This is a genomic window from Marinobacter sp. MA (assembly GCF_048298425.1).
In the GTDB taxonomy this organism is placed as follows: Bacteria; Pseudomonadota; Gammaproteobacteria; order Pseudomonadales; family Oleiphilaceae; genus Marinobacter; species Marinobacter salsuginis.
Window position 1 is genome coordinate 458,611 of the sequence record NZ_CP103058.1, and the last position, 57,271, is coordinate 515,881.

53 protein-coding genes and 1 pseudogene (2 of these 54 running past the window's edge) are annotated in these 57,271 nt (G+C 55.0%); 20 read left to right on the forward strand and 34 right to left on the reverse strand.

What is annotated here, in order from left to right; translation table 11 throughout:
• On the forward strand, nt 1–426 hold the 3' portion of the coding sequence (locus tag NUW46_RS02040) for a DUF6505 family protein (RefSeq protein WP_136629941.1). Its footprint begins 51 nt before the window's first position; only the last 426 of its 477 coding nucleotides appear in the window; its start codon lies beyond the left edge, outside the window; the stop codon is at nt 424–426.
• On the opposite strand, the gene glp is transcribed toward NUW46_RS02040, so the two are convergent.
• From glp to NUW46_RS02075, 7 genes are all read right to left on the reverse strand, one after another.
• Nucleotides 427–1,674, reverse strand: coding sequence for a gephyrin-like molybdotransferase Glp (gene glp, locus NUW46_RS02045; RefSeq protein ID WP_305965607.1), 1,248 nt, complete (start codon nt 1,672–1,674; stop codon nt 427–429). It abuts the gene before it with no gap.
• Nucleotides 1,671–2,177, reverse strand: coding sequence for a molybdopterin-guanine dinucleotide biosynthesis protein B (mobB, locus tag NUW46_RS02050; protein ID WP_069182758.1), 507 nt, complete (start codon nt 2,175–2,177; stop codon nt 1,671–1,673). Before mobB ends, glp begins: the two co-directional genes overlap by 4 nt.
• The gene (gene mobA, locus NUW46_RS02055) at nt 2,174–2,761 is read right to left on the reverse strand and encodes a molybdenum cofactor guanylyltransferase MobA (protein WP_418141271.1); all 588 of its coding nucleotides are present in this window, start codon (nt 2,759–2,761) and stop codon (nt 2,174–2,176) included. The genes mobB and mobA overlap by 4 nt, the downstream gene beginning before the upstream one ends.
• A 12-nt stretch (nt 2,762–2,773) precedes the next feature.
• Entirely contained in the window at nt 2,774–3,643 is an 870-nt protein-coding gene (locus tag NUW46_RS02060; protein WP_418141272.1) for a formate dehydrogenase accessory sulfurtransferase FdhD, read from the reverse strand.
• 183 nt (nt 3,644–3,826) lie between these two features.
• Entirely contained in the window at nt 3,827–4,633 is an 807-nt protein-coding gene (locus NUW46_RS02065) for a substrate-binding domain-containing protein (protein ID WP_418141273.1), read from the reverse strand.
• 74 nt (nt 4,634–4,707) lie between these two features.
• Complete coding sequence (locus tag NUW46_RS02070; protein WP_418141274.1) at nt 4,708–5,451, reverse strand: ATP-binding cassette domain-containing protein; 744 nt, start codon at nt 5,449–5,451, stop codon at nt 4,708–4,710.
• Nucleotides 5,448–6,146 (reverse strand): ABC transporter permease, encoded by a 699-nt coding sequence (locus NUW46_RS02075; RefSeq protein ID WP_296936641.1) that lies wholly within the window; start codon nt 6,144–6,146, stop codon nt 5,448–5,450. Before NUW46_RS02075 ends, NUW46_RS02070 begins: the two co-directional genes overlap by 4 nt.
• Nucleotides 6,147–6,262: 116 nt before the next feature.
• Here NUW46_RS02075 and NUW46_RS02080 point away from each other — a divergent pair, with 116 nt between their 5' ends.
• From NUW46_RS02080 to NUW46_RS02090, 3 genes are all read left to right on the forward strand, one after another.
• Nucleotides 6,263–7,147 (forward strand): substrate-binding domain-containing protein, encoded by an 885-nt coding sequence (locus NUW46_RS02080; RefSeq protein ID WP_418141275.1) that lies wholly within the window; start codon nt 6,263–6,265, stop codon nt 7,145–7,147.
• A gap of 38 nt (nt 7,148–7,185) precedes the next feature.
• Nucleotides 7,186–8,319 carry a putative sulfate/molybdate transporter gene (locus tag NUW46_RS02085; protein WP_418141276.1) on the forward strand — a complete coding sequence of 378 codons (1,134 nt, stop codon included), beginning with the start codon at nt 7,186–7,188 and terminating at the stop codon, nt 8,317–8,319.
• Nucleotides 8,320–8,517: 198 nt separating this feature from the next.
• Nucleotides 8,518–8,910, forward strand: coding sequence for a glutaredoxin family protein (locus NUW46_RS02090; RefSeq protein WP_418141277.1), 393 nt, complete (start codon nt 8,518–8,520; stop codon nt 8,908–8,910).
• A gap of 41 nt (nt 8,911–8,951) precedes the next feature.
• Here NUW46_RS02090 and NUW46_RS02095 read toward each other — a convergent pair whose 3' ends face one another.
• From NUW46_RS02095 to NUW46_RS02120, 6 genes are all read right to left on the reverse strand, one after another.
• Nucleotides 8,952–9,497: a MarR family winged helix-turn-helix transcriptional regulator gene (locus NUW46_RS02095; RefSeq protein ID WP_418141278.1), complete on the reverse strand. Its 546-nt coding sequence runs from the start codon at nt 9,495–9,497 to the stop codon at nt 8,952–8,954.
• A gap of 8 nt (nt 9,498–9,505) precedes the next feature.
• Nucleotides 9,506–10,645: a cyclohexanecarboxyl-CoA dehydrogenase gene (gene aliB, locus NUW46_RS02100; protein WP_418141279.1), complete on the reverse strand. Its 1,140-nt coding sequence runs from the start codon at nt 10,643–10,645 to the stop codon at nt 9,506–9,508.
• A 24-nt stretch (nt 10,646–10,669) separates the two neighbouring features.
• Nucleotides 10,670–11,452 (reverse strand): enoyl-CoA hydratase-related protein, encoded by a 783-nt coding sequence (locus NUW46_RS02105; RefSeq protein WP_153634365.1) that lies wholly within the window; start codon nt 11,450–11,452, stop codon nt 10,670–10,672.
• Nucleotides 11,453–11,483: 31 nt separating this feature from the next.
• A complete protein-coding gene (locus NUW46_RS02110; protein WP_418141280.1) occupies nt 11,484–12,251 on the reverse strand; it encodes an SDR family NAD(P)-dependent oxidoreductase in 768 nt (255 codons plus the stop codon).
• A gap of 35 nt (nt 12,252–12,286) precedes the next feature.
• Entirely contained in the window at nt 12,287–13,951 is a 1,665-nt protein-coding gene (locus NUW46_RS02115) for an AMP-binding protein (RefSeq protein WP_418141281.1), read from the reverse strand.
• Nucleotides 13,952–14,271: 320 nt separating this feature from the next.
• The gene (locus NUW46_RS02120; RefSeq protein WP_418141282.1) at nt 14,272–15,168 is read right to left on the reverse strand and encodes a LysR family transcriptional regulator; all 897 of its coding nucleotides are present in this window, start codon (nt 15,166–15,168) and stop codon (nt 14,272–14,274) included.
• 142 nt (nt 15,169–15,310) lie between these two features.
• On the opposite strand from NUW46_RS02120, the gene NUW46_RS02125 reads away from it, so the two are divergent.
• The 6 genes from NUW46_RS02125 (at nt 15,311) to NUW46_RS02150 (ending at nt 22,848) form a co-directional block, all read left to right on the forward strand.
• Nucleotides 15,311–17,287: an alkyl/aryl-sulfatase gene (locus NUW46_RS02125; protein WP_418141283.1), complete on the forward strand. Its 1,977-nt coding sequence runs from the start codon at nt 15,311–15,313 to the stop codon at nt 17,285–17,287.
• Nucleotides 17,284–18,912 carry a GMC family oxidoreductase gene (locus NUW46_RS02130; RefSeq protein WP_418141284.1) on the forward strand — a complete coding sequence of 543 codons (1,629 nt, stop codon included), beginning with the start codon at nt 17,284–17,286 and terminating at the stop codon, nt 18,910–18,912. Before NUW46_RS02125 ends, NUW46_RS02130 begins: the two co-directional genes overlap by 4 nt.
• A 276-nt stretch (nt 18,913–19,188) precedes the next feature.
• Nucleotides 19,189–19,671: a hypothetical protein gene (locus tag NUW46_RS02135; protein WP_418141285.1), complete on the forward strand. Its 483-nt coding sequence runs from the start codon at nt 19,189–19,191 to the stop codon at nt 19,669–19,671.
• Nucleotides 19,672–19,756: 85 nt separating this feature from the next.
• On the forward strand, nt 19,757–20,374 hold the full coding sequence (locus NUW46_RS02140; RefSeq protein ID WP_418141286.1) for a hypothetical protein: 618 nt from the start codon (nt 19,757–19,759) through the stop codon (nt 20,372–20,374).
• A 643-nt stretch (nt 20,375–21,017) separates the two neighbouring features.
• Entirely contained in the window at nt 21,018–22,145 is a 1,128-nt protein-coding gene (locus NUW46_RS02145; RefSeq protein ID WP_418141287.1) for a hypothetical protein, read from the forward strand.
• Between the two features lie 82 nt (nt 22,146–22,227).
• Nucleotides 22,228–22,848 (forward strand): hypothetical protein, encoded by a 621-nt coding sequence (locus NUW46_RS02150; RefSeq protein WP_418141288.1) that lies wholly within the window; start codon nt 22,228–22,230, stop codon nt 22,846–22,848.
• A gap of 854 nt (nt 22,849–23,702) precedes the next feature.
• Here NUW46_RS02150 and NUW46_RS02155 read toward each other — a convergent pair.
• The 5 genes from NUW46_RS02155 to NUW46_RS02175 form a co-directional block, all read right to left on the reverse strand.
• Complete coding sequence (locus NUW46_RS02155; protein ID WP_418141289.1) at nt 23,703–25,358, reverse strand: putative bifunctional diguanylate cyclase/phosphodiesterase; 1,656 nt, start codon at nt 25,356–25,358, stop codon at nt 23,703–23,705.
• Between the two features lie 55 nt (nt 25,359–25,413).
• Nucleotides 25,414–26,985, reverse strand: a complete 1,572-nt coding sequence (locus NUW46_RS02160) for an EAL domain-containing protein (protein ID WP_418141290.1) — start codon at nt 26,983–26,985, stop codon at nt 25,414–25,416.
• A 15-nt stretch (nt 26,986–27,000) separates the two neighbouring features.
• Nucleotides 27,001–28,656, reverse strand: coding sequence for an EAL domain-containing protein (locus NUW46_RS02165; RefSeq protein ID WP_418141291.1), 1,656 nt, complete (start codon nt 28,654–28,656; stop codon nt 27,001–27,003).
• Between the two features lie 5 nt (nt 28,657–28,661).
• On the reverse strand, nt 28,662–29,948 hold the full coding sequence (locus NUW46_RS02170) for a diguanylate cyclase (protein ID WP_418141292.1): 1,287 nt from the start codon (nt 29,946–29,948) through the stop codon (nt 28,662–28,664).
• 398 nt (nt 29,949–30,346) lie between these two features.
• Nucleotides 30,347–30,841: a winged helix-turn-helix transcriptional regulator gene (locus tag NUW46_RS02175; protein ID WP_418141293.1), complete on the reverse strand. Its 495-nt coding sequence runs from the start codon at nt 30,839–30,841 to the stop codon at nt 30,347–30,349.
• Nucleotides 30,842–30,953: 112 nt separating this feature from the next.
• Between NUW46_RS02175 and NUW46_RS02180 the strand changes: the two genes are divergently transcribed.
• The 8 genes and pseudogenes from NUW46_RS02180 (at nt 30,954) to NUW46_RS02215 (ending at nt 38,356) form a co-directional block, all read left to right on the forward strand.
• On the forward strand, nt 30,954–31,688 hold the full coding sequence (locus NUW46_RS02180; protein WP_418141294.1) for an SDR family oxidoreductase: 735 nt from the start codon (nt 30,954–30,956) through the stop codon (nt 31,686–31,688).
• Between the two features lie 86 nt (nt 31,689–31,774).
• A pseudogene (locus NUW46_RS02185) lies at nt 31,775–31,954 on the forward strand (DsbA family protein); the annotation flags it as partial.
• Nucleotides 31,951–33,216 carry an MFS transporter gene (locus NUW46_RS02190; protein WP_418141295.1) on the forward strand — a complete coding sequence of 422 codons (1,266 nt, stop codon included), beginning with the start codon at nt 31,951–31,953 and terminating at the stop codon, nt 33,214–33,216. The pseudogene NUW46_RS02185 and the gene NUW46_RS02190, both read left to right, overlap by 4 nt.
• 74 nt (nt 33,217–33,290) lie before the next feature.
• Entirely contained in the window at nt 33,291–34,022 is a 732-nt protein-coding gene (locus NUW46_RS02195; RefSeq protein WP_418141296.1) for a helix-turn-helix domain-containing protein, read from the forward strand.
• Nucleotides 34,023–34,109: 87 nt separating this feature from the next.
• Nucleotides 34,110–35,009 (forward strand): DMT family transporter, encoded by a 900-nt coding sequence (locus tag NUW46_RS02200; RefSeq protein ID WP_418141297.1) that lies wholly within the window; start codon nt 34,110–34,112, stop codon nt 35,007–35,009.
• A gap of 21 nt (nt 35,010–35,030) precedes the next feature.
• On the forward strand, nt 35,031–35,363 hold the full coding sequence (locus tag NUW46_RS02205; RefSeq protein ID WP_222466012.1) for a tRNA-binding protein: 333 nt from the start codon (nt 35,031–35,033) through the stop codon (nt 35,361–35,363).
• A 919-nt stretch (nt 35,364–36,282) separates the two neighbouring features.
• The gene (locus NUW46_RS02210) at nt 36,283–37,200 is read left to right on the forward strand and encodes an AEC family transporter (protein WP_418141299.1); all 918 of its coding nucleotides are present in this window, start codon (nt 36,283–36,285) and stop codon (nt 37,198–37,200) included.
• Between the two features lie 199 nt (nt 37,201–37,399).
• Nucleotides 37,400–38,356 (forward strand): AraC family transcriptional regulator, encoded by a 957-nt coding sequence (locus tag NUW46_RS02215; protein WP_339779263.1) that lies wholly within the window; start codon nt 37,400–37,402, stop codon nt 38,354–38,356.
• On the opposite strand, the gene NUW46_RS02220 is transcribed toward NUW46_RS02215, so the two are convergent.
• From NUW46_RS02220 to NUW46_RS02270, 11 genes are all read right to left on the reverse strand, one after another.
• Complete coding sequence (locus NUW46_RS02220) at nt 38,353–39,162, reverse strand: IclR family transcriptional regulator (RefSeq protein WP_094182557.1); 810 nt, start codon at nt 39,160–39,162, stop codon at nt 38,353–38,355. The genes NUW46_RS02215 and NUW46_RS02220 overlap by 4 nt on opposite strands.
• Before the next feature lie 119 nt (nt 39,163–39,281).
• The gene (locus NUW46_RS02225; protein ID WP_108017991.1) at nt 39,282–40,286 is read right to left on the reverse strand and encodes a porin; all 1,005 of its coding nucleotides are present in this window, start codon (nt 40,284–40,286) and stop codon (nt 39,282–39,284) included.
• Nucleotides 40,287–40,381: 95 nt separating this feature from the next.
• On the reverse strand, nt 40,382–41,095 hold the full coding sequence (locus tag NUW46_RS02230) for an ABC transporter ATP-binding protein (protein ID WP_108017990.1): 714 nt from the start codon (nt 41,093–41,095) through the stop codon (nt 40,382–40,384).
• A complete protein-coding gene (locus NUW46_RS02235; protein WP_053114030.1) occupies nt 41,092–41,859 on the reverse strand; it encodes an ABC transporter ATP-binding protein in 768 nt (255 codons plus the stop codon). The genes NUW46_RS02230 and NUW46_RS02235 overlap by 4 nt, the downstream gene beginning before the upstream one ends.
• A 2-nt stretch (nt 41,860–41,861) precedes the next feature.
• Entirely contained in the window at nt 41,862–42,818 is a 957-nt protein-coding gene (locus NUW46_RS02240) for a branched-chain amino acid ABC transporter permease (RefSeq protein WP_108017989.1), read from the reverse strand.
• A 13-nt stretch (nt 42,819–42,831) separates the two neighbouring features.
• Entirely contained in the window at nt 42,832–43,695 is an 864-nt protein-coding gene (locus NUW46_RS02245) for a branched-chain amino acid ABC transporter permease (RefSeq protein WP_108017988.1), read from the reverse strand.
• A 98-nt stretch (nt 43,696–43,793) separates the two neighbouring features.
• Nucleotides 43,794–44,969 (reverse strand): ABC transporter substrate-binding protein, encoded by a 1,176-nt coding sequence (locus NUW46_RS02250; protein WP_108017987.1) that lies wholly within the window; start codon nt 44,967–44,969, stop codon nt 43,794–43,796.
• A 233-nt stretch (nt 44,970–45,202) separates the two neighbouring features.
• Nucleotides 45,203–46,663 (reverse strand): benzaldehyde dehydrogenase, encoded by a 1,461-nt coding sequence (locus NUW46_RS02255; RefSeq protein ID WP_418141300.1) that lies wholly within the window; start codon nt 46,661–46,663, stop codon nt 45,203–45,205.
• A gap of 31 nt (nt 46,664–46,694) precedes the next feature.
• Nucleotides 46,695–48,260, reverse strand: a complete 1,566-nt coding sequence (locus NUW46_RS02260; RefSeq protein WP_108017985.1) for an FAD-dependent oxidoreductase — start codon at nt 48,258–48,260, stop codon at nt 46,695–46,697.
• Nucleotides 48,261–48,276: 16 nt separating this feature from the next.
• Nucleotides 48,277–48,873 carry a gluconate 2-dehydrogenase subunit 3 family protein gene (locus tag NUW46_RS02265; RefSeq protein ID WP_305965635.1) on the reverse strand — a complete coding sequence of 199 codons (597 nt, stop codon included), beginning with the start codon at nt 48,871–48,873 and terminating at the stop codon, nt 48,277–48,279.
• Between the two features lie 54 nt (nt 48,874–48,927).
• Nucleotides 48,928–49,839: a transporter gene (locus NUW46_RS02270; RefSeq protein WP_108017983.1), complete on the reverse strand. Its 912-nt coding sequence runs from the start codon at nt 49,837–49,839 to the stop codon at nt 48,928–48,930.
• 329 nt (nt 49,840–50,168) lie between these two features.
• On the opposite strand from NUW46_RS02270, the gene NUW46_RS02275 reads away from it, so the two are divergent.
• Nucleotides 50,169–52,067, forward strand: coding sequence for a sigma-54-dependent Fis family transcriptional regulator (locus NUW46_RS02275; RefSeq protein ID WP_108017982.1), 1,899 nt, complete (start codon nt 50,169–50,171; stop codon nt 52,065–52,067).
• A gap of 53 nt (nt 52,068–52,120) precedes the next feature.
• On the opposite strand, the gene NUW46_RS02280 is transcribed toward NUW46_RS02275, so the two are convergent.
• The 5 genes from NUW46_RS02280 to NUW46_RS02300 form a co-directional block, all read right to left on the reverse strand.
• Nucleotides 52,121–53,044 (reverse strand): methyl-accepting chemotaxis protein, encoded by a 924-nt coding sequence (locus tag NUW46_RS02280; RefSeq protein ID WP_108017981.1) that lies wholly within the window; start codon nt 53,042–53,044, stop codon nt 52,121–52,123.
• Nucleotides 53,045–53,213: 169 nt separating this feature from the next.
• Nucleotides 53,214–54,002, reverse strand: a complete 789-nt coding sequence (locus NUW46_RS02285) for an alpha/beta fold hydrolase (protein WP_339779274.1) — start codon at nt 54,000–54,002, stop codon at nt 53,214–53,216.
• Nucleotides 54,003–54,016: 14 nt separating this feature from the next.
• A complete protein-coding gene (gene pcaF, locus NUW46_RS02290) occupies nt 54,017–55,222 on the reverse strand; it encodes a 3-oxoadipyl-CoA thiolase (protein ID WP_418142001.1) in 1,206 nt (401 codons plus the stop codon).
• A 5-nt stretch (nt 55,223–55,227) separates the two neighbouring features.
• Nucleotides 55,228–56,004 (reverse strand): CoA-transferase subunit beta, encoded by a 777-nt coding sequence (locus NUW46_RS02295; protein WP_053114054.1) that lies wholly within the window; start codon nt 56,002–56,004, stop codon nt 55,228–55,230.
• Nucleotides 56,004–56,819: a CoA transferase subunit A gene (locus NUW46_RS02300; RefSeq protein ID WP_108017977.1), complete on the reverse strand. Its 816-nt coding sequence runs from the start codon at nt 56,817–56,819 to the stop codon at nt 56,004–56,006. The genes NUW46_RS02295 and NUW46_RS02300 overlap by 1 nt, the downstream gene beginning before the upstream one ends.
• Before the next feature lie 208 nt (nt 56,820–57,027).
• Between NUW46_RS02300 and NUW46_RS02305 the strand changes: the two genes are divergently transcribed.
• Nucleotides 57,028–57,271 carry the 5' end (the start) of an IclR family transcriptional regulator domain-containing protein gene (locus NUW46_RS02305; protein WP_305965640.1) on the forward strand. The gene runs 536 nt beyond the window's last position, so the window shows 244 of its 780 coding nt (coding positions 1–244); it begins with the start codon at nt 57,028–57,030; its stop codon lies beyond the right edge, outside the window.

Sequence of the window (57,271 nt, forward strand, 5' to 3'; positions counted from 1 at the left end):
GAGCGGCCGGCACCCAGTGGGGAGTGGGCCATTTCCGGCGGCTTCGAGTTTTCCAACTGGACCGAGGCGGACCTGACAGGCAAAGCCCGGCAAGCCTTCACCAATGGCTGGTACAGCATTGAGTCGGGTGGTCGTGCCAGCTTTGTTGGCGTGTGCGACATTACCGAGCCGGAGCTGGAGCGGCTTCGCCAGACGCTCGCGCAGACTTTTGTGGAGATCTATGGCGCGCCGGACATCGAGGCCGCTTACCCGGTGGCCTGTGAAGAAATCGACCAGATGCGCAGCATGTGCGAAGACTTTGAGGACAACACCCTGCTGATGGTCAGCCGCACCCTGACCGACCTGGGCGTTGAGGAAACCTACCGCTCCCGTGGCCCGCAGGATGCCTCACTGGAGGCCTTTGCGGTCCACGGCAGCGTTGACTGATTACAGGCCGAAGCTGCCGTAGGGAATAAATCGGACGGGGGTGCCGGGCTCGATCTGCTGGGCGCTCTCATCCAGTTCCACCAGACCCTCGGACCAGGCCAGACCGGTCACCCGGCCAGAGCCTTCCGACCCGAATACCTCGACCTTCCCATCGCGAACCCGTGCCCGCAGCATCTCGCTGCGCCCGGGTTTTTTGTTCTTCGAGAAGTCAGCCGGCATGGTATACGCTTGGGGCTCGAACCATTCGGCCCCTGCCAACAATGCCATGGCAGGCGCACCAAACCTCAGCGCACAGACCCAGGCGGCCACCGGATTACCCGGCAGACCGACTACCGGCGTGCCCCGGAACATGGCAAGCGCCAGAGGACGGCCGGGTTTGATGGCAATGCGCCAGTTACTGATGTCACCGTGTTCTTTCAGGGTTTTCGACACATGATCCTCGTCGCCGGCGGACACGCCGCCGCTGGTCAGGATCAGGTCACACTGCTCCGCGCCTCGCTCCAGGGCTGCCTTGACCTCCTCGGCCCGGTCCAGCACATGGCCAAGATCCACGAGTTCGTAGCCGAGTTGTGATACCAGGGCACTGAGCATAGGGCGATTGGCGTCATAGATCTGCCAGTCTGTGACGGGTGCGCCCACCGGCTTTACCTCATCACCGGTGGACAGCACGCCCACCCTTAGCCGCTGATAAACATCAACGGCTTCCACGCCCACGCTGGCAAGCACTGAAATCTGGGTCGGACTGAGCCGGGTTCCGGCAGTGAGAATCCGGTCCTCGACTTTGATGTCTTCACCGGCTTTGCGGGCATTGGCGCCTGCCTTTAGCGTACCGTTCAGATGCAACTGGCCATCCCGCACTTCGCAGTCTTCCTCCAGAACCACGGTATCCGTGCCGGCGGGAATAACCGCGCCTGTCAGAATCCGGATTGCGTATCCCTTGGGCACCTGCCCCATGTAAGGCTCACCGGCGGCGCTGCGGCCATCCACCAGAGGCAGGGTGCAGGGCACGTCCGTTAACGGCCCGGCAAGAGCATAGCCATCCACGGCGGAATTGGTGCTTGGGGGATGAGCCCGAGGCGCATAGACATCACTTGCCAGGATTCGGCCGTTCACCTGTGACAGCGGAACCTCACGCTCCACCTCCACCACGGGATGCAACCTTGAACGCAACCGCTCAAGGGCTTCTTCGACCGGCGTCCAGTTCACGCCCGGGGGAAGGGCAAAACAGTCATTGCGAAGCGGCTTCATGACTCTCTCGCTGGTGGCTGTACATGATCAATAATAAAATCGGCAATGCCGGTGACGTCATTGATATCGAACAAAGGCCCGGAAAAATCGGCGGCATAGTCGCTGGCAACGGCGATGATGTTGGCGTCTTCCCGGTAAAGGGGCGATCGGCCCGATTCCTGCCGGTGTACTTCAATCTTCGGGTGCGCGTGGGTTTTGTAACCCTCTACCACGACCCAGTCGCAGGGCGACAGGCGGGCCAGCAAATCCTCCAGTGAGGGCTCACCTGCGCCCCGCAGCTCGTGCATGATGGCAATGCGCTGGCCCCCGGCCAGAATCACTTCGCGGGCACCGGCTTCACGGTGTTTGTAGCTGTCCGTTCCGGGCTGATCCACGTCCACCATGTGGTGGGCGTGCTTGATCGAGCTGACCGTTAAACCCCGGCCGGACAGTTCGCGAATCAGAGCGGCTGCCAGTGTGGTCTTGCCGGAGTTTTTCCAACCTACGATGCCTATAACGTTCACTTCAGATGCTGCTCCGCCCAGGCCAGATCGTCCGGGGTGTTGATGTTGAAAAAATCGCCCTCGTCAAAAACCACCAGAGTTTCGCCCTGGGCCTGTGTCCACTGGCGGATCTTGCGTACGCCCTCGTTCAGGGCGGCTCTCAGATCGTCTCTCAAAGCGACCCGCCAGCGCCCGAAGGTTGGCTGCGGGAGTCGGCCGCGCTCGGGGTCTGGCGTGGCTGCCAGCACCACCGGGGTGTCATGTTCCGCCAGTCTGGCAGCCAGATCCCTGGGAAAGGACGGTGTGTCGGCAGCCACGCTGATGAGCCAATCGTGGCCCTGCTCGGCGGCCCAGTCCATGCCCGCGAGCACGCCGGCCAGCGGGCCGGGGAAGCCTTCGATGGAGTCCGCCACCACCGGCAGCCCCAGGTCGTCGAACCGGCTCAAATCCCCGTTGGCATTCAATACCACGGCGTCGACCTGAGGGGTGATCCGCTCGATCACCCGCTGGATCAACGACTGTTCGCCGAGCATGAGCCTGCCTTTGTCGCCCCCACCCATGCGGTTTGCCTGGCCGCCGGCCAGGATAACTGCACATTGGCTCATGCAGTGCCTCCGTCAATCATGTTGAGCGCCTTTTCGACGCAGCTTCTTGTCTTCATCGGGTACCTGAGACAAGTCCTGATCGAACACCAGGCGGTGCTGGCCGCTCAGGCAGGTGAATTTCTTGCCACGCATCCGACCGATCAGGGTCAGCCCGACCTGGCGGGCGATGTCGACGCCCCAGGCGGTGAAGCCCGAGCGGCTAATCAGGGTGGGGATGCCCATCAGGGATGTTTTTATCACCATCTCTGAGGTCAGGCGGCCGGTGGTATACAGCACCTTGTCTGCGGCCGCAATGTTGTTCAGGTGCATCCAGCCGGCAATTTTATCGACCGCGTTGTGCCTTCCAACATCCTCCATGTAAGCCAGGATTGTTTGTCCCTGGCAAAGCGCGGTGCCGTGGATGGCGCCGGTTTCCATGTACAGACTGGGGGTGTGGTTGATCTGGTAGGAAAGATCGTAAAAGGTGCTGGTGTGCACCGGGGTGTCGGGCAGTGACAGGCCTTCCAGCCCAGCGATCATGTCACCAAACACCGTACCCACGGCGCAACCGGAGGTGCGGGTTTTCTTTTCCAGCTTGTCCTCGACATCGGTAACGCCTGACGTGCGCACCACCGCAACCTCGAGTTCTTCGTCAAAATCGATCCCGGTGACCGTGTCTGTTTCTTTCAGCATGCCCTGGTTGAGCAGGAAGCCGAGGGCCAGATACTCCGGATGGTCGCCGATGGTCATGGCTGTGACGATCTCCTGGCTGTTCAGGTAGATGGTCAGGGGGCGTTCCTCGATCACGCTGATCGATTTGGCCTCGCCGTTCTCGTCCACGCCCTCCACTGGGCGGGACAGCCGGGGATCCTTGGGATCGGGAAGTATGGGATCAATCGTCATTTTTGCTATAGCCGTTTCCTGGTCGTACTGGAATGGAAGTTGTACGGAGATTGCCAGAGATTAGCCTATTTGGCATTGAGGAAAAACAGCTGCTTTTTGCCAATAAAAAACCCCGGCAATGCCGGGGTTCGATCTGGGCAGGGTAAACAGACGCTCAGTTCAGTCGCCCTTAATCCTTTTGCCTCACTGGGCGTTCGGGAAGAACAGTTGCTGCCCGTCCACTTTGAAGTCGGCAATCGCCTGCTGGCCTTCTTCCGACAGCAGCCAGTTGTGCCACTGGGCTGCCAGGTCGTGTTTGAGGTGTGGGTGCTTTTCTTCGGAGAGCAGCAAGCTGCCGTACTGGTTAAAAAGTACTTTGTCGCCCGAGAACAGCAGCTCGAGATTCTGGCGGTTCTCAAACGCGACCCAGGTAGCACGGTCGGACATCACATAGGCGTCCATGCCGGCTGCGGTGTTCAGGGTTGGTCCCATACCGCTGCCCAGTTCCCGGTACCAGCTGCCGCCCGGTTCCACGCCGGCGTTTTCCCAAAGCCTGAGCTCGGCCCGGTTGGTGCCGCTGTCATCGCCTCGCGATGCAAACGGTGCCTCTGCTTCGGCGATGGCAGAAAAGGCTTCAGCGGCGCTTTTCGCGTTACGGATATCGGCGGGATCGTCTTTCGGGCCAATCAGCACGAAGTCGTTGTACATGACGTCCGCCCGCTCGGTGGCAAAGCCGTTTTCCACAAACCGCTTTTCCCCGGCGGTGTCATGCACCAGCAGGCTGTCGGCGTCGCCCCGGCGGGCGAGCTCAAACGCCTGGCCGGTGCCGACGGCAACAACGCGAACTTCAATACCGGTCGCCTCCTCAAACTTGGGCAGGATCGAGTCGAACAGGCCGGAGTTCTGGGTGGACGTGGTTGAGGCCAGCGTAATGTAGTCGTCGGCCTGGGCACTGAAGGTCAGGCCCATGGTCGTTACGGCTGCCAGAACCAGATTCAGGGTTTTTTTCATCTTGTTCTCTCCTTTGTCGTGTCTTATTCGTAGAGCGAGCGATGGTTCGGTGCGTTTATTTTCTTGGTGGGTGATCAGGCCACGAGCTCTCCGCTCAGGAAGGCTTGTGCCTGGCGCGAAGCAGGGGCGCTGAAAAAGATGTCGGCCGGCGTGTGCTCCTGCACTTTTCCGCCGGCGAGAAACAGCACGTCCCCGGCCAGCCTCCGGGCCTGATGCAGGTCATGGGTTGTCATTACGATGCGTGTTCCTCTCTCGTGAAATTCCTGAACGGCGGCTTCCACGTCCTTTATGGCAGCGGGGTCCAGTGCGGAGGTGGGCTCATCCAGAAACAGTACCGAGGGTGAAAGAGCCCATGCCCGTGCCAGTGCCAGGCGCTGTTTCTCGCCACCCGATAACACCCGGGCGGGCGTATCGGCACAGGCGGACAGGCCGAATCGCGCCAGGGCTTCCCGGGCCAGTTCTGTGCGGTGTCTGCGCGGGATGTTATTCACGGCCAGCGCGTGCGTGAGGTTGGCCAATGCGGAACGGCGAAGAAGAACCGGGGTCTGGAACACCATAGCCTGGCGGGGTATTTCGTCACCGGACCAGGTTACGGCTCCCTCCGTTGCTGCGAGCAGGCCATGGGCCAGGCGCAGCATCAGGCTCTTGCCCGCACCATTGGGACCCATCACCAGTGTGGGGCCGGGGCCGTCCAGCGTGAATGAGCAGGGACCAAAAAGCTGGTGGCCGAGAAGGTTGAACTCGACGTTGTCAAAGCGCAGCGACGGCGGTGCACTGAGTTCGGTCGGTCTGTTAACGGGCACGTTCAACGATGTCATCCCATGCGCCTCTTGGCCGTTTCACTCAAAATGTACGCAGTAGCGTTGATCGCCATGACAAGCGTCAGCAGGACAATGCCGAGGCCTAACGCCAGGGGCAGGGCGCCCTTGCTGGTCTCAAGCACAATGGCCGTTGTCATGACCCGGGTGACGCCGTCGATGTTGCCGCCAACCATCATGACCGCGCCGACTTCCGCGCTGGCCCGGCCGAACCCTGCGAGCAGAATTGTCAGCAGGGCAAAGCGGGCGTCCCACAGGAGCGTGGGCATCATGCGAGCCTTCGACATGCCTAGCGAGACGAACTGCTCGCGATATTCGCCCAGCAACTCCTCCACTTTCTGTCGCGAGAGCGCGGCGAGAATGGGCAACACCAGTATCACCTGCGCAATTACCATGGCCCCGGGGGTGAACAGAAGGCCCAGTTCGCCAAGCGGTCCGGCCCTCGATAGCAGCAGATAAACTCCAAGTCCTGCCACAACCGGCGGCAGTCCCATCAGCGCATTCAGCGCCACAATGACCCCGCCGCGTCCGGGGAACTGCCATAACGCAACCGCAGCGCCCAGTGGAAAACCCAAAAGCGCCGCTATCAGGACCGCAACGAGCGAAACCTGCAGCGATAGCACCACGATCTGGTACAGCGAAGCGTCGAGATTCACCAGTAGCGAGAGCGCCACGTAAAACGCGTTTTCTTCCACAGCTGCGTCTCCTTAGTCTTGAGCATCGTGGCGTTTTTAACTACGCTTTGCGATGCTTGCCGTAAATAATGCAGCTAAAAACAGCATTATGCGTATTAATTGACTCCGGAGGTTCGATGTCTCTGCCTGACTATCTCACTACGGCCGAGGCTGCCGAGTATCTGCGCCTGAAAGAACGCAAGGTCTACGATCTGGTGGGCCAGGGCGTGATCCCCTGCGTGCGGGTGACGGGAAAGCTTTTATTTCCGCGCCAGCGTATAGATCTCTGGTTGATGAATCATCTGGAGGGTGACGAGGGCGTCAGCGCGCCAACGCCACCCGTGCTGGTGGGTAGCCAGGATCCGCTGCTGGAGTGGGCGGTGAAGGAGAGTAATGCCGAGCTGGCGATGCTGTGCCAGGGCAGCGGAGACGGGGTGCAGCGCCTGGTTGACGGTCGCGCCATGGTTGCTGGCATGCATATCTGGCACGCACAGACTGAGCGTTACAACGACCCGGTGACCCTGGGCTTGAGCGGGATGCGTGACCTGGTGCTGATCCGCTGGGCCAAACGCCGGCAGGGTCTGCTTCTGGCGCCGGACAACCCCCACGGAATCGTGCAACTGGAAGATATCGCCCGGCCGGGCCTGCGTCTGGCCCACCGCCAGCCCGAGGCCGGTGTCAGTCATCTGCTGCAGAGCCTGCTGGCCCGCTACCGAATTGATGGCAGCAAGCTTGCCTGGACCGAGCATCCCTCGCTCAGCGAGGACGATCTGGCTCTGGCTGTTCGTCAGGGGGAAGCGGATGTGGGTGTGGGTATTGAAGCGGCGGCCAGGCGCCAGGGCTTGGCATTTATCCCCCTGCAGCAGGAGCACTTCGACCTGGCCATGCGCCGGCGCCATTATTTCGAGCCGGCCATGCAGCGTTTGCTGGCCTTTGCGGGTAGCGAACGATTCGCACATCGGGCCGAGACATTGGGCGGGTATGATGTCAGTGAACTTGGTAAAGTAGTGTATAACGCTTGAACGACAACAATAAGCAGACCATTCAGGCAGGAGCCCTCATGGGTTCGACCATGAAGAAGGTGATCAGTGAAAGCAGCGGCGCGCTGGGTGACATTGGCACATTGCTGCCGTTGACTCTCGGTGCCATTGGTGTGGCCGGACTTGCCCCAGTACCGGTACTGCTGGGTTTTGCCGTGTTCTACATCGCGACAGGCCTGTATTACCGCCTGCCTGTACCGGTACAGCCCATGAAAGCGGTGGCCGCGCTATTGCTGACCACCCAGGTCAGTGCAGAAAGCCTGATTGCCAGTGGCGTTCTGATCGGCGCCATCCTGTTGGTCTTGGGGTCAACCGGATGGATCAACCGGGCGGCCCGTCTGGTACCGGGGTCTGTGCTCAGTGGCCTGCAACTGGGGCTGGGGTTGTTGCTGGCCAGCATGAGCCTGGAGTTGATGGCCACTTCCCTGCCGCTGGGCCTGGTTGTCCTCGGGTTGCTGGCGGTCACCCTGAAACTGTTCCCCAGCTGGCCGGCGGCGCTGATGGGGCTGGCGTTGGCCATGGTCCTCGGTGCGCTGCTGGGTTCACCCGGGCTGCCATTGCCGGCGGATCCTGCCATCTTTTCGATGCCGACATTGCCCTCGATGGATGAGTGGCAGCAGGGGTTCTCTATCCTGGTGCTGCCGCAACTGGCGCTGACCATCACCAACGCCATCGTTCTGACGGCCCTGGTGGTGGGGGATTATTTCGGAGATCAGTCCCACCGGGTCTCACCGGCAAGGCTGTCCGTCACAACTGGCCTGGCCAACCTGTTTCTGGTGCCATTCGGCGCCTTGCCCATGTGCCACGGCGCCGGGGGTGTTGCGGCCCACTATCGCTTTGGCGCCCGCACCGGTCTGGCGCCGGTCCTGCTGGGCACGGGATTACTCCTGGTGGCGATCGTGCCCGGTGGTCTCTCGTTCATTGCCGCCGTGCCCGCGGCGGGTCTTGGCGCTCTGCTCATGGTTGCTGCTGTTGAGCTGGGCCTCACCAAACGTCTCTGGTCCGCCAAACCCTCCTGCTGGCCGGTGATTGGCATCACGGCTCTGATCACCTTCTGGGCCGACCCATTTTTCGGCTTCCTCATCGGGGTGGCCGCGGAGACGTTCCGGTCAGCCTGGTTGCGAGGAAGGTTTAGTGGTGCTCATCAGGATTGAGGATATCGTCCGATGCGGCTGATACACTCTCCCTACCACACCTACCACACCCAGTGAGGGTTCAGCACCCGTTATTCTGAACACTTCATCTTTTGAAATGATATCCTCGTACACCGCTATGAGGGACGCACATCAATCTTGAATGCCGACCTCTTTGAAGCAATCTTTAACTGGAAACCCGGAGCTTTAACCGTACCCATGAGAGTCGTTATCCGTTATTTTTTCCGAACGCTGCGCCTGATACTGACACCTTTCATGCTGCTCAGTGAAAAACTCAGCACGCCGGAAAGCGTCACCCGAAGCGCTGATGACCAGGCCACGGCCAACGAGGCCAGCAAGGATCTGGCGCTATACCAGTTCAAAGCCTGCCCGTTCTGTATCAAGGTAAGGAAGGAAATCGCCCGGCTCGGCCTCAATATCGAAACCCGGGACGCCCAGCATAACCCGGAGCATCGTGCAGAGCTGGAGGCCGGCGGCGGTCAGGTAAAAGTGCCCTGCCTGAAGATTCAGCAAGAGGATGGCAGTGTCCGCTGGCTGTACGAGTCTGACGATATCAAGGCGTGGCTGCAGGAGCGGTTTGAACCGGCCTGATTGCCGGTACTGGTTGGATCGTCCTCGTCAGTTACCCCGCATTATTTCTCGGGGGTGGCTGAGTCCAGGGAAATATCGATAAGTTCATGCTGCAGCTTTTTCAGAAGGTGCAGCAGGCTGACGCTGTCATCAAAACTCATCCCCTGCATGGCCTGCCGGTAAAACTCGGCAATCGAGTCCTGCAGCCGATCCCAGAAGGTCCTGCCAGATTCGGTCAGTACCACCAGTCTGGCCCGCCGATCCTGGGGGGCCGGTACCCGAATGACATGCCCGTCCCGTTCCATTCGTTTGAGCACGCCGTCGAGGTTCTGGCGACTGACGTACAGATACTCTTTGAGCTGATTGAACGAGGTGCCTTCCTCGAAACCCTCCCGTGACAGCGCCCCGAGCACCGCCCATTGCACGGCGCTGATGCCCATTTCATTCTGAACCTGACGCTGGAGAATGTTTCCGGTCTGGAACAGGCGGAAAAACAGGCGGTTGGGAATGCCTCCGGATTCGTTGACGATCATCTGTGCTCCTTTGGTGCCCCGCTGGCGGTTGGGCCGGCGAGGGCGGTTCTCGGCGTCCTGAATCACGGAAGGCATGGGACGCGTCACTTCGGCAGGTACTCGCGGGCGATAATGTTCTTCATGATCTGCGCGGTACCGTCACCAATCTGCAGGCCCAGGACATCCCGCAAGCGCTGGGCGAACGGTAAATCCTCTCCCCATCCGGTGTGGCCATGGGCCAGCAGGCACTGTTTCACCACATCAAACGCGAGCTTGGGCCCCCACCATTTGTTCATCGCCGCCTCGGCATTGTGGGGCAGGTTGTTGTCCTTGAGCCAGAGCGCATGGTAGCACTGCATGCGCGCGGCATGAACGTAGGTCTGGTATTCCGCCAGCGGATGAGTCAGGCCCTGGAAGGCGGACAGGTTCTGGCCAAAGGCAGTACGCTCGGTCAGCCATTGCCAGGTTTCCTCCAGGGATTGCTGGGCCACCGCCAGGCACTGCAGGCCGATCAGCGCACGGCTGTAGTCGAAGCCCTGCATGACCTGCTTGAAGCCCTTGCCTTCATCGCCCATACGGTGGCTCTCGGGTACTTCCACATTATCAAAGAAGATTGAGCCCCGGCCGATGGCGCGCTGGCCGTTGTCCTCGAACCGGGTGGTGGTGATGCCCGGGCTGTCCATGGGCACCAGGAACGCGCTGATGCCGGAGGCCCGTTGCTCCACCGTGCCGGTGCGGGCGAACACCACCGCCACGTCAGCCTGGTCGGCCATCGAGATGGAGGTTTTCTCGCCGTTGAGCACATAGACGTCGCCCTTTTTCTCGGCTTTCAGGCGCAGGTTGGCAGCGTCCGAGCCACCATGGGGTTCGGTCAGGGCAATGCAGGCCACCTTCTGGCCGGAGGTCATGCCGTGCAGCCATTCCTTTGCCAGGTCCGGCGCGGCGTGGCTGGCGATGATCTGGCCGTTCAGGGAGGTCAGTAGAGGAATGTAACCCACGTTGAAATCCCCTTTCGAGATCTCCTCGATGATCAGGCCGCTGGTGACGCAATCCATGCCGCTGCCACCGAACTCCTCAGGCAGTTCACCACCGAGCAGGCCCATCTCGCCGAGCTGGCGGATCACGTCCCGCTCGATCACGCCTTCCTGGTCCCGCTTGCGATAGCCCGGGGCCAGCACCTCGGCGCTGAAGCGGGCCACAACCTCGCGGATCGCGTTTTGTTCTTCATTGAATGCGAAATTCATGGTGTTCTCCGGGCTATCGGGCCGTTACTTGTAGTACTTGCGGAATTCCGGCTTGCGCTTTTCCTTGAAGGCGTTGACGCCCTCTTTGGACTCGTCGGTGTCGTAGTACAGGCTCAGGGCTTGCATGCCGAGGGCACCGATGCCGGCGATGTTGTCGCTGTCGGCGTTGAACGAGCGCTTGGCGATGGAAATGGCGGTCGGACTCTTCTCCAGGATCTCGTCACACCACTTGCGTACTTCCTCGTCCAGCTGCTCCGGGGGTACAACGGCGTTTACCAGGCCCCATTCCAGTGCCTGTTGGGCGGAATACTTGCGGCACAGGTACCAGATTTCCCGGGCCCGTTTCTCGCCCACAACCCGCGCCAGGTAGGCGGTGCCGAAACCGGGATCGACGGAGCCGACCTTGGGGCCAACCTGACCGAAAATGGCGGTTTCCGAGGCGATGCTCAGGTCACAGATCACGTGCAGCACGTGGCCGCCGCCGATGGCGAAGCCGTTGACCCGGGCAATCACCGGCTTGGGTACTTCCCGGATCAGGCGCTGCAGTTCTTCCACCGGCAGGCCGATCAGGCCGCGACCGTCGTACTGGCCCTCGTGGGCGCCCTGGTCGCCACCGGTGCAGAAGGCCTTCTCGCCGGCGCCGGTGAACACGATCACGCCGATGTCCTTGTTCCAGCCGGCACGGTGGAAGGCGTCGATCAGTTCCATGCAGGTCTGGCCGCGGAAGGCGTTGTAGCGGTCCGGGCGGTTGATGGTGATGGTGGCGACGCCATCGGTTTCGTCGTACAGGATGTCTTCGTAATTCATGCTGTGTTCTCCATGTTCGTGAAAGTGGGCGTTAGCCGGCCATGGTCAGGCCGCCGGACACACTGATCACCTGGCCGGTGATGAAGTTGGCGTCGTCACTGGCGAGCATGGCGATGATGCCGGGGTAATCGTCCGGCTGGGCCAGGCGTTTCATGGGCACGGCGTTGCGGAAGGCTTCCAGCAGCTTTTCCGGGTTGGGTGCGGATTCCGCGACACCCTTGAGCAGGGCGGTGTCGGTCGGACCGGGGCAGACCACGTTCAGGCAAACGTTCTTGGTGGCCAGTTCCCGGGCCACGGTCTTGCTGAAGCCCACCAGCCCGGCCTTGCAGGCGGCGTAGACGGACTCGCCGGAGGAGCCGACCCGGGCCGCGTCGGAAGCCACATTGATGACCTTGCCGCCACCGGCGGCCACCATTTTCGGCAGCACCACGTGGTGCATGTTCAGGGCGCCGGTGAGGTTTACCGCAATCAGTTGGTCCCAGAGTTTTGGTTCGGTCTTCAGGAATGGCATGAAGCGGTCGAAACCGGCGTTGTTGACCAGCACCGTGGGCACACCCAGATCGCTTTCCATCGCAGCCACGGTCTCAGTGATCGCGGCATAATCGGTGATGTCTGCGGCGTAGGCCTTGGCCTCGCCGCCTGCCTCGGTAATCAGGTCTACCGTGGCCTGGGCCGCGTTTTCGTCACGGTCCAGTACGGCCACCAGGCTGCCTTCCTCGGCAAAGCGCTGGCACACGGCGCGTCCGATGCCGCCGCCACCACCGGTGACGATGACTGTTTTTCCGTTCAGGCCTCTCATGATGACTTGCTCCTGTTGTTGTTAAATCAAATGGGTCAACTGCGCTTGGCCGGTTCGAGGCGCACCTCTTTGGCTTGCTCACGCAGCTTGAATTTCTGGATCTTGCCGGAGGCAGTGCGGGGCATGGCCTCAATCACTTCCAGGTATTCCGGCAGGTAGTTTTTGGACAGTTGCTGTTCGGTCAGGTAGGCCTTGATCTGGTCCAGGGTCAGGTCGGTGGCGTTCTCGTCCAGGGTCACGTAGGCACACAGGCGCTCGCCCAGGCGTTCGTCGGGGCAGCCCACCAGGGCGACATCGACGATGCCCGGGTACTTGTAGAGCAGGTTTTCTACCTCCACCACCGGGATGTTCTCGCCGCCCCGGATCACCACGTCTTTGGTGCGACCGGTGATGCGGATGTAACCGTCCTTGTCCATGCGCGCGAGGTCACCGGTGTTGAACCAGCCGTCCTCGTCCACGCCATAGAGTTCCGGGCGCTTCAGGTAACCGATAAACAGGCTGGAGCCGCGAACCAGCAGGCTGCCTTCCTCACCGGCAGGCAGTTCGTTGCCCTGGAAGTCGGTGACTTTCACTTCCATCCAGGGCAATGCCTTGCCGTCGGACTGGCTGGCCCGCTCGGCGGGATCTTCCGGGCAGGTCATAGTGACTGCGCCGTTTTCAGTCATGCCCCAGGCTGAGACGATCTTGGCTTTCAGCACCTTGCCGGCCTGTTCGACCACAGCGCTGGGGATGGGGGCGCCGGCGGAAACGAAGATGCGCAGCGAATCCAGTTCGCCCTCGTGCTTGGGCGCGGTCTTGACCAGGTCGGCCAGGAAAGGTGTGGCCGCCATGGTGAAGGCCGGTTTCTCGGCACCTATTACCTTGCAGACGTAGTCCGCGTCCCAGATGTCCTGCAGGATGGCGGTGGTGCCCAGGTATATGGGCATCATGATGCCGTACATGAAGCCGGTCTGGTGGGCCAGCGGGGAGGCCATCAGTACCTTGTCATCCGGCGTCAGGTGCAGGCGCTCGGCGTAGGGTCGCACATTGGAAAACAGCGTGTTGGAGCTGTGCATGACGCCTTTGGGCTCACCGGTGGTGCCGGAGGTGTAGAGGATCTGGATGGCGTCGTCGGCGGTGAGCTGGCACTCGGCAAACAGGGCCCGGGTGTCCTGCTGTTCTTCCCAGGCGGTCTCCATCAGGCGCTGCTCGAAGCTGCGTTCGCCTTCGCCGCCGATCACCAGCAGGGTTTCAAGATTGGGCAGTTCGTTGCGGATTCCGTCGATCATGGCCTCGTAGTCAAAGTCCCGGAAGACCTTTGGAATCACCAGCAGTTTGGCTTCGCCATGCTTGAGCATGAAGCGCAGTTCCCGCTCCCGGAAGATGGGCATGAGGGGGTTCAGGATGGCGCCGATACGCATGCAGGCCAGGTGCAGGGCTGTGGTCTGCCACCAGTTCGGCAACTGGCAGGCCACAACCTCGCCTTTCCCGATGCCCATGGCCGCCAGGCCCGCTGCCATGCGGGTGACCTTGTCATTGAGCTGGCGATAGGTGAGAGCGGTGCGGGTGTCACCGGTGACCTGGTAACCGACGATGGCTTCCCGGTCCGGGGTGCTGGCCACGGCCTGGTCCAGATAGTCGGTAATGAGCTTGTCGTTCCATGCGCCAATCTCGACCATGGCGGCGCGGCGTTCCGGATTGAGAGTGATGCCTGTATCCATCTGATTCACCTGTTGTGTCCGGTTTGTTTTTGTTAGGAGGGCTGGCCACGAGCTGACGCAGTATCCAGCCGTATCAGTTTAAAAAATACGCCTTTCCAAAATAATATGTCAACATATTGCTTTATAAATTTTGATGCTGAACTTCAGGGTTTGAGAAAATTGTATTGGCTTGTTTGGGATCGTAAGGCGGGCCTGGGAGGCAGCTCTATCGATATTTGACAATATGTTGTTTTAAAGGTGGTGGGTCGCAGCAGGCTCAATTGCCAGTTTTTCTGAGCAATCTACTATCTTTGCTGGGAGGCGGGTGCCACGTTGGCGGGTCATTCCAGGTTTGCCAATTCCAGAACCATGGAACGCAGTTCAACTGCTGCAGGGGAAAGGGGCCTCCCGCTGCGCTGCAGGAGACCATACCGGGTCTGCAGAGTCTCAATCCCTGTTACCGGAAGGGTTTTCACCTTTCCGCTATTGAGTAAGCCGGCCACGATCGGTCTGGGTGCAATACTGATGGCCTTGCTGCCAGAAACAATGGCCGCGAGCATGGCGATATTGTCGCACTCGATTCGCCGTTTCAGCCCCCCTTGTTGCGCACTCATGGTCTGAACCTTTCTTTCCATATCTTCAGGCAGACGGGTCATGGCCAATGGATAATCCAGCAAATCTCCCCATACCACCCCCTCCTCCCGAGTCAGCGGATGGTCGTGGCGACAAAACACAACAACTTCGGGCTGTGGCAAGTGGGTTATTTCCAGGTCCGGATCGCCCGACAATTCGCCGGTATCGGCCACAAACAGTTCTATCTCATGATCCAGCAGCGCAAGGCGTAGTTCCTGCCAGTTATCTGTTCGAATATTGAGGCGAATGGCCGGGTACCGATCAACAAATCTGGCACAGACCCTGTCCATCAGGGCGAGCGCCGGATAAGGCCCGGTGCCGATATTCAGCTCCCCTGTCTCAAGCTCATCAATGGCTTCAACTTCTTGTCGCAAAGACTCTGCCGCGGCCAGCAGGCCCCGGACATGAGGCAGGGCGGCTCGCCCGTGCGCGGTCAAAACCACCCCGAAGCGCCCCCGATCGAACAGCCTTGCACCGAGTTGGCGCTCCAGCTCCTGGATGCTGCGGCTCAGGGCAGGCTGGGACAGGTGCACGACTTCACAAGCGCGGGCGAAACTGCCGCACTCAACCAAGGCCATGAAATGCCGGATGTGTCTTGTATCCATAACCTGAACTATGCGTCAGGCGCATGGAAAGTCAATAAACATTGCATTGGATAAGCTCAAAATCCCGCTTCAAACTGCAGTTACCTGGCGCGCCATGCACAACCAATAAAACCCGGATGCCGCCAAAAACAGGAGATTTCGCATGTTACCCCTACTCAAGAAGGCCGCGCTGTCGGCGTTAAGTGCCGGTTTACTGTTTCCGATGATTGCTCATGCCGACATGTCTAAGCCGGCTACCGAGGCGACGGCGCAGTTCAATCAGGCGGTACTGAATGCACTGCCGTTTTCTGACACTCAATCGTTTGAAGATGCGCGCCAGGGTTTTATTGGGGCGTTACCCAATGGAAGGGTACTGGATAAAGAGGGACATGTGGCTTGGGATATGGCGCCCTATGCTTTTCTGGAGGCCGATGCAGCTCCGGATTCGGTCAATCCGAGCCTTTGGCGCATGGCACAACTGAATGCCATTCACGGGCTGTTCGAAGTGGTCGAGGGCATGTACCAGATCCGAAACATGGACCTGTCAAACATGACCATCATCGAGGGCGACAGCGGACTGATTGTTATCGATCCCCTTCTGACACCTGCCACGGCCCGCGCGGCTCTGGAACTCTATTACCAGCACCGAAACAGGAAGCCGGTCGTGGCCGTGCTTTATACCCACAACCATGCGGATCATTTCGGGGGTGTGAAAGGGGTGGTAAGTGAGGAGGATGTCCGGGCCGGGAAGGTTCGGGTCTACGCTCCGGAAGGGTTCATGGAGCATGCCATTGCCGAGAACGTGATTGCCGGCAATGCCATGACCCGTCGCGCCACCTATCAGTTTGGTGCCGGCCTGACGCCGGGTGTGAGAGGTCATGTCGATACCGGGCTCGGCAAGGCGCTGGGTAGTGGACCGCTGAGTTTGATTGCGCCCACAGATACGGTGCCGGACGACGCCACCCTGACCATCGATGGTATCGAAATCGAATTCCAGATGGCCCATGGCACCGAGGCGGAATCGGAAATGATGATGTATTTCCCCCAGTTCCGGGTGCTCAACACCGCCGAGATCACCAGCCAGCAATTGCATAACATCTACACTATCCGCGGAGCCGCTATCCGGGACGCCAGCGCCTGGTCCCGGTTCATCGACAGGGTACTGGTGCGCTTTGGTGATCGTGCGGATATTCTGGTGGCCCAGCACCACTGGCCGATCTGGAATCCGCAGGAGATCACGCACTTCCTCGAAGTTCAAAGGGACCTTTACAAGCATATCCACGACCAGACGGTCCGTATGATGAACCGCGGCATGTTGCCCGGGGATATTGCCGAAAACCTGCAGTTGCCTGAAAGCCTGAGCCAGGAATGGTCGGCCCGCGGCTATTACGGCACTGTCAGCCACAATGCCCGCGGCGTTTATCAGCGCTACATGGGCTGGTACGACGCCAATCCCGCCAATCTCAACCCCCTGCCACCCCGTGAAGAATCCAGGCGCACCATTGACTATATGGGCGGTGAGGCAGAAGTGCTCCGCAAGGCCCGCAAAGACTTCGCCGACGGCGACTACCGCTGGGTAGCATCGGTGATGCGAGATCTGGTCTATGCCAACCCCGAGAACCGCGAAGCGCGAGAGCTGGGGGCGGACGCTCTGGAGCAGCTGGGCTACCAGGCTGAGGCGGGCACCTGGCGTAGCGCCTATCTGGTTGGCGCACACGAATTGCGCCATGGGGTAATTGCGCCGAAACATGTGGGTTTGCAGCCGGATCTGATGCAGGCGCTGGAAACCAGCATGTTTTTCGATGCCCTGGCGGTCAAGGTCGACCCGGAAAAAGCGGCTGGGAAGTACCTGGTGATCAACTGGTCGATCACTGACCTGGGCGAGGATTTCAGGCTCAACCTGCAGAATGCCACGCTGACTCACCGGTCAGGGGAGCTGGACGAAGAAGCACACGCCAGTGTGAGCATGCCCAGGGCGGTACTCGATAAGATCCTTTTGCAGAGAACCAGTTTCCCGGAGGCAGTGCAGGCAGGTGAAATAAAGGTTGAAGGCTCGGTAGATGCCTTCTTTGGCCTGCTGCAAATGCTAGAACAGCCGCAGGCAAACTTCGCCATCATTGAACCGGTGGAGCAGCAATGATGAACGAGAGCTTCGATTACATCGTGATCGGTGCCGGCTCTGCCGGCTGCGTACTGGCGGATCGTTTGTCAGCTGATGGTCGATATTCGGTTTGTGTGCTGGAGGCAGGGTCGGGCAAGGGTTCGTTCACCATCAGCACACCCGGCGCCTTTGCCGCCCACATGTTTCTCAAAACCTACAACTGGGCATTCAACGCCAGGCCCGACCAGAAACTGCGCGGTGGTCAGCCTCTGTTTACCCCCAGGGGAAAAGGGCTGGGTGGCAGTTCTTCAATCAACGGTATGCTCTACGTGCGCGGCCAGAGAGAGGACTACGACGAGTGGCAGGCGCTTGGCAATGAAGGCTGGGGTTATCGTGATATGCTGCCTTACTTCATTAGATCGGAACACCACGAGACCCTGGCTGGAACTCCCTACCACGGCAAAGGTGGCAACCTTCATATCAGTGCCCCGGAATCGGCCGAATACCCCATGTCTGAGGCTTTCGTGGACGCGGCGCGGCAGGCCGGTTTTGTCTACAGCAGCGATTTTAACGGCGCCAACCAGGAAGGCGTGGGCTATTTCCATCTGAACATCAAGAATGGCCGTCGGTTTGGTGCGGCCGATGCCTATCTGAAGCCGGCCATGAATCGCCAGAACCTGACCGTCCTTACGGACGCACACGTCAAAAAAGTGGTATTCGAGGGCAAGCGCGCTGTTGCAGTGGAGCTACGCCACAAAGGCCAGGACCGGGTGTTGCGCGCAGATCGGGAAATCATTCTTAGCGGTGGCGCCATCAACTCGCCCCAGTTGCTTCAGCTTTCCGGAATCGGCGAGAGAGAGGCGCTGGAGAGCCTCGGCATTAGGTGCCTGCACGAATTACCGGGCGTGGGCAAGAATCTCCAGGAGCATGTAGACGCCTGCGTGCTGGTCTCAAGCCGAAAGAACAATGGCTTCACCGCCTCGGTGTTGGGCCTGCTGAAAATGCTCCCCGATACGATCCGGTACATGGTTAATAAACAGGGCAAACTGGCCAAGTCCATCACCGAGGCCGGCGGGTTTATTCGATCCCGCGAAACCCTTGATCGCGCGGATGTTCAGCTTCACATGCTACCGTTGTTGTTCGATGACAGCGGCCGTAACCTGAAACTTATGTCTAAACCCGGTTACTCGGTGCATGTCTGTGTGCTGCGGCCCAAGAGCACAGGCACCGTGAGCATCACCTCAGCCAACCCCTTTGCAGCGCCGGAAATTGACTACAGCTTCTTTGCCGAACCCGATGACTGCAAAGTGATGGTGGACGGTATCCACCAGGCGCGCCGGATCCTTTCCGCCAAAGCCTTTGACGAGTACCGGGGTGAGGAAATCCACCCCGGCTCAGATTGCCAATCGGACGAGCAGATTATTGAAAAGGTAAAGGAAAAAGTAGGCCTCGTTTACCACCCGGTGGGTACCTGCAAAATGGGCACCGACAGGATGGCAGTGGTCGACCCGCAGCTCAGAGTGCACGGGCTCGAAGGGCTGCGGGTAGTGGACGCGTCCATTATGCCGCGGCTGATCAGTGGCAATACCAACGCACCGACGATCGCCATTGCTGAAAAGGCGGCCGACCTGATTCTTGAGGCGGCGGAGGGCTGCCACATCTGATTGTCAGCTTTTAATCAAAAGCGAATATTCGACTCAGGGCTTTCCTTCAGAGCCTCCAGGTCAATCACAGCCATTTCATCCAGCATGATTGGCGGAGCAAATTGCAGGCGCTGAATGATTAAATGGCAGAGATAACCATGTTCGACTAAGCTATTGTTTTATCGATTTATGTGTAGCTCGATTGATGGATCAAAGTCAGTAATAATGACGCAGTCAAATTTCTGCAATGATAAACCGCGCTGCCTAATTACTGTTGAGCACGAATCAGGATCAACCATGGAAGCAAAGGATTATGTTTACGCGCTCGGTATTCTCGCCACTTTCGCGCTCGGCATCTGGAACCTGATCCAAGGTCAGCGGTCAGCCCGCAAGGCAAGTTTCATTAATACTGTGACTTCTCAACGGGTTCTTTGGCTAGAGCAGATGAGGCAAGACGTGGCCAAATTCATTGGCTTAACCCACACATGGGCCATGTCCGAACTGGAAGGCACAGATGCCGGACAGGAGATGCTTCAAGAAATTGACCGCTTGCGCCACGTTATTCGTCTTCGGCTAAATCCAAAGGATTCTCCAGATATTGAGATAGCGTCACTTATTAAGAAAATTCCCAACCTCACCCATGAATCCCAGCGTGACGAACTCCGTGAAGCACTTGAGGCGCTTACAGTAGCCACCCAGAAAATGCTGAAAGATGAATGGGACAAAGTTAAACGAGAGTCGAAAGACGGAGACCTCGGAGAAACACAAGGAAATGCTTAAAAATCCAGGCACGGCGACGGCTACTGCATTGCGGCTTCGCCTCCATTCCGTAGCCTCGCGTGGTGTTGGAGTTAGATGAAACGCGATGCCTGTAATTTATAATCCTCCATATGACAGCCCCATCGAAGATCTTTTTGTGCGTCATTACGAGAAGTACGCTGCGGCCTCGGTTGAGCTTGTTGCTCAAAAGGAAGTCGACACCATCTGTGGACGGTTCATTTTGGATTTTCTGGTTCAAGATGAAACCGGATACAGGGTTGGGATTGAATGCGACGGTAAAGAGTTCCATGAGGAGTCCCGCGATGAGTGGCGGGATGCGATGATCTTGGGTGATGGCCATGTGGATGCTATGTATCGACTGCGTGGTAGCGACATAAATTTCTACATCGAGGATATTCTGTTCTTGTTGGCGGAACTGGAGCCAATCATTTTTCGAGACCGCGCACACGCCAACCTAGAGGTTCTTGCCAGCCCTGAAATTAAAGGGCTAAAAAAGGATCATGGCCGTGATCACTATTTTTTTAAGTACCGAAATGGTGACGATAAAGGCTTCTTCCGGCTCGAAGCTCGGCGTCGGACTGTACCGGCCAGCGAACGACGATTCTGGCAATCGGCCTACAGATATGCCCAAGAGGTTGGAGGCGGAAAGCTGGATGATGTCATTTACAGCTATCGAAATCGTCGGCAGTCTGATTTCATCTAACAATACGCGGCACGCGGATGACCTTTCCTCCGCGTCGCTCCAAAAAGGTCACACCGGTGCGCTAAGCGTTAACTGTTGGGGAGTACATTGGCAGAAAATACTGAACTCGTAGCATGGTGGGGCGCTGTAGTAGCTACACTGGTTCTCCTTTGGGACATAGTAAAATGGATCAAATCAGGTCCAAGAATGCTCGGTACCTTGAAACTAGATGTGTGCTATCCAGACAGCGAAATTGTTTCTACTCAGCACACGTCCCACGGACCTATTAATACGCTTCAGAGCTACTGCAATATCCAGGTCGTTAATGTTGGATCACAGCCGACAACCATTCTCGGTATTGAAGCTACCCATGAAAAGAGGAAGGAATACAGGTTTGGTGCCACGGAGATGGCGTTTCGGGCCCATTTTGGAAAGACGCTACCTCAAGTAATCGGTCCAGGAGAGGCGTGGAGCTGTCGAATGTCCATGGATAGGTACGACAACATAGCAGAACATGGGCGCCCTGAAATCCATATTAGTTTGGCCCACAAGAAGAAGCCGCTGATACTGAGAGCGCCGAAGTCAGTTAACAAATCACGTAAGGCGGACGCGTGAGAAGCTCCGCTTCGTTTTCGCGTTAAACGGAATTTGAATCAGGAAGACTATGACGACATTAACTCAAGACATTCAGGCTAAAGAAGAAGAGCTCTCTGCACGACTTGAGGAGATGCGTGAGGAGGCTTTGAATCGTTTTTCTCGGATCGTTGGCCGAGAATCCACTCTTCAGCAAATGCATGCGCACGTTGGAAGGAATAACAATACTTTTGTGGATAGCGTACGCATGCAGTTCCATTCGCCAGAAGACTTTATCGCTCGATGGCTTAATGGACTGACGCAGCAAGTTATGGAGCGGAAAGATGCTATTGCTCGCCGCCGTCGTTTTGGGGACAGAAAGCGGACAGAAGAAATAATCCCCGAAATGCTTCAGGATCAGTTTCTACACAACTACATTCATCTATTCTTGGAGCGGAATTTCTATCGTAATTTTGAAGCACGAGTGAGGGCGAAGCCAGATCAAAACCTCTGGCAAGTTTGGTTTGGTGCGGGAAAACTCGTATGGGGATTACTTATTTCACCCGCCCATCGGTTTGGTGAGTGGGCAAATGACAAAAGCCAAATGCGAAGGGAGAACTATGCATACTGGACGGTGGAGCATGTCTTAGAGACTGGTTTGATAGCGCCCGAGAGCGAGAAGCCAGTAATGTTTTCAGATGTTGAGGCTTTTTTAACATTTTACCAAACCGTTTTGGCGCGTGTTTCTAATTCCCAATATGAGCAAGCTATCTCTGATAGATATTTAGCCTACATAAGGGAGAGCGAAAGCCCTGGCACCGTTCCGTTGCTGATTCCGGAGCTTCGGTATGCAGGGAAAGAGGTTAAACATCTTTACCGATTGGATTTTTCTGTGCTTAATCCTCATACGATGAAAATGGTTGGCTTTGAGATAAGTCCGGCTTCCTCGCATATGTCGATTGCAGGGAGCACCAAAAAGACACAAAAAGTACTCAACGAGGAGTTGTCGGCAAAATGGTGCAAAGAGGCTGATAAGCGCAATGCGTACTTTGAAAAGTTCGGCATTACAACAATAACGTTCACAGATAAAGATTTAGCCGATATAGACCAGTGTTGGGAAGATATAAGGCAAGCCCTTGAGGAAAGGTCCTCCGGTCCGTTGACCATAGAAGGTGCTGAACGAGAGCTACAAGCTGCTTATGCTTCCGTTGCTGTTTAAGAAGTCTATCAAATTCGTTCCGGCCTTCGGCCTCCGCCATATGCCCTTGTCAGGGCGCCGGTTAGCTTCGCGTTAAACAAATATGAAAGATCAAATCGCAAAGTATCTATCACTTGCAGGTATTGTCGCGACAGTGGCATGGTTTTTTTGGAATCCCACTGGCTGGTCCTTTGAGTGGGAGCCAATTGTGGTTTTTTTGACCTCGTTAGGTGCCTTCATTGCCTTCGATCGAAGGGAGTACTCTCATAGCCAGCATGGCACTTCGGATAAAGTCGTTAATCCTTCAGACGTATCGTTGTTTGAGAAAGCCTTGGAGCTACTCCCAAGTACCACAGTCGTTCATTTTCTTAAAAAGCATGATTTTTGGAGGCCGTTCCAGCGATCTGAAATCAAACCTATAAGTCAGTTTGTGTACGAATGGAACAATGCAGAGCATGAGTTTCAAGACGAGAGGTTAGAGATATTGAAGGCCGAGCTTTATGAGGCAGCAAGTAAATTTGACAGACTCATAGGGATTTACACCTCTCCCAATAAAGATGGTTTTCAGGCGGTTCGGCCTGACAGCTACGAGGATGGTGGCGATTTGGAATCAAAGTATCGGCGTGAGGCTAAAGAGCTCGGGGATGCGGCAGATGAGGTAGTTGAAAGCCACCAAAAATTTGTACGAGAGGGCAAGCAAATACTTGGCGGAAAAGCCGTTTAACCAATGTGTCAATGGGATCAGTTTTCCGCTATCGCTCCAAACTGGCCCGTCACCCCGACGTTATATCCAAGGTAGGCCAACGTGAATTTGTACGCTGACGTGAAGAGAAGAACGTACGAAGAAGTAGCTGAATTGCTCTCCAAGACTGGGCACGAGAGTGTGTTGGAACACATTGAAGATGATGGTGGGCGGTATCGATTGAAGGCGCCAGTCCAGAAGATTTCCCCGTTGCCCACATATAGATTCGCGTTAGCGTGCACCTTAGTGGCTCTAGGGAATCTTGAGCAAGCTGAGTCAATCGTGTCTCAGCCTCACCGTTTCATTGAACCTGGGTGGGGAGACGAGATCTCTAGAGATCTGGCACGGGCCTTCTGTGAAGATTGAATAGTTCTGCAAAACGTTCATGGCTCGGTTACGGTTAAGTCTTCAATTTCCTTATGGAGAAGACCATGACTCGAGTAAGCCATACGAAATGTAAGAAGTGTCAGAGTGTAGGTCATATATTGAAATTTCAGGCCCTTATGCACGCGGGGTATGAGTGCCTGGATATTAAGGCATGCACAGAGCGACAGAGGATCGTCCGTTCTGGGAGCAAACACTGATATAACCAATCGGTCAATCGGAAGCCAAAAGCGTACCGCTTTTGGCTTCCCTCCGCTGCGTTCCGGCGCCGGTTACCATCAGCGTTATCGCACAACCCGAATGTCCGCTTTGCGACCGAAGCTTCAGTTCTGTACCTCTTAATGTGAACTGTGGCATGTCGTTGCGTGCTATTTCGAGAAAAAAATGAGCGGAAGTGACCTTTTTCAAGCGGAAGCAAGCACGTGAGGAGGGGCTGTCAGAGAGGTTTCAGGCTACTGGCTGCCATAGCTAAAACTCACGTACTCCGCCAAAGGAACTGGTTTGCAGTAGAAAAACCCTTGACCAAAATCCGCTCCAAGCCTGGTCACGATGCGGTGCTGCTCCAGAGTTTCTATACCCTCGACTGTAACCTCTAGCTTTAATGCGTGAGCCATGGAAATCATGGACTCCATAATTGTTCGGGCATCGTCGCTGTGTTCCAGATCGGTAACAAAGGCGCGGTCGATCTTCAATCCGGTGAGAGGTAATTGGGTCAGATACTGGAAGGACGAGTAGCCCGTACCGAAATCATCCAGGCTGACTTTAAAGCCTTGATCCCGCAAACTCGCTACGGCAATTCTTGCCTGGCTCGGGTCTTGTATGAGTGCGCTCTCTGTAACTTCGATTTCCAACGATTCCGGGCTGCAACCTAGAGAGGACACAGTCTTCCCCAGATTATTGATGAGCGCTGGGTCCATGAGGTTTTTCACCGCAAAGTTAACGCTCACAGGCATTAGTTGTTCTGAGTGAATGCGTTGGCACGCTTGAGAAACAACGAACCTGGTCACCGGATTGATCAGCGTTGTTGCTTCAACTTTAGGCATGAAGAGACCCGGCATGACCCAATTGCCATCTCTGTTAAACCAACGCAACAAGGCTTCTGATCCCGCGTGCTTTCCTGTCCGCAAACAAATTTTCGGTTGATGGAAGAGTTCAAACTCCTGATTTGCGAGGCCATCGCGGACCTTGGCGATGAGTTTAACCCGGTCAGCTGTTCTCTGATCAAATGACGGGTCATAGAGTCTATAGGACGCGTTGCTCTCCATGGCGACCGAGAGACCGGTTCTTGCTCGGTTTATGATGGTTTCGCCCTTCTCGTCGCTAGGATCGAAAACATACCCGCCTGCTGCCATTTGAATTCGCAGTGCAATGCCATTCACAGTTGTTTCTTCTTCGCCAATTCTTTGAGAGATCTCGAAGACGGAGTCGATGTCCTCTGGCGATTTCGCCGAAAAAAGAAGAGCAAGTTCAGACTTGCTGAACCGATAGACCTGATGGGGGATAGCTAAATTTTTGCTGATTCGGCTCGCTACCTCTTTCACCACTTGGTCTGCTGCATCAGCACCCAATGACTGAAGTATCTCCCATAGATCCTGCATTCGAATGAGTAAAATCGCTCGCGAAGAATCATCTGGCGATCCTCTCAAAAGTTCCAGATCTCGTATCAGTGCCGCCTGAGAGTAGAGACCGGTTCTCTGATCGAGTTCGAGCGCTTTAAAATGCCGCTGGTTTGCTTTGCGGAGCCTTTGGAACAGTGCTGCCGAAAACACCCCGATAACGACAAAAAACGCTATCCGGGCTAACCAGTTATCTGTGGTCTGAAAAGTGCCTTCGCTGACATTCAGGGGCATCCACGGGCCTATGAGTACTCCTCCTGCAATTGCACACACTACGGCTCCGAGAAGGCCAAACCATGAAGCTGACAGGAGAACAGGCAGAAGTGCTACATAGGGATAGGCATAGGACGTGCCGCCGGTAATGTAGACGAGTGCCGTGGCGACCGCCAAAAGGCAGCCAATGGCGATGAACCTTAGACCGGGCGTCCGTATGTTGGATGCTGGTGTTAGGGATGAGAGTTCCGAGTTGTAACTGCTACCGGAGCTATTCATTCCTTAAACCTTAGACTGCTATTAATGCGTTTGCGACTGCATAAAAACAAAAGCGTCAGACGAACCGATCCCAAGGCAAAGCGTTTTCCCGGAACGGTCGGGCAATCAGGTACCCCTGCACTTCATCGCTCCCTACTTTTTTGACCAATTTGAGCTGATCCTTTCTTTCAATATTCTTCAGAATAACGCGCACGTCCGCTTCGCCAAGGCGTGCTTTGATTGTTCTCAGTTGATCCTGCTCGTGTGCTTCGCGGGCCTTCCAGGAAAGCAAACCTGCATCAACCTTGATGGCATCGAAGAAATCCACACCCGCAGGGTTAAAGAGATTGAAATGCTGAGAGCCGTAGCCATCAATGACAATTTCAACGCCGAGTTTGCGGATGGCTGCAAGAGTCTCGGGAGAAGTCGCCAGAGCACGCTTGAATGCCGATTCGTCGATTTCTATTCCGAGTCTGGATGCCCTGATTCGACTTGTAGAAAGCCTTTGGCGCAGGTGCGCAAGCATCTCATCTGAAAACAGCTCTCTTTTGCTTAGATTGATAGATACTGCGACATTTTTGCCCTCGTCGATTCGGCTTTCCATCAACTGAATGACCTGGTCGATCACCCATTTATTGAATGGCAGAGACAATCGGGTATTTTCAATAAAAGGCAGAAACGATCTGGGGTAGAAGGTTTTCCCACCGCGATCCCAACGCACCAGGGCTTCCATACCAGTGAAGCGACCTGACATGGTGTCCAAACGTGGCTGATATTCGAGAAACAGCTCCTGATTTTTCAGTGCCTTTCCGACATCATTGATGGTGACGCCTGCATCGTCAGATTTCGAGGACTGCCGAGTTTCAGTCGTTGAGCTTTTTGAATCTGATGCTCTGGCCTGCTTCTCCCGTGCGGATTTTGAACCGGGCTGAAGCTGCCTGATATCCGCATCCAACAACAGATCCGAGACATCTGAGCGATTGAAACCCTCCAGTAACTCCTTTATTTCCTTTGCGGAGTATTTCTGGGACAGGACAGAGAAAATAAAATCTTCGTCTGTAACGGAGTCCAATTCCTTAGGCCCTTCGACCTTTTGGCTCATGTGCCGAAAAAAATCCTCAAGCAACTGGGCCACAGTTTCTTTGCTGGTTATTTCCAGGAGGCTTTCAGCGTTTTCAAACTTGATGAGGTATTTCTTTCGGTCCGGGTCGACGTCATATCCATCCTCGCTTGGCGATGTTTGCAGCTGAACATTCTGTTCGCTCGAACCCTGCACAGCATCAGAGTCTTGAGATGCGAGGGTGTGTACCATTCTTCGAAAAAGCCCGATAACAATGGCGATAACGATCAGCCAGAAAAGGTAGACGATGTCCGCAAATAGGTGCTCGTTACCCGTCCTTAGGTGGTTCAGGATGGTGAACGTAACGACGCTGGTCGCGATACCAGACGCTACCCCCAGAATGGCCGACGCAATCACAACCGGGGCCAGCAGATAGCTGATCAAAGCTACGCCGTTTTCACTCGAAACGGAAAGTGCCCAGATGATCAAGAAAAACTGACAAGCCGCCGCGAGTAGGGTCAGCAGAATAATTCGATCCACTGACCATTTATTGGTTGCGGCCGTGAGCGATATCAAAAAGCCGGTCATAAAGTCGATCGTCTCTTAAAGAAAGTGTTCGATTTTTAGAGGCTTGGAGAAGAAGTAGCCCTGGCCGATCGCGACACCCTCCTCAAGGAGGATTGCTGCCTGGTTTTCGTATTCAACGCCCTCGGCAATTACATCGAAACCGAATTGCTTACTCAGGGAGATAACAGACCGAATGATCGCAAGATCATCATGGTTGGACCGGCTCAGATTCATGACAAATTCCCTGTCTATTTTCACAACTGACGCTCCCAGGCGTCTGATATAAGAGAGGCTGGAGTAGCCGGTGCCAAAGTCATCAAGAACAACGTCGAAGCCTGCTTTTTTCAGAGCAGCCAAGTTCCTGGACGCTGACTCGTACCCGTCGATTGAGAGATTTTCCACGACTTCGATGCTGACTTTTCCCTTTACATCACAGATGGCGGTCGCGGTATCAATAAATTCCTGAATGAAATGCGTATCCAGCAAAGAAAAAGGTGATAGGTTCAGCGAAACCTTGATGTCGCCATACCGCTCCCAGATATCCGGTAGGTCATGACAGATTTGCTCCAAAAGGTTGAGCGTAAGGGCATTGATGTAGCCTGATTGCTCGCACAAAGGGATAAAGCGACCGGGGGAGACGATGCCATGCTCCGGATGTTCCCAACGGGCCAGAGCCTCGAAGCCAACGACATCCCGGGTCTCAAGATTTAGCTGGGGCTGATAGGCAACGTAAAACTCTTCCTCTTGAAGTGCCGTCGGTATATGTCCGGCCAGGAGCTGATCAGCCTGCGCACGCTTTAAGTCGGTATCTGTGAACTCAACGACGCGATTCCGACCCTCGTCCTGCGACTGAGCCAAAGCAAAACTGCAAAAGCGCGTGCTTTCGTCAATCATCGAGTAGGGCAACCTGCTAATGAAGCCGCCGTTGAAGGTTAGTTGGAACATCTGCCCATCGATCCTTACCGGCCTCAGGGTACTCTCGCAAAGCTGCTCCAACGTTTTGTTGAAAGTGTCTTCGCCTTCCGTCGACGGGACAATAATGATGAATTCGCCTTCTCCCGCACGTGCCAGAATTGCATCCTCGTCGAGTTGGGCTTGCAGCCGGTCCCGAATGTCGAGAATGGCCGTGTCGGCTGCACTGTTTCCCATGAAGCCACGCAGGTTCGCCAGGCCGTTGATGCTGATGGTGCCTAGGGAAATAGCCAGTGGCTCTCCAGGCTTATCCATCGCCCGCATTTTAATGAGCTCCACGGCCATGCCGGGTGTCGGCAGTTGAGTCAGGTCATCGTACGGAAAGTGAAACGGAACGTTCCTGTTATTACGATCCAGGTCTTTGATGTCGTTCTGAATGCCCAGGTAGTGGGTCACAGACCCTTTCCCGTTGCGGATCGGCGTCAGGTAGAGGTCGTTCCAGAAAGCCCCACCGTCTTTCCGGTAGTTCTTGATGACGATGCGATGGGTTTTGCTCTGTGCGATCGCTGACTTGATGGCCCCGACGACGGTCTTGTTGGTCTCTTCTCCCTGAAGAAAGCGACAGTTCTTGCCGATGACGTCTGGCCGCTCGTACCCGGTGAGCGAGCAAAAGGCGTCATTGCAGTAGATGATGGGAAAATCTTCTACACAACTGCTGATCACAATTCCGCTGTTGGAAGAATCAAAGCATTGAAGTGCAATGTCAGAAATCGATTCCATGCATGTTACCCGTCAGTTTTTATGCCGTTTCTTCCTTCAGACTTTGCTTCATAAAGAAGCTGATCTGCGCGTTTGAGGACTTTATTTGCACTGGTTTGATCAGTGGAGAATTCAGAAATGCCCGCGCTGAAGGTCAGTGCAACGTCTATGCCATTGATCGTCTTGAGTTCCGATCTGGTTCTCTTGAGTATTTTCTTCCCGACTTTCAGTGCCGGTTGAACTCCCGTGTTCGGTAGAACAATCAGGAATTCTTCGCCACCCATTCGACCGAAGGTATCGACCTTTCTGACGTTCTTGCGTACAAGTTCAGAGAACTGACGAAGAACGAGGTCACCGAAGTCATGGCCATGTTCGTCGTTTATTGCTTTAAAGTTGTCAATGTCGATCAGGATCACGCTCGAACGTTCCTGGTAGCGATCAAACCGTTCTGACTGGTCCCGCAGGAACTCGCTGAGGTATCGACGATTAAAAATTCCGGTCAGGTAGTCCTTGCTAGCTACTTCTTTTAGCTCAAGCTCAAGGTTTTTTCTATCGTCGATGGCGATTGTTATGCCATTCCAGGTCACGCTCCCGTTCGGTTGGAGTTTTGGAATGGCAGTTCCCTCAAACCACCGAGTTTTGCCTTTGACGGTTGTTCTGTACTCAGCCTTCCAGTGAGTCATCGTGCGTTTCGATTCGGCGAGCCTCTCACGAACAAAAGGCAGGTCTTCGGGCTCGATAATGTCGAACGCCAAGTCCGGATTGGCCAGGAACTCCTTGTTTTCAATACCGAAAAACTCTTTGGTTTTTATGCTGATGTACGAAAAGTAGTGACTGGAGTCTGGATAGACTGTGTAAGAGAAAACGATGCCAGGTAATGAATCGGCAAAGTTTTCGAAAAACAGTTCTTTGGTCAGCCTGTCAGTTACATCCTTGAACGTTGCATAGCGATACGAAATTCCCCCAGTTGCTGAACACTCGCAGACGGTTGTCTCTAACCACAGAATCTTTTCGTCGCGCCCGATCAGCCGACATAAAAACGTGCCGTTGTCCTCAGCATTCGGCGATCGTTTCGGGTCCAGCTTTTCAAAAAGCTTTGATATGTCCGGTGGGGTCATCAATTCCGACAGGTTAACTCCGGTTCTCCTGTGGGAAGGCCCCAAAAGGTCATTGAACGCCTCGTTAACGAGGCATTTTTCTGTTGTAACGTCCCACCGCAAGGAGGCAACGCTATTGGTGAATTCGGTCGGAAATTGACGATCAATTTCGAGCTTTGGCGCTGAGGTTTCCGGTATCGGAGATCTACCGGACACGCTGTTTGTCCATGAACGCGGAGTCCTTATCTGTAGTGAAAGGTTGCACAGGCTACAGATATACATACGTGGGTCCTGTGGGTAGTTTCCAGTATGAAGATGCGACATTTTGTCGCACCTAAGGCATCCAGAACCTTTAATTGGAGGAATTACCGATCGGAACAATATTCCCGCTTTTGGTCCTCGGGCAGTCTGATTGCTAGGGTGAAATACCCTTTGAGGCGGTAGCGTGCGCCAAGAGTGGTAAGGTCAATTTACGATTTACAGAATTTAGTAAGAGGATTCGAATGTCCGCTTTGCGACCAGTCCGGGCTCCTCGAATTCCTTAAACAAGAGCGAACATCCGAAACTCTTAATTTCTCCCGTTTCCCGCTTGAAATCAGACAAACATATTACCTTCATTGCTTGGGAGCGCGTTTTGGGATCAGATCGCGGGCTGCTCTCTCCCAATTGGGACCGACTTCGACACGAATGTCCCGAGCCGTTATTTCCTCACCGCATTCGGAGCAAGTAGTCACCGGAGACATGCGGTGGCCGCAGGATTTATGGATGTGTATCAGAGGAACCCCGCGCTCATCGGTCATGTAAGTGTTGCCCCAATGCACCAGTGCCATGATTACCGGGTGTAGGGCTAGCCCTTTTTCGGTCAGCCGGTATTCCTCTCGAAGCGGTTTTTCCTGATACGGAACTTTGGTCAGTACATCGTTCTCAACGAGCTTTTTCAGCCGGTGCGTTAAGACGTGACGGGTAATGCCAAGCCGGCTTTCGAACTGATCGAATCGACGTACTCCCAGAAAACAGTCCCGCAGGATGATGAGTGTCCAGCGATCACCGACAACAGCCAAGGCTCTGGCCACTGAACATGGCTCTTGATCCAGCTCTTCCCAACGCATGTGTTAACTCCCCCTGGATTCTTCCTTCATTTTATCTTGACAGGTTCCAAAAAGGAACTGACTATTAATTAGTTCCAAAAAAGAACCCGCATGTAGCAAGGGGCAAATAGTTATGACAAATGACGAACAACAAGTGGCTGTAGTGATCGGTGCCGGCGACGCCACTGGTGGGGCGATTGCGCAACGATTTGCCAGAGAGGGTTATGTGGTCGTTGCAACAAGACGTCATCAGGACGCCTTAGCTCCGCTCGTCCAAAAGATTGAAGAAAATGGCGGTAAGGCCATCGGACTGGGCTGCGATGCTCGTGACGAAGAGGCTATGTGCGGTCTGTTCTCAAAAATTGAGTCAGAAATCGGTGAAGTAGGTGTTGTGGTTTTCAATATCGGTGCCAATGTTCAGTTTCCGATTACCGAGACAACCGGACGTGTTTACCGAAAGGTGTGGGAAATGGCCGCATTCGCGGGATTCCTTGCTGGCAGGGAGGCGGCCAAAGTCATGCTGCCGCGGAGCCGGGGAACCATCATCTTTACAGGTGCTACGGCTTCCATGCGGGGCGGTGCCGGTTTTGCCGCGTTTTCCAGTGCCAAGTTCGCCTTGAGAGCCCTGGCTCAGAGTATGGCCAGAGAACTGGGGCCCAAAGGTATTCACGTGGCGCACTCAATCATCGACGGTGCGATTGACACCGCCTTTATCCGCGATAACTTTCCAGATCGCTACGCGCTTAAAGCGCAGGGCGGTATCCTCGATCCCGACCATATTGCAGAGCAGTATTGGCGGCTCCACGAACAACCCAGAGACTGCTGGACCCATGAACTGGACCTCCGGCCCTGGATGGAAAACTTTTAAGGAGTGACGCCATGACTCAAATAATTGATTTCTATTTTGATGTGGGAAGCCCTGCCAGTTACCTGGCCTGGACACAGCTGCCCGCGCTGGCTCTTTGTGAAGACCCATCCGTAAAGGCCGAACTCAAACGGCTCACCGAAGAAGCGGTAAGGCGTGGTATCTTTGGCGCTCCTACGTTTTTCGTTGGTGACGAGATGTTCTTCGGACAAGATCGAATGCCGCAGTTGGAAAATTATCTTTCAGTCAGCCGGGGAGCAGAAATTTGAACGCCTCTTCGGGCACCTATGATCGACTGATCAACCCTGTCCTGATTGCCGGGTGCATCATCATTCTGGTCAGTTTTGCGGTTCGTGCTTCGTTCGGGCTGTTCCAGTTGCCGATTGCCCTGGAGTTTCAATGGCCGCGGGAGTCGTTTTCACTGGCCATTGCGATTCAGAACCTGTTCTGGGGCATAGGGCAACCGATCTTTGGTGCCTTCGCGGAACGCTATGGCGACCGGAAGGCGATTCTGGGCGGTGGCGCTTTTTACGTGGCCGGACTGGTGTTGTCGGCTTTTGCAATAACCCCTGGGCAACATCAGTTGCTGGAAATGCTGGTTGGTTTCGGCATCGCCGGTACGGGGTTCGGGGTCATCCTGGCAGTGGTCGGGCGTGCGGCTTCAGACAAACATCGGTCGATGGCGCTCGGAATCGCCACCGCAGCAGGTTCTGCCGGCCAGATCGTCGGTCCGCCCGTGGCCAACGCTCTTCTCAGCCAGATGCCCTGGCAGTCGGTGTTTATTGCCTGCGCGGGCTTTATCGTGCTCTCCATGATGGCTTTGTTGCTCATGCGAGCACCGAAGCCGCAGAAGCCCATGGGGAGCGAGGAGCCCATGGGTGTTGTCATCAAGCGTGCGGTGCGTGACCCGTCGTTCCTGTTTATTTTTATCGGTTTCTTTTCCTGTGGCTACCAACTGGCTTTTATCACTGCACACTTCCCGGCGTTCATTACGGAAATGTGCGGCCCAATTGCCCCGGACAGCCTGCTCTATACGCTTGGGGTGACGTCGGCTTCCGGTCTTGGCGCCATTTCCATCGCACTGATTGGGCTGTTCAATATTGGCGGAACACTGTGCGCTGGTTGGCTGGGTAACAAGTACTCCCGGAAATACCTGTTGGCCAGCGTCTACCTGCTGAGAACGCTTGTGTCGGCGGCCTTTATCATGACCCCGATCACACCAGAAACGGTGGTGCTGTTTTCCGTTGCCATGGGTTCGCTCTGGTTGGCCACCGTACCGTTGACATCGGGGCTGGTCGCTCATATTTACGGCCTGAAATACATGGGTACGCTCTACGGCCTGGTATTCTTTTCCCATCAACTGGGCGGCTTTTTGGGGGTCTGGCTGGGTGGCGCGATGTATGACACCTACAACGACTATACTCTGGTCTGGTGGGTTGGCGTGGGGGTCGGGGCCCTGTCAGCGGTGATTCACTTGCCGGTTAAGGAATATCCCTGGTCTCAGCGAAAGGCGACAGCGCTGGCCGCTTGATCAAGCTTTGCCTCATTCAACTTTCTGAGAACGCTCGGAGAAGATTCTCAAGTATTTCAGATTATACTGGCGGCATGAAGCAATCAGATATTGGCCTGCACATACGAACTTATGATGAGGAGGGGAAAAGTCATTCCCACGACCATCATCAACTTGTGCTGCCCTTAGTTGGAAAGTTGTCTTTGTCCGTCGATGCCATGGACGGAGAGGTAGCTCAGCATCGAGCAGCCATCATTCCGTCGGGGAGTGGCCATGGGTATTGTGCGACAGAAGAGAACCGGTTTTTGGTTGCGGACGTCCCCGAGGGGTTAGCCCCGGCACTGGACAAGCTGCCTTGTTTCGTGGATCTGGATCCCGCATTGCTCCATTACGTCCAGTTCCTTCACGCACAGCTTCACAATGGGACTGAGTCAGATTTCACCCAGCATCAAATGCTGCTCCTACTGATTCAGTTGCTTCAGGAGCGCCATGGTAGTCAGCTTAAGCTGGATCGCAGGGTCCGTGCTGCAAAACAATTCCTGGATGAACGTTTCAGCCAACCGCTTTCCTTGGCCGAGGCTGCGGCCACGGCACACCTGAGCATCCGGCAGTTGAACGATCTGTTTCGTCGCCAAGTGGGCATGACGCCGCATCAATATCTGACGGAGGTGCGCATGAAGGAAGCATGGCGGCTTTTGGAGCAGTCTGGGCTCAGCGTGCAGAGAGTTGCCGATGCTGTTGGTTATTCGTCGTTATCCGCCTTCAGCGACCGGTTCAGAGGCCACTTCGGCAAGTCGCCCAGCCACTTCCGCCGTATTTCGAAATAGTTCCGCCTGGATTCCAAAGAACCTTTTCCCCGCCCTGGATACCCTCCTTCGAAATCATTCAAGTATGAGTATTTCAGGGAGGGGGGCATGGCATCTGTTAACGCGGCTACGTGGATCGGTTCAATTTCCGTTCTGTTATGGGGCACTCTGGCGCTGCTGACCAAGCTTTCTGGTGGCGAGATTCCCGCGTTCCAGCTTATGGCCATGACCTTCGGCATCGCGTTTCTGCTGATGTCCGGCCGCTGGCTGCTTTCCGGGCATACGGGCGTGCGATATCTAAGGCAATCACCGCTCGCGTGGTGCATAGGTGTCGTCGGCTTGTTCGGTTATCACTTTGCCTATTTCAAGGCCATGACGCTGGCACCAGCCGTTGAAGTGAGCCTTCTGGCTTACCTTTGGCCTTTGCTGATCGTTCTTCTTTCCGCGCTCTTGCCGGGCGAAAAATTGCGAACTCAGTACATCGTTGGGGCCGTGGTTGCCTTGGCTGGTTGCTGGCTGTTGATCAGCCAAAATACGGACGGGTTTGCCTGGGAAAATCTGTCGGGCTACGTGGTTGCTCTGTTGTGTGCGCTGATTTGGTCCTCTTACTCCGTGCTGAGCAGATTGGTTCGTTCAGTGCCGACAGATGCTGTGGGCTGGTTCTGTGGTGTTACAGCCATTCTGGCTTTGATCTGTCATCTGTTATGGGAGGAAACGGTATGGCCTGAGGACGTGATGCAATGGATTGGCGTGGTCGGGCTGGGCCTTGGACCGGTCGGCATCGCATTCTTCACCTGGGATTATGGCGTAAAAAACGGGAACATCCAGTTACTGGGAACGCTTGCATACAGTGCGCCACTGATTTCAGTGATCCTGTTGATCTTTGCTGGATATGGCGAGGCAACGTTAGCGGTGTTGAGTGCTAGCCTTCTGATCGTCATTGGCTCTTTGATCGCTGGTCGTGCAAAAAGCCGGACTGTCGCCGAGCCAGAAATGTTAACTGATTGATTACTCAAAAGGAGCAGCGAGATGATTACTTGGGACGATTTCGAGAAAATTGAATTGCGTATCGGAACTATTATTGAAGTGGCGGATTTCCCCGAAGCGCGTAAGCCCGCTTATAAACTGCGGGTGGATTTCGGGCAGGATATTGGTATCCGTAAGTCGAGCGCACAGCTTACGGATCGGTATGACAAAGAGGATCTCATCGGTAGGCAGGTTCTTGCTGTAACCAACTTTCCGCCCAAGCAGATCGGTCCTTTTCGGTCAGAGTGCCTGGTCACTGGAGTGCAAACCTCCGAGGGCGCAGTTACCCTGGTAAGGCCGGATGAGCCAGTGGAAAATGGTGAGCGCTTGTTCTGAGTGTCCGCTACACGACCTTGGCGCCCCGGATTAGCCTTTCCTTCTGAAGATGCTCTGGTTTCGTTCAGTGCAAAGCTCTGATTGTGTTCGCCACAATTTGGCACAACCAAATAAAAAAGGCCTGCGTTTTCACGCAAGCCTTTGAAATAATGGCCCGCCCGATAGGATTCGAACCTATGACCTTTGCCTCCGGAGGGCGACCTCAAAGGTAGGCAGCAACCGGTCTAAATCGGTGAAAAATCTCAAAGATCAAATGCCTAAAGCAAAAAACGCAACCCTACAAAACCCCGATGTATCAGCATTTTAAGCCAATTAATACCGAAGTGTGGCACATATCTGTCAGGTAACCGATGTCCGGAAACAGGACATTTGATCGTTGCCCACCAGGCACCCTAAACGGATATTTGGATCCGAATTTGTCAGGTCGGGGAGTTCACAATTGTCAGGATTTCAGTGTCTGGAAATCGGACACGCTTTAGGATCCGGAGAAAATTAGATCGTTGAATTAAAGAAACAATCTCATTCTTGCCACCCTGTTTCGATAAATTTTGTTGAGCGTGACTTGCTCGGAGAAATGCAATCTCGGAGTGGCTTCTCACTTAGACGAGGTCGTTTATGCTGCGACTTAGAGCGGTGGCGACTTATTGTAAGTCTCTAGTCTTGGGCGCCTCAGTAATCACGACTAGTTGTTTGGTTGAAAACGCCTCGACCGCGATGTACCACGGGGTTTTCTGGGTCCTTTGCGGCTTGAACCGAGATTGATTGCTGTCAGGTTTCAGCACCTGGATAAGTGTCTGCACTGAGCGGATAGATTAACGCCTCAGAGATCCCTAATGTTTTTAAAACGCCTCAGTTTCCTCTTGCACTGTTAACGTCGCGGCTTGCCTGGCAGGAAATATTAACGCTACCCGGAATACCTATGACGGCCGGATTTGCTCTCTTTATTAAGCTGATTCCGCTCTACGTAACGGTTGCTCTGGGCTGGATTGCGGGCCGCTATCTGGAGGCCAGCAGCCGAAACATAGCGGGCATCATGCTTTACATCGTGACCCCATCGGTCGTTTTTTCCGGTGTGATGGCCGCGCCGCTTTCAACAGAAGTTATCCTGTTGCCCTTTCTCATTTTTGCGATTGCATCTGTACTAGGTATTGTCCAGATGAAAGTAGCAAGTAAGTTTCTCAATGATGGCAGTGCCAACATCATCCCTTTGTGTGTCGGTTCAGGAAACAACGGATACTTTGGAGTGCCGGTAGCGCTACTACTTTTTGGAAAAGAGGGGCTGGGGCTGTACATCATGTGCATGCTCGGAACAACGCTTTTCGAAAACTCGGTGGGTTTTTATCTCGCCGCACGAGGTCAGTTCGGAATTAAAGACGCCCTTTTCCGGGTTCTGAGGCTCCCAGCCGTGTATGCCTTTATTGCCGCTATGGCGATGAATCTTTCTGGGGTCGACATTCCAGAAATTTTCGTTCCGCTTTTCGATAATTTCAGAGGAGCTCACAGTGTTCTGGGCATGATGATTATCGGTATGAGCATCATCAGTTTCCGTGGATTGGCAGGCAACATTCGTTTTACGGCAATGGCCTTTTTTGGAAAGTTCGTGATCTGGCCCTTGGTTGCGATTGGCTTCTGGTGGCTGGATGCAACATTCCTGGATATATACGACTCAGCTGCCCACAAAGCGATTTTCCTGATCTCAATCACGCCAATACCTGCGAATGCTGTTGTTATCGCCACCTTGATGGATGTGTCACCGAGCCAAGCAGCTGGAACGGTTCTACTGACTACAATTTTTGCCCTTGCTTTTATACCGATCATGATTTCTCTAGCATTCTGACCGCTTCGATTTTTAATTCCTCGCAGTATCCGCTCTCAGTTCATTGCCAGCACCTGCAGATTTGCGTTCGGCGCAACGCCATCAGGCGTTTGCTTTATCGGGGGCTTGCCAATGAGAGAAGGGCGTTTGATTGGTTGTTGATTGATCATGCCGTTTTCTTTAAAGTGAATGAATTAATAATAAGTAAATGAGGCAGCTGATGTTTAGTCAACAACTTGCAGGCGAAACAATCCTCCATGGGGCACACCCGGAAGAAGTGTCATCCTTCGTCAATAAGCATATCGGACATCATAGACTCGAAATGGTCGGTGGGCAGGAACAAAAGTCACGTCTAAGTTTCAGGGAGTTTGCCGGATTTGGTTTGTCTCAAATTAGCTACGGAAATTGCGTCCGGGTAAAAAGTCCTGAACTGGAATCCATTTACCACCTGCAAATCGTCACCAAAGGGGAGTGTGTCTGGCACCAGGCTGGCGAACGGATGAAAGTTCGCAGTGGCCAGGGCCTTATGGTGAACCCCTATGAGAAAATTGATCTCGAATATTCAGAAGATTGCGAAAAGTTAATCATCAAAGTTCCTGAGTTAGCATTGATCAACGCCCGGGAGGTGTCTCTTCGGCGGTTGCCAGAAAATGGTATTCGTTTTGATCGGATTCCCGTCGATCTCAAATTATGTCCGGCACTCATCAAAATTATTGAAGCCGTTTTTTCGGAGCTTGATGATGCTGAGGATGAGGAAATAAGCGCAGTCGGAGCGCCTTACCGGGACATCATACTCAAGAAGCTGCTGAAAGCTTTTCCGAGTAACTGGTCAATTGAAGAGGGCGAAACTGCTCATACGCCCATGCTGGGTAAGATGCTGAGGCACATAGAACAGAACGTGCATCGCAATATTGATATCGAAGAACTCTCCAGCGTCTCTAATATGAGTGTTCGATCCATCTACAATGCCTTTTCAAAAGCCTTCGCAACGACTCCGAAGTGTTACATTAAGCAGTTGAAATTGCAGAAGTTGCGGGAAGATCTCATACAGGGAAAATGCCGCAATGTTACCGAGATCGCGCTGGACTATGGCTTTAGCCACTTGGGCCGGTTTTCGTCGGATTATCGAAAATCCTTCGGCGAATTGCCCTCTGAAACCCTGCGAATGGCCGGTTAGGCCCGGCCATTGCCTTCTCGTTGTTGCCCGCAAATCTGGCGAGTGACCCGTTTACTGCACTCCAAGACCTTTTCGAACAGAAATGAGCCTTCGCTAATATCTGTGTCCCTATCAAGACCCAACAGTGTGATGACGGTGACAATGCTGCCGTTAATATCGAACACGGGACAGCTAAGCACATTGATTTCGGGAAGGTAATCGCTGAAAAACGCGCAGTAGTTATCCCGTTTGATGGTGTCCAGATGAAGTTGCAGTTCGTCTCGGGTGACGGGCTTGCCCCGATGTTTTGGGAGTGACTTGGAGTTCTCGTAGTGCTGGTCTATCAACTCCTTGCGTCGTTTGTCTGGTAAGTGGGCCAGGTAAATCCTTCCTGACGCAGAGTTCAGTGGCGATAACTCCGCGCCCAACCTCACGTTGACCGAGATTGGCTGGCTTGAATCCAACCACTTGATGATCAATGGGCCGTTACCATTCCATACAGTCACGGAAACCGTTTTGTCTGTTTCTTCATTAAGCCGATCAACAGCCGCATAACTCAATTGAATGGGGTTAATGCGCCGGAGCGCAGAAATACCGAGAGTCAGGCTGGAGTTGCCGAGAGTATACTGGGTCTGATTCACCTGATTGATATAGCCCTCTCTCAGCAAACTGACGAGGTACTTGTGAGCGCGGCTAGGCGAAAGGTCCAGAGCGCCCGAAAGTTCCTTCAGGGTCGGGGGTCTGGATGCTACGGATATGTAGTTGAGTATATGTAATCCAATTTCCAGCGAACCGATTCCTTGTCGCTTTGTGGTCTCTTCTGCCATTGACGTTACCGTTTTCGAATGACTGGTTCTGCCGTGTGCCAGTGGAAAACAGGCGCCCTGGGGAACGAGGACGCCCGCCTTTCCGGTTTCTTTCAAAGTACCAATTCTGAAGGTCTGGATCAGAACTTGTATTTGGCCATTACCTCAACCTGCTGGCCCTCCGGTAGAAGTGGGCCGAAGGCGAGGTTGTATTTGCGCCACTCTATCCCGGCTTCCAGATCCCGCGTAATGTTGTGGATCAAGTTGACGCGGTGGGCCTCGTAGTTGGTGTCGGCGTTATCGTCCACTTCAACGGCTGTGTAGGCTACATTGGCTCGCCAATCGCTGTTTATGACGTAGCGGAATCCGACGTCGACGCCTGCCTGGCTTACAGCATCGCCGTTTTCTACATCGGGGGATGACAGGCTGTTGTTCACGCCTACACCGGTGAACGCTCCAAGTCCTTCGCCGTAGTGGGCGTTTAAGTTAATGCTGTGCGGCCCGATCATGAACTTTGATCCAATGGCACCGCCACCCACGAAGTCGCCGTTTTCAACTTCGCGACCGGATGCGGTGAGGATAACACGGTGACCGCCGTCGAAGTTCAGGTTGTAGTTGACGGCCAGATCGGGGGTGTCTGCGTCGTTGTTTACTGGATCCTGTGCGGTAAAACGGAATCCGGCCACCTCATGGCTAATCAGGTTGGTGCGGAAGTTCAACCCGCCCAAGGTGCCGCGTGGCCCACCGAGAAAATCCAGGTAGTCGTGGTATGCAACGGCCCAGAATTGGCCGGTCCATGTTTGACCTACGGTGGTCTGGTCAACCTTGATGAACGCGTGGCGAAGACGCAGGTCGTTGTTCTCCCCAGGATAGGTTCCGCCGTAAAAGTCGCCTTCCACAAAACCGACAATGGTATGGCCTTCCTTCTGGGTCACCGTCTTGAGGTTCACGCGAGACTGGTTTGAGCGACCGAAGATGCGCGAGTCCCCATCATCGACCTTTTCATAGATGGCTTCGGCTTTGAAATAACCACCGATGCTAAATTTGGTGTCGTTGAACTCGCCGAGTTCGAGAGCATGAGCGGAAGGTGTTGCGCTGAGACCGGAAGCGATCGCCAGCGCTAGCAGTGAGTTACGATAGTTCATTTGCCTTCTCCTTGTTGTTTGGCACTTGAACTATCGGTTATTGCGGCGGGGTCAAATATCCGGTTAATGAACATCCCTATCCGTTTTCTGTAAATTTACACACTGAGTGCCGTTTCGACTTTTTCTAGGTTCTGGTCCAGCTCCTCAGAGCTGCCGTCGAAATGAACTTTTCCTTTTACAATAACGACATGACGGTCACAGAGCCTCTTCAGGGCCTTGATGTTCTTGTCCACGATCAATGTAGAAATGCCGGACTCGCGAATGGTTGCGATAACCTTCCATATGTCCTCTCGGATCAGCGGTGCAAGGCCCTCGGTGGCTTCGTCAAGAATCATCAGTCTCGGATTGGTGACCAGCGCCCGTCCGATCGCCAGCATCTGCTGCTCACCCCCAGAGAGTTCCGTTCCTAAATTAGACAAGCGCTCCTGAAGGCGAGGGAAAGTCGACATAACTCGGTCGAAGTCCCAGCCGGATTTTCCATTGCTGTCCGGGCGTGCGGCCATTTGTAAGTGTTCTTTCACCGTAAGGTTGTGGAACATGCCCCGGCCCTCGGGAACGTAGGCAATGTCCCTTCTCATCCGCTTCCATGTCGGCAGGTTACTAATGTCCTGTCCGTCAAAGTAAACATGACCACTGCGGGGTGGCACGATGCCAAGAATGGACTTAAGCGTGGTGGTCTTGCCCATGCCATTGCGTCCCATCAAGCTCATGGATTGCCCTTTCTCAAGTTTAAAGGACAGGTCGTGGAGGATGTGGCTGCGGCCATAAAGTGTATTGAGATTCTTAACTGCTAGAAGGCTGTTGCTCATGCCGCTTCCTCCTCGTCTTCCTTGCCCAGGTAGGCTTCTTTCACCCGGGGCTCGTTGCGAACTTCATCCACGGTGCCAGTAATCAGGTGGGTGCCGTTATCCAGCACGGTTAATTGGTCGGACAGCTCAAAAATTGCGTCCATGTCGTGCTCTACCAGCACAATGCAGTAGGTCTGTTTGAGCTCGTTCAGCAGCGCGATAATGCGCTGAGATTCTTCGTGGCCCATGCCAGCCATGGGCTCATCCAGAAGGAGGATGCACGGATCGGTTGCCAGCACCATGGCCAGTTCGAGCTGGCGCTGCTCTCCGTATGAAATTTCCGCCGCAACGGTATGGATGCGGCTTTCGAGCCCCACCTGACATAAAGCCTTTTCAGCGGCTTCCTGAACAAGCTTGTTGGAATGACGCGACGCGAACAAATTGAAGCTACCCGCAAATCGGCGCTGAGCCGCCACCGCGCAGTTTTCCAGGCAGGTGACATCGGCGTAGATGTTGGTTTTCTGGAAGCTGCGGCCGATGCCCCGGCGCACGAATTTCCACGGCTTCATGCCTTCAATCTGCTCGCCCTTGTGGAAGATACATCCGCTGGTTGGCTGCAGGGTGCCGCACAGCATATTCAACAGCGTGCTCTTGCCGGCGCCGTTCGGGCCGACCACGCCGTGCAGTTGTCGATCATGAAACTGCAGGGAAATGTCGTTGAGTGCCTTGATCCCGCCCCAGTGTTTACTGAGGGATTCGGTTTCCAGAATGATGTCGTTGGCCATGATTATTTCTCCAGCAGCTTTTCAAGGTATCCGGCCAGGCCTTTGCGCAGCAGCAGGACCATCAGGATGATGGCGCCGCCCATGAACAGCATCCAGTCTTCGCTCATGTGCTCGAAGAAATACTGCAGACCTTCATAGGTTATGGTGCCGATAATGGCGCCGTAGATCGTGCCCATCCCGCCGAGGATGGACATCACCAGCGCTGTTCCAGACATTTCCCAGGTCATGAATTGCGGGTTTACATAGCCGTACTGCAGGGCAAACAGCAAACCGGCGTAGGCCGCCAGGGTGCTACCAATGACGTAGCTGATCAGGCGGAAGGCAAAGATGTTGTAGCCCAGCGCCGCGGTACGTTCCGGGTTCAGGCGGCTGGCTTCGACGATGCGGCCAAAGCGCGAACGCAGGATGATCTTGATGGCCAACAGGGTGACCAGCACCGCCAGCAATGCCAGGTAATAGAAGTGGGTGGGGTTGTCCAGGTTCAGGAAGCTCAGTCCGAAGATACTGGTTTCTGGCTTCATGAAGATAAACAGACCGTCGTTGCCGCCGAACTCCAGGGAATCGAAGAAGTAGTAATAGGCCATCTGCGAGATGGCCAGGGTGATCATGATGAAGTAGATTCCGGAGGTGCGTAGCACCACCGCACCGATCACCAGCGCAATCAGGGCATTAAGCCCCATAATGTAAAAGGCGTAGATCCAGAAATTGACTGCCTCATACTCCGGCGTGAGGATCACGAATAAATAGCCGCCAAGGCCATAGAACAGGGCGTGACCCAAGGTGACCAGGCCAACTCGCCCAACCAGGAAGTCCAGAGACATTACAAACACCGCCAAAATCAGGATGGTGGTGGCTTTGCCCACGAAGAAGGAGTTCTCCTCCAGGAAAAGGGGAATACAGAGGGCGATGACAAAGAAGATCGCCAGGAAAATCCGTTCGGTGCGTTTTTCGAAAATCATGTTCGGCTCCCGCTTACTTGGCGAACAGGCCCTGGGGCTTCACCAGCAGCACCAGGATCATAAAGATGTAGATAATCATGTTGGACATGGTCGGTATTAGAACCGCAGCAAAAGTGCTGATAACACCGACCAGCAGGGCTCCCACGAAGGCGCCCTTAATCGAGCCCATGCCTCCTATGACCACTACGACAAAGCAGGTGATCAATACACTTTCGCCCATGCCGGGAACGATGGAGCGCATTGGTGCGGCAATAATGCCCGAAACGGCTGCAAGCATGACTCCGATGGCAAACACGATGGTATAGAGGCTTTTGATGTTGACTCCGAGAGCTTCTACCATTTCTCGGTTAGATTCGCCGGCGCGAATCAACATGCCCAGCCGGGTTTTGCTCACCACGAAGTACAGGGCAGCGGCGATGGCTATGCAGACCATTGCAGCGAAGATGCGATACACCGGATAGCTTGAGTTGTCGGTAAAAGGCACCGAACCGCTCAGTGCTTCCGGAACGGCAACACCATAGGGATCATTGCCCCAGAGAATGCTTTGCAAAGCGTTGAACACGAAGATCATGCCTATGGTCAGCAGTACCTGGTCCAGGTGATTGCGGTTATAGAGTCGCTGGATCAATACCCGCTCGATGAGTATGCCCAGGCCAAGCGCGATCACTGCCGACAGAATGGCCGATACCGTAAAGCTGCCGGTCACAGCGACGAAGTACCACACCAGATAGGCGCCGACCATGTACATGGAACCATGGGCCAAGTTAAGGATGCCCATGACGCCGAACACTAGGGTCAGGCCGGAAGCGATCAGGAAAAGAAGCAACCCATACTGGATGCCATTAATAAGTTGCACGAAGAAAAGTTCGGTAGACATAGTAATACCCAACGGTTTTACGGATAAGTCAATTCAGGTATGGGCAGGGAGCTTCAGGTAAGCCCCCGGCTCTTGCCGGGGGGTAACAGAGCCCGTGCTCAGAGTTTGCAGCCACGGGCGGGATCTTCCAGCGCTTCGGCGGCGATACTCTGCACCACGTTCACGCCATCTTTCACTTCCCGCAGGTAGATGTTCTGAATCGGGTTATGTGCCTTGGAGAAGGTGAATTCCCCACGCGGGCTGTCGATGGTCAACTTTTCCATGGTGCTGATCACCGCCTGCTTGTCTGAAATATCACCTTCAAGCTGGTCGATGGTGTTGGCGATGGCCTGCCCTGCGTCATACCCCTGAACGGCGTAGATATCCGGGTAGTGGCCATACTCGGTGTTGAAGGCTTCCCGGAACTCCCGGTTCTTCGGAACGTCCAACTGTTCTGCGTAGTGCAGCCCAGTCATCACGCCTTCGGCAGCATCACCTTGTGCCTGCAGTGTACCTTCGGTGAGGAAGCCGGACCCCATCAGCGGAATCTTGCCGCGCAGGCCCATGGCGTCGTAATCCTTCACAAACTTGATGGCGCCACCACCGGCGAAGAATGTGAACACCGCATCAGGATTCTCGTCAGCTATGTCGCTGACGTGGGACTGGAAATTGGTGGACGGGAAAGGCAGCAGTACCTTCTCGACAATCTCACCCCCACCGGCGGTGAAGGACTCTTCGAAGGCGTCGAGACTCTCGCGGCCCATGCCGTAGTTCCAACTGATCGCATAAACCTTCTTGTAGCCTTTTTCAAGCGCCACTTCGCCCATGGGGTAGGACGGCTGCCAGGATGAGAAGGAAGTGCGGAATACGTTGGGAGAGCAAAGAGGACCGGTCGCCGCGGCAGAACCCGCGTTGGGGATAATCATAATGGTATCTTTACCGCGCAGCATCTTGATCATGCCCATGGCAACGCCGGAATGAACCGGACCAATCACGAAATCTGCTTCGTGCTGGTTCAACAGCGAAGATGCTAGCTCCGGAGCGCGTGAGGGCTTGGCTTCAGTATCAAGCTCGATGAACTCAACTTTTGATCCGTGAAGTTTTTCGGCATGCTCTTTCAGAGCGAGCTTCAGGCCATCTCGGCCGGCTTCACCAAGTTGTGCGTAAATGCCGCTGAACGGAAGCATGACACCGATCTTTACCGGGTCACCAGCGGCCGCTAGGGCAGAGGTTGAGAGCCCGGCGGTAAGGGTGGTTGCCAGTACAGCACCGGCAAGCGTTTTGATCTTGCTCATTTCAACACCTCAGATTGTTGTTGTGGGTTCTGTCATTAGAGGCGTGTGGGGGCTGCAGAGATATCCGTTTTCTGCATAGGCGTGTCCGGTTATTGCAGAGGTATTGCGAGACCTTTCAAATTCAGTAGCTTGGTCGATAAAAAAGCCTGAAGAACCGGGCGTTCTTCAGGCAAGGGCAGATCGTTCCCAACGGGAACCGACGCTCAACAAGAAATGACAGGCGAGCTCATGGTTCAAAAAGGATACTGCATACCCTCTTCCATCACGCTCACCCATTGGCTGGTGGTGAATTCTTCAATGTTGGCTGGACCACCAAAGCGGCCGCTGTTACCCGAGCTGCCCATGCCGCCAAAGGGTACCTGGAACTCGTTGTTTACAGTTTGATCGTTGATATGAATCATCCCAACCTGGATTTGATTGGCAATCTTCAGTGCTCGTTCTGTCGAGCCTGAATGAATCGCTGCAGCCAAACCATAGGGAGACTCATTGACCAGATCACGAGCTTCTGAATCCGAGTCGAAGGTCATCACTGGTGCTACAGGCCCGAAGACTTCCTCGGAAAAGACTGGCATGTCCGAGGTGACGTCGGCTATAACTGTGGGCTCATAGTAGTTGCCATTACGTCTGCCGCCGACGACGATGCGTGCGCCCATTTCGACAGAGCGGTTGACGATACCCTCTACCCGCTTTGCCTGAACCTCGTTGATCAGTGGACCTATATGAACCTGTTCTTGCGCAGGGTTTCCGCAGGCAAGGTTTCCGGCGCGAGCGGCCAGGCGAGCAATATAAACGTCTGCCACCGAACTTTGGACGAGGTGTCGACCGGTCTGCATACAGATTTGCCCCTGATGCAGAAAAGAGCCCCAGGCACCACACGAACTTGCAATGTCCAGGTCGGCGTCTTCGAGAACCACCTGTGCGTTGTTTCCACCTAGCTCCAGCGAGGCTTTCTTAAGCATCCGACCACAGATCTCGCCAATCTTTTTCCCAACCGCGGTGGAACCGGTAAAAGAGATCATTTTGACCAGCGGATGTTCAACGAGAGCCTGGCCTACATCAGGGCCGCCCGGCAGAACATGAAACACCCCTTCGGGCAGTCCGGCGTCTTCGAGAATTTGAGCCATCAGTGCACCGCCACAAATACTGCTTTTGGGATCCGGCTTGAGTATCACACAGTTACCCATGGCCAGGGCCGGAAACACGGAACGCATTGAAAGAAGGATGGGAAAGTTCCAGGGTGCGATAACACCTACGGTACCAAGTGGTACCCGCTTCCAATAATTCCGCTTTCCGGGAATGCTTGACGGGAATATCTCGCCATTGGGCTGCATTGGCATGGCTGCAGCCATCTGAGCCTGTTCGTAGGTAGCCTGTAACTCCCAATCTGCTTTTGGACCGATTGAGCCGCACTCGCGGGTATTCCATCCGTTGATTTCTTCCGCGCGCTCCTTGAGGAGGGCTGCGGCCCTGCGCAGGATCTCGGCTTTCTGATCAAAGGGGACTGCCATCCACTTTTTCTGGGCGTCTTTGGCGATGATGGCGGCCCGGTCAACGTCAAGAGGCGTCGCCGCTTTCAGTTGTGTGATCACCTCCCCGGTCGCTGGTTCCATTATATCGACCTGCTCACCGTCGCCATTTTGCCATGAGCCCAGGAAAAGGTTCTGTTGCCAAACAGGGTTTACTGGCACATCCATGGTATTTTCTCCTCAATGCTTTCGACTGTAATCAGGTGTGCGCCCGGTTGATCTGGTCGCTTATATAGTGGGCCAGCGCGTAAACTGTTTCCGAGGGGTTGTAACCGATCGATGTCGGCAGCAGGCTCGCATCCACGATGTAAAGGTTCTTGATCTCATGGGTTTCGCCCGTGGGAGAAACCACTGTGGATTTCGGGTCTGCCCCCATACGGCAGGTACCCTGGGGGTGAAACGAGGTGTAGCGATAGCGGGCGGGCTCATTGTCGAGCCCATCGATGACAGCATCAATCTGATCTTCACTGTCGATGGTCAGCTTGTGGGATGTCGGAATGAACAGTTGCTTCGCACCGGCGGCAAAAAGTACCCGAGCATTGGTCTTTAGGCCGTTCTTCATGATTTCGAAATCGCCGTCGTCGACGAAGTATTTGATCTCTTTCACGCCGTCTTTCCAGTTTACCTCGCCCACGTTTTGATCGTGGATGAGGGTGATTAGGCGAACTGTGTTGCGATATTTCGACATGTAGGACATGTACGGCTTACCAGTGCCTGGCTCGGCCTGAAAACTGGCCTCCACGGGTTCCTGGATAGCATCGAGCAGCAAGTAGCTTCCATCCCCAGGCATTACATGTTTATCCATGTATAGGGAATGGGTGGCACCGTAGAAGTTATCAACGTTCTCCTCGAACATGCCGGTCACAGACATGGTTGGATGGCAGGCGAAGTTCTTGCCCACCTGGCCATTGCTGTTGGCTAGTTTGCTTTTCTGAAGCAGGATTGGCATTTGGATCGGTCCAGCCGCGCCGACGACGATCGGAGCGTTGACCTTGAGCCTGCTCTTTACCGTTTTGCTCTGCTGGTCAACAATTTCGGCCAATACGCCAGTGGCTTTGCCATTTTCTGCGAGGATCTGTGTGGCCCGCGTGTCAGAATAGATGGTCGCACCATAGGCCACGGCCCAGGGCAGGTAGGTGACCATCATGGATTGTTTACGGTCGGATTTGCAGCCAGCGAAGCAGAAACCAGTCATAGCACAATTGCGAATATTGCGTTTGGCATTACCTTCGGGAAGGTTCAGCTTTTTCATGCCGCCTCTGAGCAGTTGGGCGCCTGGACTGGTCTCAAAGGACTTGTTCGGTGCAATGCCGAGATTTTCTTCGACTTTCTCAAAGTAGGGCAGCATGACTTTCGGTGTGAGATTGGTCAGCCCGAACTCCTTCCCCCATCGGTCGAGATAGTAATCCGGGGTTCGAAAACACAGGGCAGCATTTACGACTGTGGACCCACCAACGCAGGCACCCTGCAAGATTGAGATGTCACCGGCGGAGTTGGACTGACCGCCGTGGTCGGCATAAAGCTGATCCATGGAAACGGCCAACATTTCTGAAAATTGTTCAGATGGCACATAAGGGCCGGCTTCCAAAACCACCACTTTTTTTCCGGCTTTGGCCAACTCATAAGCTGCAATGGCTCCGCCGGCACCTGATCCAATTACGACAGCATCGGCGTTGAGCTCAATGTTGTCGCTGGTCACGTCTGACGCTTGGGTTACCTGCAAACCGTGGGCAGGTATTGTTTTAGCTTCGATTGTTTCTTGCATGATCTACTCCTGCCGCTCAGCTTTTTGGTAAGGGTGCATTGCCCAGAGACACCAGGTTCCATTTTTCAGTCACCGGTCCGCCGTAGCCGAGAGGCTCCCAGGTCGGGGGATTCGCCCAATAGGCCAGCCCGATCAGCTTTTTCAGGCCCATAGCAAGTGCTCTTTGCGGTACTTCGTCGGAATTGGCCCAAGTGTCACAGAATGCTGCGGCTTGCTTGTCGGACAGTTCCACAAAAGGTTTGCCATAAAAGGTCTTAGGTCCGTCATTAAAGTAGGCGATACCACCTTTCAGGCCTTCGAGAATGTGGGGTGCCATAGTCGCCATAAGTGCGGCGTCCAATGTCTGCATGACCGGGATTTCACTTGCCGGAACTAGACCGGTTCCCTCGCTCGCCAGCTGAACCTGCATCAGGCGATTCATCACGTGGTATTCGCTGGCGGACATAACATTTATGCCTTCTGGGATTGAGGCGAAAGCGTGCGCTGCCCCCAGAAGTCCGGTGCCGACTGTCGCAGCAACCGCAAGGCCGCTTGCCGCTTTCAGAAAGCTTCGGCGGCTTAGGCCATTGATCTGGTCGATGGCTTCTTTTGTTTGATCGCTCATCTGACTCATGGTGTTCTCCGAATTATTGCCTGTGTTCGAAAGGCATGTTCATGTTCTTGGGGGTCAGAATACCTTCAATATTCTCAGATTTACGCGGGTATCTTCTTTGAATCCGTTTTCCACGTCGATGTCCTGGCCAGCCTGAAATTGCAGTTGCACAGTCGGATCAACAAAAGTTGCGTAGGTTGCCTGCCAGCGATTGGTGTTCACCCTGTCGTCCTGCTTTTGGCCGCCAACAGTGGTTTCACCCCCAAACGAATGGTAGTAAGAAAGTGCCACGTGGCTTTGCTTGGACAAGAGGTAACGAAGATGGCTCTGCAGGCTCTGCGCATCTTCCTGTTCGCGTTTGAAGCCGAGGAAGTCGTCGTTGTCGCCGTATACTGAATACTCTGCGATCAGGTCCAGCACTACACTGGAGCTTAAATGTTTCACGTAGGCAGCTTGAAAAATTCCCTTCCAACGATTCTCGCCAATATTTACTGGACCTTTGGCCTCATCGTATTGGCCGACCGGCACGGATGCGAAAGCGGACAGACCAACCCATTGCTGATCATCGGGGTTGTTGAGAACCCAAGCAGTTGCGCCGATGATCGGGTCACCGATACCACTTTCTGAGGTCGGCTGAAGCGGACCGAAGGGCTCTGTCAGTTCCACCTTTCCGAAAGGAACGATGATCTGGGGATCAACAATAATGCCACCAATGTCCATGTAGTGGACGAAGCGTGCCAATCCTATAGTGGTGTCCAGTCCAGCCTCGGCGGGGACTTTGTTGCCATCGGCGTAAGCTGCGTCGCGGGTGGCATATTGGCCGTATAGAATCCCAAGGTTTACACCTGCTGGCAGCGGTGTGTAGTCGCCGGGGTCAGTGGCAATTTCGGCAGCTTGGGTTGGAACCGAGAAAATGCTCATGGCCAGTATCAGGGTTGAGCCCAAAGCAAGTGATTTTGATGGTGTGTACTTCGAGGTCGATCGCATAGTTGCTCTCCAAATTTCGTGTTGTTGTTGTCAACGCGAAAACAGTTAGCGACGATCATGCCAACAGTTCGTTTCTATAAAAAAGGCTCTTTAAATCATTTGATTAAGGGAGTTTTGTTATCGTTAAGAGGGGCTATGAATGTTTCAATCGGGGAAACAGGGAGGCACTGTCTCAGAATGAGACAGTAAGTGGCATGCCAACGAATTTTCAGGCGGTCCTTATTAAAGAACGTGTTAAAGTTTCAAGAAAATGACAAGAAGAGCCAATAAGGCCAAAGCGCAGGGTCGCATCAAACGACAATAATCAGTCCTGCGATAGAGGAAAATCAATGAGCGCACTTATTCCTGCCGACCAGAGGCGTGCCAAGGCACGTGAAACCTTTTTTGAGCATGGTCAGATTCCAACGGGCCTGATCGATGATGCCATTGTTCATTCCTGGCAGCGTTGTTCCGCGGCGAGAAAAAACGTGAGTGAGCGTGTTCAGTTCGACACCGTGTCCAGAAACGGTTTAATAGAGCTGATGGATAACAACCGAATTTTGTTGGAGGCAGCCACCCAGCCGCTGGAACAGTTGGGCCAAACCGTTAATGGCGCAGGCTATTCCGTTCTGCTTACGGATGACAAAGGGGTTGCTCTGGCAGCGAGACGTTCGGGTCGGTGCGCCAATACACTGATTAATGACGCCTTTCGACAGGGAGTCAATCTCTCCGAGGCGAATATTGGCACTTCCGCGATGTCTTGTGCTGTGTTGGAGCGTCGTCCAGTGCTAGTTGCCGGAGTCGAGCATTACTTGCATGCAAATCGAGTATTCAATTGTGCGGCCTCTCCCATTGTGGACCCCATGGGCAGGGTATTGGGGGCCATTGATATTACTCGTGGAAATCCGTTGGAGCCGGGAAGCGCGCTTTCCTTAGTGCAACAATGTTCAGCTAGGATTGAACGCCAGTTGATGGGTATGTTGTCGCCTTGGCTCATGATTAGTCTAGGGTGGGAGCAGAGTGATCCTCATGCCACGAGTGACATGTTGGTGGCGCTTGGGCCGGACGGACAAGTGCTTGGTTTGTCGCCCCGGGTGCGCGAACTGACGGGGTTGGCCTCAACGGATGGGACGTTGCGCTTTCAGGATTTGTTTGATTTGCGCTTTGAGGCACTCGTTGATGGGTTCCGTGGCCGGAATCACCCTATAACGGCCAGGATGCACTCTGGGCTGTCATTCTCGCTACGACCGGTCGATGCTGGTTCGCGAAAAACCACGAGACGTACGGCTTCCGCGCCTTTGGCTAATCGTGTACCAGAATCCACAGATTTTGGTGATCATGCAATTAGTCGTCAGGTAAACCAAGCAAGCAGAGCAATGGAGAAGGGGCTGCCGGTGCTTATACTAGGTGAGACCGGGACCGGAAAGGAAGTGATGGCAACGTCACTTCATAACGGTAGCGCATTTTCTTCCGGCACGTTTGTTGCGATTAACTGTGCGGCCATCCCGGAGTCGCTTATTGAGGGTGAGCTCTTTGGTCACGCTGATGGTGCCTACACAGGTGCGCGACGAGGCGGTGCTCCAGGTAAGATCGAGCAGGCAGATGGTGGCACCCTGTTTCTGGATGAGATTGGTGACATGCCGTTGGCGCTCCAGTCCCGTTTATTGAGAGTGTTGGAAACCCGTGAAGTGACCCGTCTTGGAAGTGCTACCCCAAAGCAGGTCCGTTTCCAGTTGATCTGCGCAACACATCGGAACCTGTCAGAAGCTGCCAGGGACGGAGAATTTCGCGAGGATCTGCTCTACCGCATTAAAGGTATGGCTATACGCCTGCCAAGACTTTCGGAACGCTCGGATTTGCAAAGCTTCATTGTCGACCGATGCCGTGCTCTGACACAGGGTAGTCGCGAGTTGTCGCAAGACTGTTTGGACGGTTTAATGCGGTACGACTGGCCGGGAAATGTTCGTGAGCTCGTCTATGCCCTGACTCACGCAGACGCACTTGCGGACCCCGGTGAAGTTTTGCAACTTTGCCATCTGCCTGAAGAGATAGCGGCCCCGACAACCATGGCAGTTCGAAGCAATAGGGCAGCGAGCAAACGCGGTACCTTAAAGACTCTGGAGCGCGCCGTTATCGAAGAAGCGCTGGTAATTGAGGGGGGGAATGTCAGTCGCGCAGCAAAACGGTTGGGCATTGGTCGAGCGACACTGTATCGGAGGCTCAAAGTCGCCAATGCGGGCGTTCAGTGAAAACTTAGGTTGTTGGTCGTCACCCGGCCATGGGAAGCCCGTCCCAAAAAAGATCAATGCTCAGTGCTGAGGTCAGTATAAAGTTGACGGGTGAGCTCGCTCTGGACCTGCAAGCGTTTGGTAATGCCCTGAACCACTTCCATACGAGCGACAGCTCCGGCCTGAATGTCTTCCATTGCTTGTAAGGCTTCCCCCGACTGGTTTAGGCAGTGATCACACGACTGGCGGATTTTTTCCATACCGCTACCGGCCTCCACGGAGGTCGAATTCAGGCTGTTGGCGATTTCACGGATACTCTCGCTGGATTCGTTCGCTCGAACAGCTAGGTTACGCACTTCGTCGGCCACTACCGAAAAGCCGCGACCGTGTTCTCCCGCTCGCGCGGCCTCAATGGACGCGTTCAGAGCCAGCAGGTTGGTCTGTTTGGCAATATCCTGAATGTTGCCGACAATGCTACCGATTTCTTCGGACTGTTTAACCAACTGAGTGAAGACGTCATCGATACGACTCATGAACTCCGCCAGCTCCCTAATCGAGGCCTCGGCCCCGGAAATGCTGTTCGCGCTCTGGGCTACCTTCGCGCCGGACGCTTTGGCTAGTTTGCCAGCTTCATCCATTTCTTCGAGTATCATGTCCACGTTGTTTCGCAGGTCGTCTAGGTGGCCGATCAGAACGGGGTCGGGTGATTTCGGTTCGGGAACAGGCGTTTCCGGTTCATGAACCGGTTCGGGACGGGACTCCACTGGTGGCACCGGTTCGCGTATCGTGACGGTGGTCGGACGCATTCGTGCGCACAGAATAAGTGCAGTAGCTGTCAGCCCAAGAGTTATGGCTGCAAGCGTGGTTTGGAATACCGTGTCTGCGTTGACAAGCATCAGTGCGGCAAAGGCGAGAGCCAGGAGGAACGCTCCATACATTGGGACTTTGGAAGAACCGGTCTCAGAGGTTTCTTTTTCTAATGTGAGAGTGTTGTCCATGGTACTGTTCCCGGCGGGCAAGGGTTAGCATTGTGGAGCAACGCTAAGGTTTTTTCCGGAATGAACCTATCCGCAAAGTGCAGACAGTTATCCAGATTCTGAAGCGCGGAAGTGGTTGGCTGCAGACCAGGGCCGGAGTAAGCTGCGGTCTGGTCTGCGCGCTAAGTGCTCAGGTCAGGGCATCAAGCAGAATCTGGCTGAATGCATCGGGGCATTCCACTGACGGCACGTGGCCAATCTGCTCCAAAATGACCGGCTCCGCTGCACCGCTGACGTCGGCCAGCGCCCTGAGTGTGTCTGGGGGCGTGGCCACATCGTCTGAACCACCAAGCAGTCGTAGTGGCACTTGATGCTGCCCCAGCTGCTCTCGGAAGTCGACCCGTCCCAGCATCTCACACAGCAGGGCATAACTACGGTCATCACCGCGTCCCATAATCACGCTCCAGCCTTCCACCAGCGCCGGCTGCTTTTCGCACGCGTGGGGGCCGAACCAACGTGGCACGATATCCACCGCCATGGCCGGCAGGCCGAGCTCCAGAACGTTGGCCGAGCGGGTATTCCAGGCATCGGGTGTGCCGATGACGGCGCCGGTGTTTGTAAGCGTGGCTGAAAGCAGCCTTTCAGAATGTTTGCTGAGGAGTTGCTGGCCAATGGCGCCGCCAATCGATGTTCCGACAAAGTGGAACTTATCTGACTCTGCCACTTTCGCGAGCGCGATGGCTTCCTGCGCCAGGTTTTCCGGTGTGATTTCGTCGGATTCTTCCGGCCAGGCGGCGCTGGCGCCGTGTCCCGGTAAATCCCAGGCCAGTACCCGAAATTTTTCGAGTAGCGCTGGCAACATGTCGTCCCAAACCCCCTGGGTCATGCCTAGGGGATGAGCGAGCATCAGCAGCGGTTTGTTGCTGTCACCCAGCAGTCGATAACAAACCGTGCGACCGTCGTGTTTTAGAAAAGCCATGTTTGCTCCTTAGCTCAGACCCGTTCGATGAGTGTCGCAATACCCTGGCCGACACCTACGCACATGGTGCACAAGGCATAGCGGCCACCGGTGCTCTGCAGTTGGTGGGCGGCGGTCATTAGCAGTCGGGCACCGGACATCCCCAAAGGATGGCCCAGGGCGATGGCGCCGCCGTTAGGGTTCACGCGTGAATCACCATCGGCAACGCCCAATTCCCGCAGTACCGCCAACCCCTGGGCGGCAAAGGCTTCGTTCAGTTCGATCACGTCAATGTCGTCAATGCCGATGCCTTGTTTCTCCAGCAGCTTGCGAACCGCCGGCACAGGGCCGATGCCCATGATGCGCGGTTCCACGCCGGCCGTGGCCATGCCCAGTATGCGGGCCATGGGGTTTAGTCCGTGGGTTTTGACGGCGGTCTCATTGGCAACCAGCATCGCAGCGGCGCCATCGTTCACGCCTGAGGCGTTGCCAGCGGTCACGCTGCCGTTTTCGCGGAATGGCGTGGGCAGGGATGCGAGCTTCTCCAGCGTACTTTCGCGGGGATGCTCGTCGGTATTGAACACCAGCGGGTCTTGTTTCCGGCGCGGAACGAACACAGGCACGATTTCTTCGGCGAAGCGTCCTTCCTTCTGGGCTCGGGCGGCCTTTTCTTGGGAACGGAAGGCGAACAGGTCCTGATCCTCCCGCGACACCTTGTATTGTTCGGCCACGTTCTCCGCCGTTTCCGGCATGGAATCGATGCCGTACTGCTTTTTCATCAGCGGGTTCACAAAGCGCCAGCCGATGGTGGTGTCCTCAATCTTCTGGCCACGTGAAAAGGCGCTGTCAGCCTTGCCCATCACATAGGGTGCGCGAGACATGGATTCCACGCCTCCTGCTAACACTAGGTCCATTTCACCTGCACGAATGGCGCGGAACGCCGTACCCACGGCGTCCATGCCGGAGCCGCACAGACGATTGAGAGTGGTGCCGGGAACAGACGTAGGCAAGCCGGCCAGCAGGGCAGACATTCTCGCCACGTTGCGGTTGTCTTCACCGGCCTGGTTAGCAGAGCCCATCATCACTTCGTCGATAGCGGTCGGGTCGAGTTCCGAAGCCTGCTCCAGTACCGCTTTAAAAATGTGAGCGGCGAGGTCGTCAGGGCGAATGCTGGCAAGGGTGCCACCGAAACGGCCAATCGCCGAACGACGAGGATGGCAGAGATAAACGTCAGTCATGATATTTCTCACTGTTGACCGGCATGATGTGCATTTGTGCGTGCTTTCAGATCACGCAGAACTTCCAGCTCTTTGGCACTTGGCTCTGGCGTGGTCTCCAACGTGTCGGCAAACCGGATTTCCCACCCAGTGGCATCGATCACTTCTTCCCGAGTCACATTGGGATGCAGAGAAGTGACTACCAGTTCTTTGCTATCAGGGTCAGGCTTGAGAATGCACAGGTCGGTAATTACCACGGTGGGACCACGTCCAATGTTGGGTACATTATCCCGTGCCTTGCCGTCGCGTCCAAAGCCAACGGTGGTAACAAAGTCGACGTCCTTCACGAAGGTACGCTTGGAATGCTTGACGGTAATGAACACTTCCTTTGCATTGGTGGCAATTTCCGGGGCGCCACCACCCCCAGGCAGGCGGACTTTCGGTTCGCGGTAGTCGCCAATCAGCGTAGTGTTCAGGTTGGCGTAACGGTCAATCTGGGCAGTACCCAGGAAGCCGACGCTGATGTGTCCACCCTGCAGCCAGTACCGGAACATCTCCGGTACTGCCACGGTGGTCAGGGCGGATTCACATAGCTCGCCGTCGCCGATGGACAGAGGCAGCACGTCCGGTTTGGTTTGCAGGGTGCCGGATTCATAAATCAGGGTCACGTCCGGTGCGTGGGTCAGTCGCGCCAGGTTGGCAGCCTCGCTGGGCAGTCCAATGCCCACGAAGCAGGTCATGTCGCTGGTCAGTGCGCGGGCGGCAGTGACGCTCATCATTTCTGAGGAGGTAAATTCAAGGCTCATCACGCAGCTCCTTTTTCAAACACGTTGTCTTTCAGCCAGGTCTGGAACGTTTCCCGGTCGCGGGCGATGCCGTCCCACTCTTTGTAGAAGGCGTTGTCACGGTCGTAGTAGCCGAGGGCGTAGGAGGGTTTGGCGCCTTTCGGGGCCTCGGCGATGGCGGTGATGGCCCAGGAGGGCAGTACGCAGGCGTTCACGGAGGCGCCGAGGTCATCCACGATTTCCTCAACGGTCACAATGCTTCGCTTGGCGGCCAGCACCACTTCCTTCTGGATACCGACGATGCCCTCTATCAGCACATTACCCTTGCGGTCGGCCCGCTGGGCATGAATCACGGCTACATCCGGACGAACAGAGGGTACTGCCGCCAGGCGCTCACCGGTAAAGGGGCACTCGATGAATTTGATCTGGTCATTGACCTTGGGCAGGTCGCTGCCGACATAACCGCGCAGAACTGCTAGCGGCAGCCCGGCGGCGCCGGCTTCATAGGCGCAGGCCATGGCTGCGTGGCTATGTTCCAGGATCTCCAGTTTGTTCGGCCAGCCTTTCTCAACGGCATCCCGCAAACGGTGCAGGGAGCCCACGCCCGGGTTGCCACCCCAAGAGAAAATCAGTTTTTTAGCGCAGCCGGCACCGATCATCTGGTCATAAACCAAGTCCGGGGTCATGCGGATCAGGGTCAGGTCACGTTTTTGCTGGCGGATGATTTCGTGTCCAGCGGCAAACGGAATTAGGTGGGTAAAGCCTTCCATCGCAACGGTGTCGCCGCTGTTGATGTGTTTGCCTACCGCTTCCTTGAGAGAGAGGAATTCGGCCATCGCAGTGTCTCCATCGTGTTTTGGCTGAGTAGTTCGATATACGAACATAAGTTTAATATGCGAACATAATGGCGTGATTGGTTTTCGGTCGTCAAGTACAAATTTTCACCAGTTGGTCAAAAGCACGGATGTTCGTAATGCGAACTGACTGGTACCATGCGCTGACATGATGTGCGGCAGGCTAAATAAGCTTGTTACAGGAGCTGGAATGGACGAACAGATTCTCAAGCCGGGAGACCGGGATTACGTGGGCGCACTGGCGTCGGGTCTAGAGGTTCTTCAGGCATTCGATGCCGATCACCCTCACATGACCCTGAGCGAAGTGGCGGCCCGCACTGATATGGACCGAGCTAAGGCACGGCGATTTCTGCTGACCCTGCACGCGTTGGGGTTTGTGAAGCGCACCGGTCGCCAGTTCGAGCTGACTCCTCGGGTACTGCAGCTGGGTTATG

What these genes read in the sequence shown, in the direction of transcription:
- NUW46_RS02285 (WP_339779274.1), bottom strand. Translation starts at nt 54,002, where the DNA reads ATGGCTTTTCTAAAACACGACGGTCGCACGGTTTGTTATCGACTGCTG.
- NUW46_RS02265 (WP_305965635.1), bottom strand. Translation starts at nt 48,873, where the DNA reads ATGAGTCAGATGAGCGATCAAACAAAAGAAGCCATCGACCAGATCAAT.
- NUW46_RS02145 (WP_418141287.1), top strand. Translation starts at nt 21,018, where the DNA reads ATGACGACATTAACTCAAGACATTCAGGCTAAAGAAGAAGAGCTCTCT.
- NUW46_RS02230 (WP_108017990.1), bottom strand. Translation starts at nt 41,095, where the DNA reads ATGAGCAACAGCCTTCTAGCAGTTAAGAATCTCAATACACTTTATGGC.
- NUW46_RS02120 (WP_418141282.1), bottom strand. Translation starts at nt 15,168, where the DNA reads ATGGATACAAGACACATCCGGCATTTCATGGCCTTGGTTGAGTGCGGC.
- NUW46_RS02165 (WP_418141291.1), bottom strand. Translation starts at nt 28,656, where the DNA reads ATGGAATCGATTTCTGACATTGCACTTCAATGCTTTGATTCTTCCAAC.
- NUW46_RS02090 (WP_418141277.1), top strand. Translation starts at nt 8,518, where the DNA reads ATGAGAGTCGTTATCCGTTATTTTTTCCGAACGCTGCGCCTGATACTG.
- NUW46_RS02140 (WP_418141286.1), top strand. Translation starts at nt 19,757, where the DNA reads ATGCCTGTAATTTATAATCCTCCATATGACAGCCCCATCGAAGATCTT.
- NUW46_RS02295 (WP_053114054.1), bottom strand. Translation starts at nt 56,004, where the DNA reads ATGAGCCTTGAATTTACCTCCTCAGAAATGATGAGCGTCACTGCCGCC.
- NUW46_RS02160 (WP_418141290.1), bottom strand. Translation starts at nt 26,985, where the DNA reads ATGACCGGCTTTTTGATATCGCTCACGGCCGCAACCAATAAATGGTCA.
- NUW46_RS02085 (WP_418141276.1), top strand. Translation starts at nt 7,186, where the DNA reads ATGGGTTCGACCATGAAGAAGGTGATCAGTGAAAGCAGCGGCGCGCTG.
- NUW46_RS02225 (WP_108017991.1), bottom strand. Translation starts at nt 40,286, where the DNA reads ATGAACTATCGTAACTCACTGCTAGCGCTGGCGATCGCTTCCGGTCTC.
- NUW46_RS02210 (WP_418141299.1), top strand. Translation starts at nt 36,283, where the DNA reads ATGACGGCCGGATTTGCTCTCTTTATTAAGCTGATTCCGCTCTACGTA.
- NUW46_RS02155 (WP_418141289.1), bottom strand. Translation starts at nt 25,358, where the DNA reads ATGAATAGCTCCGGTAGCAGTTACAACTCGGAACTCTCATCCCTAACA.
- NUW46_RS02080 (WP_418141275.1), top strand. Translation starts at nt 6,263, where the DNA reads ATGTCTCTGCCTGACTATCTCACTACGGCCGAGGCTGCCGAGTATCTG.
- NUW46_RS02200 (WP_418141297.1), top strand. Translation starts at nt 34,110, where the DNA reads ATGGCATCTGTTAACGCGGCTACGTGGATCGGTTCAATTTCCGTTCTG.
- NUW46_RS02180 (WP_418141294.1), top strand. Translation starts at nt 30,954, where the DNA reads ATGACAAATGACGAACAACAAGTGGCTGTAGTGATCGGTGCCGGCGAC.
- NUW46_RS02250 (WP_108017987.1), bottom strand. Translation starts at nt 44,969, where the DNA reads ATGAGCAAGATCAAAACGCTTGCCGGTGCTGTACTGGCAACCACCCTT.
- NUW46_RS02245 (WP_108017988.1), bottom strand. Translation starts at nt 43,695, where the DNA reads ATGTCTACCGAACTTTTCTTCGTGCAACTTATTAATGGCATCCAGTAT.
- NUW46_RS02175 (WP_418141293.1), bottom strand. Translation starts at nt 30,841, where the DNA reads ATGCGTTGGGAAGAGCTGGATCAAGAGCCATGTTCAGTGGCCAGAGCC.
- NUW46_RS02275 (WP_108017982.1), top strand. Translation starts at nt 50,169, where the DNA reads ATGAGCGCACTTATTCCTGCCGACCAGAGGCGTGCCAAGGCACGTGAA.
- NUW46_RS02235 (WP_053114030.1), bottom strand. Translation starts at nt 41,859, where the DNA reads ATGGCCAACGACATCATTCTGGAAACCGAATCCCTCAGTAAACACTGG.
- NUW46_RS02105 (WP_153634365.1), bottom strand. Translation starts at nt 11,452, where the DNA reads ATGAATTACGAAGACATCCTGTACGACGAAACCGATGGCGTCGCCACC.
- NUW46_RS02205 (WP_222466012.1), top strand. Translation starts at nt 35,031, where the DNA reads ATGATTACTTGGGACGATTTCGAGAAAATTGAATTGCGTATCGGAACT.
- NUW46_RS02280 (WP_108017981.1), bottom strand. Translation starts at nt 53,044, where the DNA reads ATGGACAACACTCTCACATTAGAAAAAGAAACCTCTGAGACCGGTTCT.
- NUW46_RS02095 (WP_418141278.1), bottom strand. Translation starts at nt 9,497, where the DNA reads ATGCCTTCCGTGATTCAGGACGCCGAGAACCGCCCTCGCCGGCCCAAC.
- NUW46_RS02070 (WP_418141274.1), bottom strand. Translation starts at nt 5,451, where the DNA reads ATGACATCGTTGAACGTGCCCGTTAACAGACCGACCGAACTCAGTGCA.
- mobA (WP_418141271.1), bottom strand. Translation starts at nt 2,761, where the DNA reads ATGAGCCAATGTGCAGTTATCCTGGCCGGCGGCCAGGCAAACCGCATG.
- aliB (WP_418141279.1), bottom strand. Translation starts at nt 10,645, where the DNA reads ATGAATTTCGCATTCAATGAAGAACAAAACGCGATCCGCGAGGTTGTG.
- NUW46_RS02215 (WP_339779263.1), top strand. Translation starts at nt 37,400, where the DNA reads ATGTTTAGTCAACAACTTGCAGGCGAAACAATCCTCCATGGGGCACAC.
- NUW46_RS02260 (WP_108017985.1), bottom strand. Translation starts at nt 48,260, where the DNA reads ATGCAAGAAACAATCGAAGCTAAAACAATACCTGCCCACGGTTTGCAG.
- NUW46_RS02125 (WP_418141283.1), top strand. Translation starts at nt 15,311, where the DNA reads ATGTTACCCCTACTCAAGAAGGCCGCGCTGTCGGCGTTAAGTGCCGGT.
- NUW46_RS02240 (WP_108017989.1), bottom strand. Translation starts at nt 42,818, where the DNA reads ATGATTTTCGAAAAACGCACCGAACGGATTTTCCTGGCGATCTTCTTT.
- NUW46_RS02110 (WP_418141280.1), bottom strand. Translation starts at nt 12,251, where the DNA reads ATGAGAGGCCTGAACGGAAAAACAGTCATCGTCACCGGTGGTGGCGGC.
- NUW46_RS02150 (WP_418141288.1), top strand. Translation starts at nt 22,228, where the DNA reads ATGAAAGATCAAATCGCAAAGTATCTATCACTTGCAGGTATTGTCGCG.
- NUW46_RS02065 (WP_418141273.1), bottom strand. Translation starts at nt 4,633, where the DNA reads ATGAAAAAAACCCTGAATCTGGTTCTGGCAGCCGTAACGACCATGGGC.
- NUW46_RS02060 (WP_418141272.1), bottom strand. Translation starts at nt 3,643, where the DNA reads ATGACGATTGATCCCATACTTCCCGATCCCAAGGATCCCCGGCTGTCC.
- NUW46_RS02220 (WP_094182557.1), bottom strand. Translation starts at nt 39,162, where the DNA reads ATGGCAGAAGAGACCACAAAGCGACAAGGAATCGGTTCGCTGGAAATT.
- glp (WP_305965607.1), bottom strand. Translation starts at nt 1,674, where the DNA reads ATGAAGCCGCTTCGCAATGACTGTTTTGCCCTTCCCCCGGGCGTGAAC.
- NUW46_RS02270 (WP_108017983.1), bottom strand. Translation starts at nt 49,839, where the DNA reads ATGCGATCGACCTCGAAGTACACACCATCAAAATCACTTGCTTTGGGC.
- NUW46_RS02195 (WP_418141296.1), top strand. Translation starts at nt 33,291, where the DNA reads ATGAAGCAATCAGATATTGGCCTGCACATACGAACTTATGATGAGGAG.
- NUW46_RS02300 (WP_108017977.1), bottom strand. Translation starts at nt 56,819, where the DNA reads ATGGCCGAATTCCTCTCTCTCAAGGAAGCGGTAGGCAAACACATCAAC.
- NUW46_RS02255 (WP_418141300.1), bottom strand. Translation starts at nt 46,663, where the DNA reads ATGGATGTGCCAGTAAACCCTGTTTGGCAACAGAACCTTTTCCTGGGC.
- NUW46_RS02135 (WP_418141285.1), top strand. Translation starts at nt 19,189, where the DNA reads ATGGAAGCAAAGGATTATGTTTACGCGCTCGGTATTCTCGCCACTTTC.
- NUW46_RS02130 (WP_418141284.1), top strand. Translation starts at nt 17,284, where the DNA reads ATGATGAACGAGAGCTTCGATTACATCGTGATCGGTGCCGGCTCTGCC.
- NUW46_RS02115 (WP_418141281.1), bottom strand. Translation starts at nt 13,951, where the DNA reads ATGGATACAGGCATCACTCTCAATCCGGAACGCCGCGCCGCCATGGTC.